Source organism: Nocardia sp. CA-128927, from assembly GCF_050955855.1.
GTDB lineage: Bacteria > Actinomycetota > Actinomycetes > Mycobacteriales > Mycobacteriaceae > Nocardia.
The window spans coordinates 8,064,307-8,121,571 of the sequence record NZ_CP192087.1 but is presented as its reverse complement, the minus strand read 5'-3'; the positions used below and the strand labels follow the sequence as shown (position 1 = coordinate 8,121,571).

The 57,265-nt window shown below is 67.8% G+C and carries 50 protein-coding genes and 1 pseudogene (2 of these 51 running past the window's edge); 33 read left to right on the top strand and 18 right to left on the bottom strand.

Annotation, left to right across the window (positions count from 1 at the left end; genetic code table 11):
- Nucleotides 1-1,121: the 3' portion of a THUMP-like domain-containing protein gene (locus ACQPW1_RS37595; RefSeq protein ID WP_433657286.1), read on the top strand. It extends 157 nt beyond the left edge of the window; the window shows 1,121 of its 1,278 coding nt (coding positions 158-1,278); its start codon lies beyond the left edge, outside the window; it ends in the stop codon at nt 1,119-1,121.
- Nucleotides 1,122-1,226: 105 nt separating this feature from the next.
- Here the strand turns inward: ACQPW1_RS37595 and ACQPW1_RS37590 are convergent, their stop codons facing one another.
- Together ACQPW1_RS37590 and ACQPW1_RS37585 are read right to left on the bottom strand one after the other, a co-directional pair.
- Nucleotides 1,227-1,772: a DUF1697 domain-containing protein gene (locus ACQPW1_RS37590; RefSeq protein WP_433657284.1), complete on the bottom strand. Its 546-nt coding sequence runs from the start codon at nt 1,770-1,772 to the stop codon at nt 1,227-1,229.
- Nucleotides 1,773-1,818: 46 nt separating this feature from the next.
- The gene (locus tag ACQPW1_RS37585) at nt 1,819-2,565 is read right to left on the bottom strand and encodes an acyltransferase (protein WP_357377940.1); all 747 of its coding nucleotides are present in this window, start codon (nt 2,563-2,565) and stop codon (nt 1,819-1,821) included.
- A 285-nt stretch (nt 2,566-2,850) separates the two neighbouring features.
- Between ACQPW1_RS37585 and ACQPW1_RS37580 the strand changes: the two genes are divergently transcribed.
- Nucleotides 2,851-4,191, top strand: a complete 1,341-nt coding sequence (locus tag ACQPW1_RS37580; RefSeq protein WP_433657282.1) for a PQQ-binding-like beta-propeller repeat protein — start codon at nt 2,851-2,853, stop codon at nt 4,189-4,191.
- A 204-nt stretch (nt 4,192-4,395) separates the two neighbouring features.
- On the opposite strand, the gene ACQPW1_RS37575 is transcribed toward ACQPW1_RS37580, so the two are convergent.
- From ACQPW1_RS37575 to ACQPW1_RS37560, 4 genes are all read right to left on the bottom strand, one after another.
- Entirely contained in the window at nt 4,396-5,106 is a 711-nt protein-coding gene (locus ACQPW1_RS37575) for a hypothetical protein (protein ID WP_433657280.1), read from the bottom strand.
- A 593-nt stretch (nt 5,107-5,699) separates the two neighbouring features.
- A complete protein-coding gene (locus ACQPW1_RS37570; RefSeq protein ID WP_433657278.1) occupies nt 5,700-6,953 on the bottom strand; it encodes a glycosyltransferase family 4 protein in 1,254 nt (417 codons plus the stop codon).
- A complete protein-coding gene (locus ACQPW1_RS37565) occupies nt 6,950-8,530 on the bottom strand; it encodes a 1,4-alpha-glucan branching protein domain-containing protein (RefSeq protein ID WP_433657276.1) in 1,581 nt (526 codons plus the stop codon). Before ACQPW1_RS37565 ends, ACQPW1_RS37570 begins: the two co-directional genes overlap by 4 nt.
- On the bottom strand, nt 8,527-9,345 hold the full coding sequence (locus ACQPW1_RS37560) for a class I SAM-dependent methyltransferase (protein WP_433657274.1): 819 nt from the start codon (nt 9,343-9,345) through the stop codon (nt 8,527-8,529). Before ACQPW1_RS37560 ends, ACQPW1_RS37565 begins: the two co-directional genes overlap by 4 nt.
- A 363-nt stretch (nt 9,346-9,708) precedes the next feature.
- Between ACQPW1_RS37560 and ACQPW1_RS37555 the strand changes: the two genes are divergently transcribed.
- The 5 genes from ACQPW1_RS37555 to ACQPW1_RS37535 all read left to right on the top strand — a co-directional run bounded on the left by ACQPW1_RS37555 (nt 9,709) and on the right by ACQPW1_RS37535 (nt 14,042).
- Nucleotides 9,709-10,494: an electron transfer flavoprotein subunit beta/FixA family protein gene (locus ACQPW1_RS37555; protein WP_150405401.1), complete on the top strand. Its 786-nt coding sequence runs from the start codon at nt 9,709-9,711 to the stop codon at nt 10,492-10,494.
- Nucleotides 10,495-10,524: 30 nt separating this feature from the next.
- Nucleotides 10,525-11,481 (top strand): electron transfer flavoprotein subunit alpha/FixB family protein, encoded by a 957-nt coding sequence (locus ACQPW1_RS37550; protein ID WP_433657272.1) that lies wholly within the window; start codon nt 10,525-10,527, stop codon nt 11,479-11,481.
- Between the two features lie 118 nt (nt 11,482-11,599).
- Nucleotides 11,600-12,220 (top strand): PadR family transcriptional regulator, encoded by a 621-nt coding sequence (locus ACQPW1_RS37545; RefSeq protein WP_433657270.1) that lies wholly within the window; start codon nt 11,600-11,602, stop codon nt 12,218-12,220.
- Between the two features lie 56 nt (nt 12,221-12,276).
- A complete protein-coding gene (locus tag ACQPW1_RS37540; protein WP_433657268.1) occupies nt 12,277-13,284 on the top strand; it encodes an ABC transporter ATP-binding protein in 1,008 nt (335 codons plus the stop codon).
- Nucleotides 13,281-14,042: an ABC transporter permease gene (locus tag ACQPW1_RS37535; RefSeq protein ID WP_433657266.1), complete on the top strand. Its 762-nt coding sequence runs from the start codon at nt 13,281-13,283 to the stop codon at nt 14,040-14,042. Before ACQPW1_RS37540 ends, ACQPW1_RS37535 begins: the two co-directional genes overlap by 4 nt.
- A 75-nt stretch (nt 14,043-14,117) precedes the next feature.
- Here the strand turns inward: ACQPW1_RS37535 and ACQPW1_RS37530 are convergent, their stop codons facing one another.
- Nucleotides 14,118-14,975, bottom strand: coding sequence for a LysR family transcriptional regulator (locus ACQPW1_RS37530; protein WP_433657265.1), 858 nt, complete (start codon nt 14,973-14,975; stop codon nt 14,118-14,120).
- A 111-nt stretch (nt 14,976-15,086) separates the two neighbouring features.
- Here ACQPW1_RS37530 and ACQPW1_RS37525 point away from each other — a divergent pair, with 111 nt between their 5' ends.
- From ACQPW1_RS37525 to ACQPW1_RS37515, 3 genes are all read left to right on the top strand, one after another.
- A complete protein-coding gene (locus ACQPW1_RS37525) occupies nt 15,087-16,379 on the top strand; it encodes an NAD(P)/FAD-dependent oxidoreductase (protein ID WP_433657263.1) in 1,293 nt (430 codons plus the stop codon).
- A 289-nt stretch (nt 16,380-16,668) separates the two neighbouring features.
- A complete protein-coding gene (locus ACQPW1_RS37520) occupies nt 16,669-17,547 on the top strand; it encodes a GNAT family N-acetyltransferase (RefSeq protein ID WP_433657261.1) in 879 nt (292 codons plus the stop codon).
- Complete coding sequence (locus tag ACQPW1_RS37515; protein ID WP_433657259.1) at nt 17,544-18,584, top strand: lysophospholipid acyltransferase family protein; 1,041 nt, start codon at nt 17,544-17,546, stop codon at nt 18,582-18,584. Before ACQPW1_RS37520 ends, ACQPW1_RS37515 begins: the two co-directional genes overlap by 4 nt.
- Before the next feature lie 65 nt (nt 18,585-18,649).
- On the opposite strand, the gene ACQPW1_RS37510 is transcribed toward ACQPW1_RS37515, so the two are convergent.
- Nucleotides 18,650-18,997 carry a DoxX family protein gene (locus ACQPW1_RS37510; RefSeq protein ID WP_433657257.1) on the bottom strand — a complete coding sequence of 116 codons (348 nt, stop codon included), beginning with the start codon at nt 18,995-18,997 and terminating at the stop codon, nt 18,650-18,652.
- 554 nt (nt 18,998-19,551) lie between these two features.
- Between ACQPW1_RS37510 and ACQPW1_RS37505 the strand changes: the two genes are divergently transcribed.
- The 9 genes from ACQPW1_RS37505 (at nt 19,552) to ACQPW1_RS37465 (ending at nt 30,531) form a co-directional block, all read left to right on the top strand.
- On the top strand, nt 19,552-19,824 hold the full coding sequence (locus ACQPW1_RS37505; RefSeq protein ID WP_433657256.1) for a hypothetical protein: 273 nt from the start codon (nt 19,552-19,554) through the stop codon (nt 19,822-19,824).
- 64 nt (nt 19,825-19,888) lie between these two features.
- Nucleotides 19,889-21,349, top strand: a complete 1,461-nt coding sequence (locus tag ACQPW1_RS37500) for a hypothetical protein (protein ID WP_433657254.1) — start codon at nt 19,889-19,891, stop codon at nt 21,347-21,349.
- 96 nt (nt 21,350-21,445) lie between these two features.
- A complete protein-coding gene (locus ACQPW1_RS37495) occupies nt 21,446-22,612 on the top strand; it encodes a hypothetical protein (RefSeq protein ID WP_433657253.1) in 1,167 nt (388 codons plus the stop codon).
- A gap of 223 nt (nt 22,613-22,835) precedes the next feature.
- Nucleotides 22,836-24,065, top strand: coding sequence for a cysteine desulfurase family protein (locus tag ACQPW1_RS37490; protein ID WP_433657251.1), 1,230 nt, complete (start codon nt 22,836-22,838; stop codon nt 24,063-24,065).
- Nucleotides 24,065-25,180, top strand: coding sequence for a tRNA 2-thiouridine(34) synthase MnmA (mnmA, locus tag ACQPW1_RS37485; RefSeq protein WP_433657249.1), 1,116 nt, complete (start codon nt 24,065-24,067; stop codon nt 25,178-25,180). Before ACQPW1_RS37490 ends, mnmA begins: the two co-directional genes overlap by 1 nt.
- Before the next feature lie 221 nt (nt 25,181-25,401).
- Nucleotides 25,402-26,436 carry a methionine synthase gene (locus ACQPW1_RS37480; RefSeq protein ID WP_433665449.1) on the top strand — a complete coding sequence of 345 codons (1,035 nt, stop codon included), beginning with the start codon at nt 25,402-25,404 and terminating at the stop codon, nt 26,434-26,436.
- Nucleotides 26,437-26,534: 98 nt separating this feature from the next.
- Nucleotides 26,535-28,667, top strand: a complete 2,133-nt coding sequence (gene ligA / locus ACQPW1_RS37475; protein WP_433657247.1) for an NAD-dependent DNA ligase LigA — start codon at nt 26,535-26,537, stop codon at nt 28,665-28,667.
- A gap of 110 nt (nt 28,668-28,777) precedes the next feature.
- Entirely contained in the window at nt 28,778-29,473 is a 696-nt protein-coding gene (locus tag ACQPW1_RS37470; protein WP_433657245.1) for an SDR family oxidoreductase, read from the top strand.
- Complete coding sequence (locus tag ACQPW1_RS37465) at nt 29,470-30,531, top strand: S-adenosylmethionine:tRNA ribosyltransferase-isomerase (RefSeq protein ID WP_433657243.1); 1,062 nt, start codon at nt 29,470-29,472, stop codon at nt 30,529-30,531. The genes ACQPW1_RS37470 and ACQPW1_RS37465 overlap by 4 nt, the downstream gene beginning before the upstream one ends.
- Here ACQPW1_RS37465 and ACQPW1_RS37460 read toward each other — a convergent pair.
- Complete coding sequence (locus ACQPW1_RS37460) at nt 30,518-30,865, bottom strand: hypothetical protein (protein WP_433657241.1); 348 nt, start codon at nt 30,863-30,865, stop codon at nt 30,518-30,520. The genes ACQPW1_RS37465 and ACQPW1_RS37460 overlap by 14 nt on opposite strands.
- 241 nt (nt 30,866-31,106) lie before the next feature.
- Here ACQPW1_RS37460 and ACQPW1_RS37455 point away from each other — a divergent pair, with 241 nt between their 5' ends.
- The 3 genes from ACQPW1_RS37455 (at nt 31,107) to ACQPW1_RS37445 (ending at nt 33,342) form a co-directional block, all read left to right on the top strand.
- Complete coding sequence (locus tag ACQPW1_RS37455) at nt 31,107-32,351, top strand: AAA family ATPase (RefSeq protein WP_433657239.1); 1,245 nt, start codon at nt 31,107-31,109, stop codon at nt 32,349-32,351.
- Between the two features lie 49 nt (nt 32,352-32,400).
- Nucleotides 32,401-32,748, top strand: coding sequence for a hypothetical protein (locus ACQPW1_RS37450; RefSeq protein WP_433657238.1), 348 nt, complete (start codon nt 32,401-32,403; stop codon nt 32,746-32,748).
- Between the two features lie 66 nt (nt 32,749-32,814).
- Entirely contained in the window at nt 32,815-33,342 is a 528-nt protein-coding gene (locus tag ACQPW1_RS37445; protein WP_433657236.1) for a GNAT family N-acetyltransferase, read from the top strand.
- Nucleotides 33,343-33,355: 13 nt separating this feature from the next.
- Here the strand turns inward: ACQPW1_RS37445 and ACQPW1_RS37440 are convergent, their stop codons facing one another.
- Entirely contained in the window at nt 33,356-34,006 is a 651-nt protein-coding gene (locus tag ACQPW1_RS37440; protein WP_433657234.1) for an amino acid-binding protein, read from the bottom strand.
- Nucleotides 34,007-34,577: 571 nt separating this feature from the next.
- Here ACQPW1_RS37440 and gatC point away from each other — a divergent pair.
- Nucleotides 34,578-34,877, top strand: a complete 300-nt coding sequence (gatC, locus tag ACQPW1_RS37435) for an Asp-tRNA(Asn)/Glu-tRNA(Gln) amidotransferase subunit GatC (RefSeq protein WP_364720128.1) — start codon at nt 34,578-34,580, stop codon at nt 34,875-34,877.
- Nucleotides 34,874-36,400 carry an Asp-tRNA(Asn)/Glu-tRNA(Gln) amidotransferase subunit GatA gene (gene gatA, locus ACQPW1_RS37430; protein WP_433657232.1) on the top strand — a complete coding sequence of 509 codons (1,527 nt, stop codon included), beginning with the start codon at nt 34,874-34,876 and terminating at the stop codon, nt 36,398-36,400. Before gatC ends, gatA begins: the two co-directional genes overlap by 4 nt.
- Nucleotides 36,401-36,547: 147 nt before the next feature.
- Here gatA and ACQPW1_RS37425 read toward each other — a convergent pair.
- The 4 genes and pseudogenes from ACQPW1_RS37425 to ACQPW1_RS37410 all read right to left on the bottom strand — a co-directional run.
- Nucleotides 36,548-37,057 (bottom strand): annotated as a pseudogene (locus ACQPW1_RS37425) (SDR family NAD(P)-dependent oxidoreductase); the annotation flags it as partial.
- A 52-nt stretch (nt 37,058-37,109) separates the two neighbouring features.
- Nucleotides 37,110-37,553, bottom strand: a complete 444-nt coding sequence (locus ACQPW1_RS37420; protein WP_433657230.1) for an SRPBCC family protein — start codon at nt 37,551-37,553, stop codon at nt 37,110-37,112.
- Nucleotides 37,554-37,602: 49 nt separating this feature from the next.
- On the bottom strand, nt 37,603-39,090 hold the full coding sequence (locus tag ACQPW1_RS37415) for an alpha/beta-hydrolase family protein (RefSeq protein WP_433657228.1): 1,488 nt from the start codon (nt 39,088-39,090) through the stop codon (nt 37,603-37,605).
- Nucleotides 39,087-39,881 (bottom strand): hypothetical protein, encoded by a 795-nt coding sequence (locus ACQPW1_RS37410; protein ID WP_433657226.1) that lies wholly within the window; start codon nt 39,879-39,881, stop codon nt 39,087-39,089. Before ACQPW1_RS37410 ends, ACQPW1_RS37415 begins: the two co-directional genes overlap by 4 nt.
- Before the next feature lie 167 nt (nt 39,882-40,048).
- Between ACQPW1_RS37410 and ACQPW1_RS37405 the strand changes: the two genes are divergently transcribed.
- Both ACQPW1_RS37405 and ACQPW1_RS37400 read left to right on the top strand, forming a co-directional pair.
- Complete coding sequence (locus ACQPW1_RS37405) at nt 40,049-41,257, top strand: sensor histidine kinase (RefSeq protein ID WP_433657224.1); 1,209 nt, start codon at nt 40,049-40,051, stop codon at nt 41,255-41,257.
- A 42-nt stretch (nt 41,258-41,299) separates the two neighbouring features.
- A complete protein-coding gene (locus tag ACQPW1_RS37400; protein WP_433657222.1) occupies nt 41,300-41,965 on the top strand; it encodes a response regulator in 666 nt (221 codons plus the stop codon).
- An 11-nt stretch (nt 41,966-41,976) separates the two neighbouring features.
- Here ACQPW1_RS37400 and ACQPW1_RS37395 read toward each other — a convergent pair whose 3' ends face one another.
- A complete protein-coding gene (locus tag ACQPW1_RS37395) occupies nt 41,977-42,879 on the bottom strand; it encodes a hypothetical protein (RefSeq protein ID WP_433657220.1) in 903 nt (300 codons plus the stop codon).
- Between the two features lie 271 nt (nt 42,880-43,150).
- Between ACQPW1_RS37395 and ACQPW1_RS37390 the strand changes: the two genes are divergently transcribed.
- Nucleotides 43,151-45,094 (top strand): protein kinase domain-containing protein, encoded by a 1,944-nt coding sequence (locus ACQPW1_RS37390; protein WP_433657219.1) that lies wholly within the window; start codon nt 43,151-43,153, stop codon nt 45,092-45,094.
- Nucleotides 45,095-45,104: 10 nt separating this feature from the next.
- On the opposite strand, the gene ACQPW1_RS37385 is transcribed toward ACQPW1_RS37390, so the two are convergent.
- From ACQPW1_RS37385 to ACQPW1_RS37375, 3 genes are read right to left on the bottom strand one after another with little or no spacing between them, the layout of a single operon-like run.
- On the bottom strand, nt 45,105-47,597 hold the full coding sequence (locus tag ACQPW1_RS37385; RefSeq protein ID WP_433657217.1) for an FtsX-like permease family protein: 2,493 nt from the start codon (nt 47,595-47,597) through the stop codon (nt 45,105-45,107).
- On the bottom strand, nt 47,594-48,301 hold the full coding sequence (locus ACQPW1_RS37380) for an ABC transporter ATP-binding protein (RefSeq protein ID WP_433657215.1): 708 nt from the start codon (nt 48,299-48,301) through the stop codon (nt 47,594-47,596). Before ACQPW1_RS37380 ends, ACQPW1_RS37385 begins: the two co-directional genes overlap by 4 nt.
- 45 nt (nt 48,302-48,346) lie before the next feature.
- Nucleotides 48,347-48,667, bottom strand: coding sequence for a hypothetical protein (locus tag ACQPW1_RS37375; RefSeq protein WP_433657214.1), 321 nt, complete (start codon nt 48,665-48,667; stop codon nt 48,347-48,349).
- A 159-nt stretch (nt 48,668-48,826) separates the two neighbouring features.
- On the opposite strand from ACQPW1_RS37375, the gene ACQPW1_RS37370 reads away from it, so the two are divergent.
- The 6 genes from ACQPW1_RS37370 to ACQPW1_RS37345 form a co-directional block, all read left to right on the top strand.
- The gene (locus ACQPW1_RS37370) at nt 48,827-50,173 is read left to right on the top strand and encodes a sensor histidine kinase (protein ID WP_433657212.1); all 1,347 of its coding nucleotides are present in this window, start codon (nt 48,827-48,829) and stop codon (nt 50,171-50,173) included.
- A 31-nt stretch (nt 50,174-50,204) separates the two neighbouring features.
- Nucleotides 50,205-50,900 carry a response regulator gene (locus ACQPW1_RS37365; protein ID WP_433657210.1) on the top strand — a complete coding sequence of 232 codons (696 nt, stop codon included), beginning with the start codon at nt 50,205-50,207 and terminating at the stop codon, nt 50,898-50,900.
- A gap of 43 nt (nt 50,901-50,943) precedes the next feature.
- The gene (locus ACQPW1_RS37360; RefSeq protein ID WP_433657208.1) at nt 50,944-53,559 is read left to right on the top strand and encodes a protein kinase domain-containing protein; all 2,616 of its coding nucleotides are present in this window, start codon (nt 50,944-50,946) and stop codon (nt 53,557-53,559) included.
- A 61-nt stretch (nt 53,560-53,620) separates the two neighbouring features.
- On the top strand, nt 53,621-54,439 hold the full coding sequence (locus ACQPW1_RS37355) for a hypothetical protein (protein ID WP_433657206.1): 819 nt from the start codon (nt 53,621-53,623) through the stop codon (nt 54,437-54,439).
- Between the two features lie 109 nt (nt 54,440-54,548).
- Nucleotides 54,549-56,120, top strand: a complete 1,572-nt coding sequence (locus tag ACQPW1_RS37350) for a protein kinase domain-containing protein (protein WP_433657204.1) — start codon at nt 54,549-54,551, stop codon at nt 56,118-56,120.
- Between the two features lie 191 nt (nt 56,121-56,311).
- Nucleotides 56,312-57,265, top strand: partial view of an ABC transporter substrate-binding protein gene (locus tag ACQPW1_RS37345; RefSeq protein WP_433657202.1) — the 5' portion only. 174 nt of this gene lie beyond the right edge of the window; only the first 954 of its 1,128 coding nucleotides appear in the window; its start codon is at nt 56,312-56,314; its stop codon lies off the right edge, out of view.

The following is a 57,265-nucleotide window of genomic DNA, read 5'->3' as shown; positions in this document are numbered from 1 at the left end:
TCGTCGAAACGGTGCGGCTGCGGCGTAAGGCGGGTGCCAAGCTCGTCGACGCGGGGGACTGGTTGTTCACCGACGACGCCTTGCAACAGGCGACCCCGACGCTGGTCGCCCGGCAGCGGGCCGCCCGGTTGGCCGGGCGGGCGGTGCACGACGTGACCTGCTCGATCGGTGCCGAGCTCACCGAGCTGGCGCGGGTGTGCACCTTCGTGATCGGCAGCGACCTGGACGATGTGCGGTTGTCGATGGCCGCGCACAACCTTGCCGAAACACGTGTGCTCCTCGTAAGCGGGTCGAGTCGGATGGCGGATGCACACAGCGTGCCATCTCCTGAAACGTCCGAGCTTGCTGTCGCGCGTTGCGTGGAGCGCCCGCGAAACGTGTTGTTGGCCAAGGCGGATGCGCTCGTGCCGGTGAGTAGCGACACCGTAGTCATCGCCGATCCCGCGCGGCGAGCGGATGGTCGGCGTACCCATGACCCGGCCAAGCTGCAGCCGCCGCTGCCGGACCTGCTGGCCGCCTATCCCGGCCGCGATATCGCCGTAAAGTGCGCCCCCGGACTGGATTTCGACCGACTCGACTGGTCCGGTGAAGTCGAAGTGGTCTCCCTGGACGGCGCCGTCCGCGAAGCGTGTCTCTGGTCGGCCGGACTGACCGACCCGGCGGTCACTCGCCGCGCGACCGTATCATCCTCGGCCGGAACATCTTTCACCCTCACCGACGCTGAGCCTGACGAGATCCCCGAGCAGGAACCCGGTGACTGGATCATCGATCCGGACGGCGCCGTCGTCCGCGCCGGACTGGTCCGCCACTACGCCGCGAAACACGGCCTCTGGCAACTGGACCCACGCATCGCCTACCTCACCGGCAACACCGTCCCACCCGGAACCCGCGGCTTCCGCGTCATCGATCGCCTCGACTACCGCGAGAAAACCCTCCGCGCCGAACTCCGCCGCCACGACTGCGGCCCCCTGGAAATCCTGATCCGCGGCGTAGACGTAGACCCCGACAAACTCCGCCGCACCCTCAAACCCCAAGGCACCCAACCGTTCACCCTGGTGATCACCCGAATCGGCCGCACCCCGACGGCCTTCCTGTGCACCGCCGTAGCGGCCGCACGCTGATTCACCGCCCCCGTATCACCGCCGCGCACGGATTGTCCTCCTGCGCACGAATCAGCTGGCAATTTCATGCGCGCCACAACGAATCGTGCGCGGCAGCGACGATTCCTACTGCTCGATCTTCTTGACGACGCGCTGGACGGTGAGCCAGGTGCGGGTGGTGATGTCCTTGCCGTGGGTTTTCTCGAGCCAGCTCATGAAGTCCGGGGTCTTACCGGGTTCGCTGTTGTCGATTACCGCGAGGTAGGCGCTGCACGGCTTGTCGTAGCCGACGACTCGGGCCAGCGGATCGGGCTGGTCGGGCAGCTTGCGGGCGACCTTTTTGCGGTCCTTGAGGAACGTGGCGATGAGATAGGTGCCGCGGCCGTGGGCGAGGCCGGGGAACGGATCGGAGTCGAGCAGCGCTTGCAGCTCTTCATAACTGCGGATGATGGTGCCCCCGGCGATGCCGAGTTCCGCGTTGAGCGCCTGCTGAATCCGATCCTCGAGCTCGCTGACGTCGGTGTCCGCGCTCTGGAACACGATGTTGCCGCTCGCCAGCACCGACGCGACCTTCTCGAACCCGAGCTTCTCGAACACGCCGCGCAACTTCTCGTTGCTCATGTTCGGGTTGCTCGGCGCGATCCCTCGCAACAGTGCGGCATAGCGATTCATATCGGGGAACCTACCGAAGTCCCCCGACAGATGCCGCGACCTGATGCTATGCCGTCTTCGCGCCGTTCTTCTTGCGTTCGATGTCCTCCAGCGCCGCAAGGTATTTCGCGCGCTCCTCGGCGCTCGCCTCCCAGGCGGCCTTGCGGTTCTTCACTACCTTGGCGGGCGCGCCGACCGCGATGCTGTAGTCCGGGATCTCGCCCTTGACGACGGCGTGCGCGCCGAGCACACAGCCGCGGCCGACCCTGGTCTCGCGCAGCACCGTGACCTTGGCGGCGATCCACGTGTCGGGACCGATCCGGACGGGGCTCTTCACGATGCCCTGATCCTTGATCGGCAGCGTGATGTCGTCCATCTTGTGGTCGAAGTCGCAGATGTAGCACCAGTCGGCAACCAGGGTGGATTCACCGATCTCGATGTCGAGGTAGGTGTTGACGACGTTGTCCTTGCCGAACACCACCTTGTCGCCGATGCGCAGCGACCCCTCGTGGCAGCGGATGGCGTTGCCGTCGCCGATGTGCACCCAGCGGCCGATCTCCATCCGGCCCAGCTCGGGGGTCGCGTGGACCTCCACCCGCTTGCCGAGAAAGACCATGCCGCGCAACACGATGTGCGGGTTGGCCAGCCGGAACTTGAGCAGCCGGTAGTAGCGCACCAGGTACCAGGGCGTGTAGGCCCGGTTCGCGAGCACCCAGCGCAGCGACGCCACGGTCAGAAAGCGCGCCTGCTGCGGATCCCGGCGGCGCGATCCCCGCCAGCGCGAGCGCAACGGTGCGCCCCACATGCTCGTCACGAACGGTTCTCCTGTCGTGGTCCAACGGCTCGTCGCCACCCCGGCGGCGACGGGTAGAGCATAACGGGCGCGCTCGGACGCGATCCGCGCACGAGGGTGACGGTCACGCGCGAACCACAACGGCAGGACTCGTACACTCGCGCGAACCCCTCCCGTACAGTGACTGCTGCGCCGCGGGCGGCGCCCCCGAATCCACACGCGTACACCCGAACCGGGTCGCTCCAGAGCTGTGGGTCGGCACGCTTTAGTCTCGTGCGAGCGGAAACGACGACAGGAGTGCAGCAGGTGCGAAGTGGCGTACTGGCTAGTTCCATGTGGCGACCGTCCCGGCTGCGGGTAGTTGCGTCGCTGGCCGCGGTCGGTGCGCTGGCTTTGACGGGCTGCGGCACCGACGTCGACGACATCGCGGTCGGCCCCGGTAAGGGCTGGCCCGCCGCGTATCACGACGGCCGCAACGGTGGCAGCAGCCCGGTGGTCGGCGCCAAGAAGATCGCGTTGAGCTGGTCGCGCCCGATCGGCGGGCCGGTCGCCGAGCCGGTCACCATCGGCCCCGAGGGCCAGATGTTCCTCACCACGAACACGCCGAGCTGCACCCTCTACTCCTTCCAGATGGCCACCGGGCGCAAACGTTTCTGCAGCGGGCTCGGTCCGACCGCGATCGCGACGCCGTCGGTGGTGGACGGCATGACGAATGTCTACGTCGGCGACGACAAGGACAACGTCGGCGCGGTGATCTCGTTCAACTACCTCGGTCAGCCGCGGTGGCGCACCACGGTGGCCGGCGCGCCGGTCTCGACACAGTTCACCGGCGACGGAAACCTGTTGACGGTCACCCAATCCGGTCAGGTCGACGTGCTGTCCCGGCAGACCGGCCAGCGCGTCGTCTCCACGCTGCAGCTGCTCGGTCAGCCGGACTTCCTGGACAACCCGAACCTCACCTGGCCGGCCGCCGGTCAGGGCCTCGACGAGTGCCACGTCGGCGAACCGCAGTGCCCGGTCGCGAACATCTCGGCCCTGGACACCAAGACCGGACGCTTCTTCGTCACGGTATGGAAGCCGGGCAAGCCGACCGCCGCACTCGTCGCACTCCGCTACGCGGACAACAAGATCCAGCAGGAGTGGAGCGCGGACCTGCTGTTCGGCGGCAGCGCCACCAGCCCGACCCTCTCGCCCGACGGCAAGACCGTCTACGTGGGCGACAACACCAATCGGCTGATCGCCGTCGACACCGCCGACGGGCGCACCAAATGGGTGCAGCCGCTGGAATGGACGCCGCGCGGCGGCATTTCGGTGTCCAGCGACGGCACGATCATCCCGTCCGGCGACGACGGCTACCTGCTCGCGCTGCGCGACAAGGGTGACGCGCCGGAAATCGCTTGGGAGCGTAAGGACCTCGACCTGCGCGGCACCCCGGTGCAGACCGCGGGCGGCACCGGTTACACCGCCGCCGCGATCGGTGAGGGCCTGAATCTCATCACGTTCGACACCAAGACCGGCACCACCATAGACTCCGATGTCCTGCCCGGTGCGCAAGGCAGCACGACCGGTACCTCGGTCGGCGCGCAGGGTGAAGTGATCGTCGCGACCCGTATCGGCGAGCTGTTCGTCTTCAAGCCCGAGCGCTGACGCGGCAGCTGACAATCCGGCCCCGGAATGGCCGTGCGCATGCATTGGGACGGCGCGCACGAATTCGCCAACGATTTCGTGTGCGTCGGGCTAATCGGTGCGCGGCATGCGGATGACCGAGCCGAGAGGGTGCGGGCGATGGGCTGCGCGGGCGGCTGCGCGCCGGAATCGGGCTTCGAGGGTGGTGGGAGGGTCTAGATCGGGCTAGGTCCAGCGGACGACTTCCCAGCCGAGGTCGCGGAGGTGATCCTCGCGCAGTTTCTCGCGATAGAGCGCTTCTGCGGGGTTTCCATCTGGGGTCAGCTCTCCGCCGTACTTCACCTTGCCGTCGAATTCGCCGATGATGCCCAGCTCTTCGAAGCAGAAGTCGACACGCGCGACGAAGCTACCGGCGTCGTTCAGGATCGTCGTTTGGAGTTCCGGAATAGGCAGGCCGAGATCATCGAGGACGACTCGACTGCGGGACTCGCCGATGCTTTCGCTGCGCCTGTCGAACATTCCGATCGCGCGCAACGCGGCACGGTAGCCGGGACGTCCTGCTGCGTAAGTTATTGCGTTGCAGAAGGTTTCGCGAGCTAGTCCGAGCTGTCGCGCCGCTGCATCGCCGATCGCCACAGTCTGTTGCAATCCGACGGTTCGTGCGATGTCGGCAATGGTGCGCGCTGGTGACAGAACGAGCAGTGACCCGACCGCGATGACGTCCTCGTCCCGGAACGGAGCGCAATGCAGGTGCAGGTGCTTACCGCGGTGTCCGCCGCTGCTGCGGTGCCGCGTTATATGCACCTTATCGAGCGGCATTCCCCACAGCGGTAACCCGTGGACGGCAGCTGCAGATTGGTGGCTGATCACGGCCGACGCCGACAGGTGCCCTGCTGTCGCATGAACGAGCACGTTGTAACGCGCTTCCCGATCCATCGCCTCGTATGACTCGGCCTCCAGATATGAGCCCGGCCGTATCCGTAGCGAACCGTGCTGAGCAGTCAATCTCCGCAACTCGCCGTCGCTGAACCCCTTCGCCAACGCGTCACGTCGCTGTATCGGCATCGTCTCCATCCGCCCATCGTGGCCTCCCACCCGCCGCCGAGCGCCCAGAAAACCACCCCCTGTGGACAACCACCCATCTGTGGATAACGTTGCCCCGCGCACGTTTTGGCGTCGCGCGCACGCAATAGCCAGCAATTGGGTTTGCGCGACTCTAAAACGTGCGCGGCACCAGCTCGACGCGGCGGCACGTCCGCTGTGGAACGGTTCGTAAACGTTGGACAGCGATCGCGCGGCGGTATCCGTCCGCTGCGCATGGATTGTTCCGCCGCGTACGTTTTTGCTGGCAATTTCGTGCGCGGCAGGCTGGAACGTGCGCAGCGTCGGTGGAGGCGGTGGGCTCCGTTGCATGCGGCGTTGTCTGTTCGCTGCGCATGGATTGTTCTGCTGCGTACGTTTTTGCTGGCAGTTTCGTGCGCGGCGGGATGGGGCGTGCGCGGCATCGGTACCCACTGCGGCGGGGGCGACTACTTCGGATCGCGCTCGGGGAGTGGGCGTTCGATGATGGTCGGGCGGCCGAGCGGATTGCGGACGCGGCGTTTGGCGGAGTGGTAGACCTGCGCGGTTTCGGCGGCCACCACGTCCCAGGCGAAATCGGCGGTGAGGCGTTCGCGGGCGGCGTAGGCGCGGTCCTGCGCGGCGACGGGGTCGTCGAGGGTGGCGCGGGCCGCTTCGACCAGTCCGTCGACGTCGGCGGGGGCGAACGAGGCGCCGGTGACTCCGTCGATGACCGCCTCACCGAGTCCGCCTGCGGTCGAGGTGATCAGCGGGGTGCCCGCGGCGGCCGCTTCGAGCGCGACGATGCCGAACGGTTCGTAGCGGCTCGGCAGCACGATGGCGTCGGCGCCGTGCAGCCAGCTGAGCAGCTGGGAGTGGTCGAGTTGTCCGGCGAAATGCACCGCGCGAGCCACCCGGTGCACCCGAGCACGCTCACGCAACCACTCGAACTGGGTGCCGATGCCCGCGATGGTCAGCGTGGTGCCGGGGTGCGCGCGGCGGATCCGCGGTAGCGCGGCGATCGCGTCCTGCACGCCCTTCTCGTATTCGAGCCTGCCGACATACAGCAGCCGCGGCGGTCCGGTGCGCGGCGAGCGCGGCCGAAATGTCCAGGCGCCCACGTCGATTCCGTTGCGGATCACCGTCATCGGCACCCGCTCCGGGCCGTAGAGGCGTTCCACTTCGTCCTGCATCGAGGCCGAGCAGGTGACCAGCGCATCGGATTCGTTGGCCAGCCACCACTCGACGGAATGCACCTGCCGGTTGACCTTGCCCGCGACCCAGCCGCTGTGCCGTCCGGCCTCGGTGGCGTGAATGGTCGACACCAGCGGTACGTCGTAGTACTCGGCCAGCGCGATACCCGGGTGCGCGACCAGCCAGTCGTGCGCGTGCACCACGTCGGGCGCCCAGCCGTCACCGATGCCCGGCTTGCCGAGCGCGATACCGGCGCGCACCATCGCGTGCCCCATGGCCAGCGTCCAGGCGAGCATGTCCTCGCCGAAATCGAAGGCGGGCGGATCCTCCGCGACCGCGACCACCAGCACACCCTCCGCGATGAAGGAATGGGTGGGATGGGTCGAGGAGTCGGTGCCGGAGGGGCGGCGTGCCAGCACGACCACCTCGTGGCCCGCCACGGCCAGCTCGGTCGCCAGGTGATGCACATGTCTGCCCAACCCGCCGACCACAACCGGCGGGTATTCCCACGACACCATCAAAATCTTCATGCATGTCCTTCTGCGCTGGACGCGGCGTGCTCGGCAGCACCGGCGAAGCTTCCTCCGGACCCCGCGCTCCCGAGTCGTCGCGCGTCCACACCGGGGAAGAGTCCGTCAGCTGACCCCCATCCTGCCGCCAACTGCTGTGCTTTCGCGAGTTGACCCGCTCCGACCGCGGCCGCGATCTCCCGCACGGCGTGCGCGTGCTGGTGCGCGCGGTCGCGTGCGTAGCCCGCCGCGGAGTCCTTGCTGACCATGAACGCCCAGTCGCTGGACACGGTCAGGATGGCCTCGCGCAGCAACTGGTCGGCGACGTTGTCGCGCAGCGCCGGACCACCGTCGGCGGCGCGCATCTTGTCGACCGTGTCGAGCGTGAGCCGCACGATGTCGTCGTTGAGTTCGACCAGGTCACGCACCTGATCCCCGGCCCAGACCCGCCAGTCCTTGCCGGAACCCCAGGACGAATCGGCCAGCGGCACCGGCTCCCCGACGAACCCGCGTTCCCGCGCGTCGGCCAACGTGCCGAGGGTGACGCCCGCTTCGGGCAGTGCGCGCAACACCTGGGCCAACCACCGCGGCCCCTCGTGCCACCAGTGACCGAACAGTTCGGTGTCGAATGCGGCGACGACCAGCGCGGGCCGCCCGATCCGCGCGGATTCGCTGATCAGTCGCTCGCGCACCGTTTGCACGAAGTCGTCGACGTCGCGGCCGATCGCCGCGGCCGCGAGTTCCGGGTCGTACGGGGCCTTGTCCGGACCGGCCACGGTCTTGCCGGTGACCCGGGACGGCTTGAGACCCGTCGCGTGGTCATAGTGATGAAAGTCACGGTAGGCACTCTGGCCCGGGTAGCCCGATTTCGGCGACCAGACCCGATAGCTCACCTGGAGATCACGCCCGAACGCGACCACCTCGGACTCGCGGACCGGCCGCCCCAGGGTCGTGTCGCCGCGGAGCGCGGGACCGTCGACCATGAAATGGGTCACACCGGCCGCGTCGTAGCCGACCTCCATGCCCGGCGTGTAGCCACATTCCGGCGCCCAGATGCCGGTGGGCGTGTGACCCCAGCGATGTCGCGCGTCGCTCAGCCCCTCGGTGAGCTGGAACTGGCGCAGTCGCGGATCGAGCAGCGGCTGGAACGGATGGGCGAGCGGCCCGCCGAGTAGTTCGATCGTGTCGGCGTCGATGAGCTCACGCCAGACCGGGGCGGCGCCGTGTCGCCAGCGCTCTTCGAAGTCCGCCAAAGCCGCTGTGGCCAAACGATGTTCGTGCCTGCCGAGCGCGTCATTGCCTGCCATCGAAGCCTCGTCGGCGCGCAGCTGCCAGTTGCCGAGCCAGTGGTGCATGCCGGACAGGCAGTGCGGGTCGTCCAGCTGAGCCGCGAGCACCGGCGTGATGCCGAGGCTAAGCAGATGTGAACGTCCTTCGGCGGCAAGCGTTCTCAGTACCTCGGCGACCGGAAGGTAAGAGGCGGCCCAGGATTGGTAGAGCCATTCCTCGCCGACCGGCCACCGGCCGTGGTGTGCCAGCCACGGCAGATGGGAGTGCAGGACCAGAGTGAACTGCCCGGGAACAGCCTCGTCGGTCAAGGCTTCACCGCGATGGCGACCAGATCGAGGCTCGCGTCGATGTCCTCGGCGATCAGCGCGAAGTCGTCGATGGTGACGGCCGCGACGTCGGCGGTGAGGTCGGCGGGCCACGGTTCACCGGCCAGCGCCCGCTCGATCTGCGCGTCGATGAACGACCCACCGTGCTTGGCGTCCAACGCTTTCAGGCTCGCGGCGTGGTGTACGCCGGTCATCTGCGCGACCTCGAAGCCCGCGTCGACCAGCAGCTCGGTGAGCTCGGCGGCGTTCAGTTCGCGGGTGTGGAACGGGTTGAGCGGGGTGTCGCGACCGGGCGAGAAGGTGATCCGGTTCGGCGTGCTGATCAGCAGTTCGCCGCCGGGCCGCAGCACCCGCAGGCACTCCCGGAGGAACTGGCCCTGATCCCAAAGATGTTCGATCACTTGGAAGTTCACCACGACGTCGACCGACGCGTCGTCGAGCGGCAGCGCGGCGAGGTTGCCCTGGATCATCTCCACCCGCGGGTACCGGGCGCGTACGTGCTCGACCGCGCCGGTGTCGTAGTCGACGCCGGTGACCTTGCTGGCCACCGAGGCGATCATGTCCGCGCCGTAGCCTTCGCCGGATCCGGCCTCCAGCACGGTTTTTCCGGCGCAGCGGTCGAGCAGGCGGGCGTAGGCGATCTCGTGTCTGCGGAACCAGTAGTTCTCCTCGGCAATGCCGGGGACGGTCCGTTCGCCGGTCAACGGCAGCGGTTCGACGGCGCCGACGGTCGTCTCCGGGGCGCCGGTCAGGCCCGTCGGGTCGTCCACTGCGGCAGGGATCACAGCCTCGCTCATGACTCCACCTCGCTGGCGCTCGGTTCCGTCACGAGCGAGTGCTCGGCTGTGCTCATTGCTCGCTCGCTTCGCTCGCTCATGCGTTCCGACGTTACTGGCACTGAGTGTTTGCGGGATACCCGCACCCGGTCACCGAGACGGCCCTACCCAGTCACGATGGACCGTTCGGCGGGGGTCGCGCGGCAGGGCTCCAGCCCGGCACGATATCGCTGGGTCTGGCGTTATGAGAGAGAAGCGGCTAAGTTACCCACAGGTAACTTAACGTAGGGTAGTGTCACGCCCTGAGCTACTCACACGGACGTACGGCGCCGCCTGTGCGACCACTCCATACGTGTAACCAGAACAGGAGGTCGACGAAGACCGATGCCGAACATCGTCGTACTCATCAAGCAGGTTCCCGACACCTGGTCCGAGCGCAAGCTGACCGATGGTGACTACACCCTCGATCGCGAAGCCGCCGACGCCGTCCTCGACGAGATCAACGAGCGCGCTGTCGAAGAAGCGCTGCTGATCAAGGAGGCCCAGGGCGGCGAGGTCACTGTGCTGGCCGCCGGTCCGGACCGGGCCACCGAGGCCATCCGCAAGGCGCTGTCCATGGGCGCCGACAAGGCCATCCACATCAACGACCCGGCGATCCACGGCTCCGACGCCGTGCAGACCGCCTGGGTGCTGGCGAGCGCGCTCGGCCAGGTCGAGGGTGTCGAGCTGGTCATCGCGGGCAACGAGGCGACCGACGGTCGCGCCGGTGCGGTGCCCGCCATCATCGCCGAGTACCTCGGCCTGCCGCAGCTCACGCACCTGCGCAAGCTCACCATCGACGGCGACAAGGTCACCGGCGAGCGGGAGACCGACGACGGCGTCTTCAAGCTGGAGGCCACCCTCCCGGCCATCGTCAGCGTGACCGAGAAGATCAACGAGCCGCGCTTCCCCTCCTTCAAGGGCATCATGGCCGCGAAGAAGAAGGAAGTGCAGACCTTCACGCTGGCCGATCTGGGCGTCGACCCGTCGACCGTCGGTGTCGCGAACGCGGGCACCACTGTCACCGGAGCCACCCCGAAGCCGCCGCGCACCGCGGGCGAGAAGATCGCGGACGAAGGCGACGGCGGTACCAAGATCGCCCAGTACCTCGTCGGTCAGAAGATCATCTGATCCTGCCGATCTGCTTAGGAGAGAACACAAATGGCTGAAGTACTTGTGCTCATCGAGCACGCAGACGGTGCGATCAAGAAGGTCAGCACCGAGCTCCTGACCGCCGCCCGCAACCTGGGCGAGCCGGCCGCCGTGGTGCTCGGCACCGCGGGCACCGGCGAGAAGCTGGCCGACGCGCTCGCCGCGGCGGGCGCGGAGAAGATCTACATCGCCGAATCCGACGACGTGGAGAACTACCTGCTCACCCCGAAGATCGACGTGCTCGCCGCGCTGACCGAGCAGGTCTCCCCGGCTGCCGTCATCGTCGCCGCCTCGGCCGAAGGCAAGGAGGTGTCGGGCCGCCTCGCCGCCCGCATCGGCTCCGGCCTGCTGATCGACGTGATCGACGTGAAGTCCGACGGCACCGCCGTGCACTCCATCTTCGGTGGCGCGTTCACCGTCGACGCCAAGGCCACCGGCGACGTGCCGGTGATCTCGGTGCGCCCGGGTGCCATCGAGGCGTCCGCGCAGGCCGGTGCCGGCGAGAAGGTCACCGTCGAGGTGCCCGCGCAGGAAGACGGCATCGTCAAGGTGACCGCGCGCGAGCCGATCGTCGGTGGTGACCGTCCGGAGCTCACCGAGGCGAACATCGTCGTCTCCGGTGGTCGTGGCGTCGGTTCGGCCGAGAAGTTCTCGGTCGTCGAGGAACTCGCCGACTCGCTCGGTGCCGCCGTCGGCGCCTCGCGTGCCGCCGTCGACTCGGGCTACTACCCGGGCCAGTTCCAGGTCGGCCAGACCGGTAAGACGGTCTCGCCGCAGCTCTACATCGCCCTCGGCATCTCCGGCGCCATCCAGCACCGGGCAGGCATGCAGACCTCGAAGACCATCGTCGCGGTCAACAAGGACGAAGAGGCCCCGATCTTCGAGATCGCGGACTACGGCATTGTCGGCGACCTGTTCAACGTCGCCCCGCAGCTGACCGAAGCGGTCAAGTCGCACAAGGGCTGATACCAGCTCAGCTCGATCGAACGGCCCCGGGTACCCACCCGGGGCCGTTCGCGTTTTCGGAACCGGCTGTGCGGGAAGGTGATCCGGTGGGCTGCCATAGGTGCGATAACCTGCGAGTATGGCTGTTCCTACTACCCGGATGCTGGTGCTCGCGATCGTCCGGTTGCTGCAACCGGTGCACGGTTACGACGTTCGGCGTGAGCTGCTGTCCTGGCATGCCGACGATTGGGCGAATGTGAAGCCGGGGTCGATCTACGGTGCGCTGAATACCTTGCAGCGCGACGGACTGATCGCGATCGAGGGGGTCGCGCAGGACGGGGCCCGTCCGGAGCGGACCACGTATCGGCTCACCACCGAGGGGGAGAAGGAGTTCGGCGAGATGCTGCGTGAGTCGTTGTTCTCCGCGGAGCAGCCGAAGAATCCGTACTTCGCCGCGGTCGCGCTCTTTCCGGCGGCGCCACGCGATGAGGTCATCGCCGCGTTGAACAGCCGGATTCTCAAGTTCGAGGCCGAGCTGGTCTTCACCGAGCGGGAGGTGGACCGGATCTTGGCTGGCAGCGGCGATCCCGCGGAGGCCGTGCCGCACCACGTGGCCGATGCGAGGCGCCTGTCCGCCGACCACATCCGGGCGGATCTGAACTGGTCGCGAAAGACGTTGGAGCGCATCGAAACCGGCGAACTCGATGTCTGGGGTGGTGGGAACAGCGCGATGAACACCTGGGAACCACCGATGTCATGATCAAGCCTGAATAGTAAAGCTTGACTATTGGGTCGATCGTTCCTACCGTAAGCGGTGTGGAAACGATCGACACCGTTCGTGGCCGCACACGTACCGCGGTCATCGAGGTGCGTGGGCTTGCCCGAACCTTCAAAACCAGAACCGGTCCCGTCGAGGCGGTCAAGGGGGTCGATTTCGCCGTGCACGACGGCGAAATCCTCGGTCTCCTAGGCCCTAACGGCGCGGGCAAGACAACTACCCTGCGGATGATCAGCACGCTGATCGCGCCGACCGCGGGCGAGGCGACCATCGCGGGCGCCGATCTACGCACCGAGGCGCGGACCGTGCGTTCGCGGATCGGGTATGTCGCGCAGGGCGGCATGACCAACGACCCCGAACTCGTCATCGACGAATTGATCTTGCAGGCAAGGCTTTTCGGGCTCAGCAAGGCGCAGGCCATGCGCAATGCCGAAGAGCTGATGGCGGCGCTGGACCTGGACGGGCTGGGTGGGCGTAAGTGCGCCCAGCTGTCCGGTGGTCAGCGGCGGCGCGTCGATATCGCGCTCGGTCTCATGCACGGTCCGAAACTGATCTACCTCGACGAGCCGACCAGCGGCCTGGATCCGCAGAGCCGGGCCAACCTGTGGGAACACATTCGCGGACTGCGGGATCGGGGCACCACGGTCGTGCTCACCACCCACTACCTCGAAGAGGCCGACGCGCTCTGTGATCGGTTGCTGGTCATGGACCACGGCGTCGTCGTCGCCGAGGGCTCACCCGACGAACTCAAGCGTCGCATCTCCGGTGATGTGGTCAGCCTCGAAATCGCCGACGAGCAAGCCGATCTCGCGTTGCAGGTGGCCGAGGCGGTACTCGACGTGCGGTCGGGCGTCCGTGCCGAGGACGCGGGCACCACCGTGGTGCACCTGACAGTCGAGCGCGGTGACGCCGCTGTCGTGCCGCTGCTGCGGGCGCTGGACGAGCGGGGGATCGCGGCGGGCGCGATCACCGTCAAACGGCCGAGCCTAGACGATGTCTTCCTCACTATCACCGGACGTTCACTGCGCGAAGGGAATCGGTCATGAGGTTCGCCCACGACACCGGACTGATCTTCTGGTCCCAACTGCGGAGCAACCTGCGCAATCCCATGTGGGTGATGATCGGGCTGTCCCAGCCGATTCTGTATCTGGTGCTGTTCGGTCCGTTGATCAAAGGGATCGCGCCCTCGCTCGGTACCGACGTCGACCCCTGGAAGATCCTCACACCGGCATTGGTCATCCAGACCGGCTTGATGGGGTCGTTGTATGCCGGATTCGCCACCATCTCGGAGCTGCGTTCGGGTGTCATTGAACGGCAACGAGTTACGCCCGCGGATCGAGGTGCGCTGTTGCTCGGCCGGGTACTCAAGGACATGGCCGTGCTGATCGTGCAGGCCTTGGTCCTGGTCGGAGTCGCGGTCCTGGCGTTCGGATTGCGGCCGGACCCACTGGGTTTGGTGCTGTCGGTGCTGCTGATCGCGGTGATGGCCGCCGGTCTCGCGGCCGCGTCCTACGCGCTGGGGCTCTGGGCCAGGGAGGAGGGCACGCTCGCCTCCGTGCTCAACACGCTGACGCTGCCGATCATGCTGCTGTCCGGCATCCTGCTGCCGATGACCGTCGGGCCGGATTGGTTGCAGTACATCGCGAAGGCGAATCCGTTCTCGCACACCGTCGATGCCGCACGCGCGCTGTTCCGCGGCGACTTCGGCAGCACCGATGTCTACCTGGGCACCGGCGTTACCGTGGCAGTTGCTTTGGTACTCATGGTGATGGGTGCCCGCAGCTTCGCCCGAGAGAACGCCTGAGTGAAACCCGCTCGTGCACTGAAGGATTCATAGCGAACGACCCCGAGTCCAGACTCGGGGTCGTTCGCCGGTCGATCAGGGGCGGTGCAGCCCGGCGAGCAGCGTGGTGAGGATGGGGGAGCGACGGACATCGCTGCGTAGCACCGCGGAGACCGGGATGCGCAGCTTCTGGTCGGCCAGTTTCAGGACGACCAGGCCCTCGGTGGAGCTTTCGGCGTAGAGCACGGTCCACGCGTCGGGCCGGTTGATCAGCTCGAGGGTCGCGGTGTGATCGGGCGGAATCGGCGGCCCGAAGGTCGGCCCGGTGGGCAGCTCGGCGAACGCGGACCGAATCACGGTGTGCAGCAACACCTGTTCCTGCTCCGGCGGCAGCAGCAGCGGATGACGGCTCAGATCCGAGAGTGTCACCGTCTCCCTGGTGGCCAGCGGATGCGCGCTCGAGGTGGCGATCACCAGATCCTCGACCCACAGCTGCTCGACCTCCAGGCCCGGCTGGTCGACGCTGCCGCGGATGAGCGCGAGATCGCAGTCGCCGTCGGCCACCGCGGTGATTCGCTGCCGGAACGGCTTGATCACGAACTCGATCTCCGCCTCGGGGTGCGTCGCGCGGGCGCCCGCGATCGCGGACAGCGATCGCGTCGCGAAGGACATGTTCGCGGCGAGCCGGATGCGTGGGCCGACGGTCCGCACCGCGGCCCGGATCGCCGACTCGAGGCTCAGCATCTGTTTCGCAAGGGGAAGTAGCCGTGCGGTGGCGTCGGTGGCCACCACTGATCTTGTCGAGCGTTCGAACAACTGCACGCCGAGATCGCGCTCGAGCCGGGAGATCTGATGGCTGATCGCCGACTGTGAGATAAAGCACCTCGCGGCCGCTCCGCTGAAGCTGAGCTCCTCGCAGACGGCCACGAAGTAGGTGAGCTGCCGAAGTTCCACAGCGCCTCCGATTAATGACGGATCGAGATAAGAGTCATCTGAATTATGCGCCCTAACTCCTGAAATATCTTCGTTCCCGATGACGGTTGGTAATGAGAGAAGGAGGCTGTCATGCAGTACGTGGATGCGGGAATCGAAACCGCGGGTGTCGTCATCGTCGGATCGGGGTTCGGCGGACTCTCCGCCGCCAAGCAACTTGCCAAGTCGGGTATCGATTACGTGCTGATCTCCAGCACGCCGGAGCACCTGTTCCAACCGTTGTTGTACCAGGTAGCGACCGGTGTGCTGGCATCGGAGGAGATTGCGCCGCCGATCGCCTCCATTCTGCGCCGCCACCGCGAGGCCGATGTGCGTCTCGGCAAGGTCGTGGCCATCGATCCCGACAAGGCGATCGTCACTTATGAGCAGAACGGCGAACAGCGCCGGATCCGGTACGGCTCGCTGATCGCCGCCACCGGCGCCAGCCAGTCCTACTTCGGCCGTGACGATTTCGCCGAGAAGACCTTCTCGCTCAAGACCATCGATGACGCGAAACTGCTTCGCGCGCAGATCCAGCGGGTCTTCGCCGAGGCCGCGGGCGCCGATGAAGAGACCAAGCGCAGGCTGCTGAGCTTCGTGGTGGTCGGGGCGGGCGCGACCGGCGTGGAGGTGGCCGGTCAGCTGAAGGAACTCGCGAAAAGGTACTACCACCAAGAAGTTTCGGTCACCCTCGTCGAGGGCGCGGGCGAGGTGCTGCCCCCGTTCGGCGGTGGACTGTCCGAGTACGCGAAGAAGTCGTTGACCCGCACCGGTGTCGACGTGCTGCTCGGCACCTTCGTCACCGACATCGAAGAGGGCAAGGTCACCGTCAAGGACAAGAGCGGCGTCGAACGCGGCATCGCGGCGGAGACGATCGTCTGGTCGGCGGGCGTGCAGGTCGGCGGGTTCGCGAAGGTCCTCGCGGAGGCCACCGGCGTCGAAACCGACCGCGCCGGAAGGCTGTTGATCAATCCGGACCTGACCGTCGGCGGCTACGCCGACATCTACGCGATCGGCGACATGACCTCACTGAACGGCTACCCCGGCCAGTCGCCGGTGGCGATGCAGGAGGGCAGGCACGCCGCCGACATCATTCGCCGAAAGAAGCAGGCGGGCACCGCGTTCAAGTACTGGGACAAGGGCAGCATGGCGGTGATCAGCCGGTTCAGCGCGGTGACCAAGCTGAACGACAAGATCACCTTCCGCGGCCTGATCGCCTGGTTCATGTGGCTCGCGGTGCACCTGTTCTACCTGGTCGGTTTCCGCAACCGCTTCGCCGCGGTCGCCTCCTGGCTGGTCGCCTTCATCGGCACCGGCCGCCCCGGCTTTGCCGAGGTCGAGAAGACGCCGCAGCGGGTGGGCGCAGAGGAACGTACGGCCGCTTGACCGGCGACTCGGGCCTGTCGAGCGCAACTTAACAACGCAACACGGACGCAACGAGAAGTCGCATCGCGAGAACCGCGCGATGCGACTTCTCGTTGTCGGCGTTTGTTCGAATCGTGTTCACGGACAAGGCTTCCAGCAGCCCAAGGACGCGTTTTCGGCGCGCTGACGCGAACATGGCGCGACGGTCCGGTGAACGCTCGGTGTGATCATCGTCTCGTTCATCGAACTTGCATCGCGGTGACACTTCGAAGTTGCTCCAGCGCAGTTTAGGGCTGGCTTCATCACAGGTATGACAGCATCGCTTAGCGATTCGATCAGGGGTGGCGGCCGGGCGGCGGGTGGGCCTATTACGTCCGTGTTGACAGCCCCGGCGCGCTCGACGGACTCCGGGGTGGAACGGTCACGGTACTCGCTGGTCGTCTCGTCCGACGCAGAGCACCGCGCGGCAGCACAGCGACTGCGCTACGGCGTGTTTGCGAGCGAGCCCGGGTTCCACATCCCCGACAACGGCACCGGCCTCGACGCCGACCGATTCGATGAGCACTGCGACCACCTGCTGGTCCGTGACGACCTGACCGAAGACTTCGTCGGTTGCTACCGGATGTTGCCGCCGGACAAGGTCGCCGCCGCGGGTGGTTACTACACGGCCACGGAATTCGATCTGTCCCAACTGGATCCGGAAGGCCGGCGGATCGTCGAGATGGGCCGCGCCTGCGTCGTGCCCGACCACCGCAACGGCTCGGTGCTGACCCTGATGTGGGCGGGCATCCTGCACTACATCCAGCTCACCGGCTACGACTGGGTGATGGGCTGCGTCTCGGTGCCGATGCAGGACAGCCCCGCCGACGAACCCGGCGTGAATGTGCGCGGCGTGCGCGACATGCTGCTCGGCAGGCACGCCTCGGATCCGGAACAGCGGGTGCACCCGATTCGCCCGGTGGTCGTCGACGGCAAGACCCTCGACGACATGACCCCGCCGGCCCGCCCCAAGCTGCCCCCGCTGCTGCGCGGCTACCTGCGCCTCGGCGCGGAGATCTGCGGCGAGCCCGCGCACGACCCGGACTTCGGGGTCGCCGACTTCGTCGCCATCCTCGGCCTCGACACCATCAACACCCGCTACCTGAACCGATTACAAGACGCCGCAGCGACTTTCGACGGGGGACGGTGAGGTCCGTGGTCTTCGACGCACCGCCCGCACAGGCCACCGCACACGCGTGGATGCCGTCGAGCCCGTGTGGGCCCGGCTGCATCGAGTCGATCGATCAGGTCGGCACCGGTCGGGTGATCGGTCGGCTGCTCGGCGTCGCCGGGCTGTTGATCAGCTTCCCGATGATGAATCTGGTTACGCCACAAGGCAAGCGCGAAGGTTTGCAGCGTGGGTACGCGCGGACACTGTTGAGTTGTCTGGGCATGGAATTGCGAATCGTCGATCGCCGGATCGACCCGAACGAGCGCGGTGCTGTCGATGAGGGCAGCACCGCGCCCGCCGTTTACGGGCCGTCCGGCACCGGGGTCATGGTCGTCGTCGGGCACATCGGCTGGACCGACATCGTCGCGCTCGCCGCGGTGCAGCCGCTCGGCTTCGTCGCCCGGGCCGACATGGTCGACTGGCCGGTGCTCGGCAAGCTGGCCACGCTGATGCGGGTCATCCCGATCGAACGGGAGAAGCTGCGCGCGCTGCCCGGTGTGGTGGCGCAGGTCGGCGCCAGGCTCACGGCAGGCGAGCGGATCGCGGTGTTCCCCGAGGGCACCACCTGGTGCGGTCGCGCGTACGGCAGCATGCGGCCCGCGCTGTTCCAGGCCGCGGTCGATACCGCGACCCCGGTCCAGCCGGTGCGGTTGCGCTACCTGGACCGGCACGGGGTCCAGTGCACGGTCCCCGGCTTCGTCGGCGAGGACACCTTCGCCTCGTCCGCCCGCCGGGTGCTGCGCTCGCGCGGCATGGTCGCCGAAGTGGTGCTCGAAACTGTCGAGCAGCCGGGCACCGATCGACGTGATCTGGCCCGCCGCTGCGAGGCCGCGATCCGCGGCGCGGAACTGTCGCGGCACGGTGTGCTCGACGCCACGGTGTGGATCGAGGCGGGCAACACCCGGGTCCAGGACCCATCGGTCGCCTCCGATGCACCGGAGGTCCGCAGGCCACCCCGTCGTCTCCGGCCCATGTTGCGTGGCCGCAGCCGCCGGGTCGAAACCGTCAGCGGATAAGCAGGCACGAACAGCAAACAGCCGCAGGCAATTGCCTGCGGCTGCTTTGCGTAGTCCTGTCCGAGCTACCGGGCGAGTTGCAGCGCCAGGGTGGCGGCCGCCGGAACCAGGTACAGCACCGGGAAGATCGCAGTCTGGTACGAGCGTGCCCGAATTGCCGTGGCCGACGCGCCGACGAAGTACGCGATCAAGCACACCGCGGCCGCGATCCCGATGGCAGGCACGAAGAACCCGACGATCAGACCGAGCGCCCCGGCCGACTTGGCCAGCGCCAGCCAGTTCCACCACGACCGCGGCACCCCGTACTGCTCGAGCGGCTCGACAACGAACTGCTTCTGCGCGGCCAGCGAGTAGCCCGAGAACCCGATCCACAGGGCAGCGAGCACACCGACGATGTAGTAAGCGACGTTCATTGGAGCATCCTTTGTTCTGTCAGCAGCTTGTCTGCCTGGTTGCCTGGATGACGACGCAGCCCGCTCGGGTGTGACATCCACACCGGGCCGGCCAGCCGAATGAGACGCACGTCTCGTCGGCGCTGTATCCGGCTCCCCAGTGGCGATGACCGAATGCTCCCCAATCGATTCACCGGTACCGTCCAGATGGCATGACAACGTCAATGTTGTCCGGCATGCAGGAATTACTTACTGGGGGAGGGGAATCGGTCGATGCTTTCCTAAAGGGAATTCCCCAGAACTGAGTTGTACCGCGTCGGTATGTCCGAGCGCCTTTCTCGTGCCTGTCGGCACCGTGTCCGAGTCCGCTGGGATGTCTTGTCAATGCAGTCTTCTCGCCCGTTCCGACGGGCGTCGATGCGGCGTGCGACGAATGAATGTGTCGAAACCGCCTCGTTCTCATATTGATTCGATCTGTTCAATGGGAGGGGTCCACAGATGAAGCGACCATCGAGTCCGCGCCTGCTACCTGATCGACCGGCCGCGAGGGCATTTCTGCTGACCGGCATTGTGATTTGCGCGCTCACGTCGGCGGTCCCGGCGGCCATGGGCGACCCGACCCCCACACCGACCAGCCCCACGGCACCGGTGACAACGTCTACACCGAAGCCGACAACCCCTGTTTCGCCTGCACCGTCGCCCGCGCGGGCTCCAACGACCACGCCGACGACTCCTCCGACGTCGAGGTTAGCGAATCCGGCCACACCATCGGCCACCACAACCTCGGTGCCGCCTGCCCGGTCGAATTCACCGGAACCGGTGGCTTGTGCGCCGCAGGATCGAGGTAAGCAGCGCAAGCCCGAAAAGTGGTCTCCGACAAAGAATCCGAACAAGAAGCTGGTACCAGGCCAGATGCGCTCGGACTGCGAGAAGGTTCCTGACGGGTTCACCAAGGAACAGGCGGATAAAGCCGAGATCATGGAGGCCGCGGCGCAGAACAAGGAGTCGCGGACCCCGGGCGGAGAACCGCGACTGATGGTCGAACCGGGCTGCCAGGTGTATTGGCCCGCACCGTATGAGGTGTGTGGCGCCATTCGTGACAAGTACAACGAACTCGGCGGCCCGAACAGTTTCCTACTCTGGCCGACCACCAACGAGCTCACCAATCCCGACGGCTTCGGCAAACGGTCGGTCTTCCAGAACGGGCCGATCTACTGGTCCGCCGACAGCGGAGCGCATCCGGTGGCGAATCACTTCTTCGCCGCCTGGCAGCGCAACGGCTGGGAAGCGGGGCCACTGCACTATCCGACCAGCGACGAGATCGTCAATCCTGATGGCATCGGCCGACGGCAAGAGTTTCAGGGCGGCACCATCTACTGGAAGCTCAACGAGGCCCACTACGTCGCCGGTGCGATCCGCGACAAGTGGGGCGAAACCGGTTGGGAAGGCGGCTGGCTCGGCTACCCGATCACCGACGAGACCGGCACCGCGGTCGGCGGCGGCCGTTTCAACCGGTTCGAGCGCGGCGTCATCTACTGGTCGGGATCAAGCGGCGCGCACCCAGTGACCGGAGGTGTACTCGATAAGTGGGGTAAGGCCGGTTACGAGGGTGGTAGCTTCGGCTTCCCGACCGGTGATCAAACTAGCCGCGACGGTAATGTGACTGTGGAGCAACAGTTTCAAGGTGGCCTGATCACCGCACCCGGTCCCTACGCGGTCGAACTCGCTCGCCTCAATCCTGGGACGACAGGTGAGCAGATGATCGCAGAGGCGCAGCGGGTCGCGGCGGAGACATCCGCTTCGGTCATCGCGGTCCTGCAGGACGTGGTCAGCGGGTCGCATCAGGACCTGCCGCTCAGTGCGATTTCGGACCCGGTCGGCGGTGACCGGCAGCTCCTGCCGGACGCGCGGGTGGCCGGAGATCTCTTCTTCGCCGACGCCGCTACGGCGGGCGTCAACCACGGGCACAACGGGTTGTTCGTGACAAGGGTGCAGACCATGGAAGCGCTGGACCCTGAGCGGGGCGTGAAGCTCATCAACAATCCAACCGCCGAACCCGACGGCAGCCCCCGCAAGATCTACAAGCCCAAGCTGATGTCGGTCAATACGACTCCGGAGGTCCGTGCGCTGGCCATCGATTTCGCGCGGAACCAAGAAGGCAAGGCGTACAACAGCAACTTCGCCTTCAACAAAGGCAAGATCTGGGACGACCGCTACAACTGCTCACAACTGCTGTGGGCCGCGTATCGAGCGGCGTCGGTATCGCCGAAGGTCGATTTGGACGAGGCCGCCGATGATCCGACAGAACACACCCCCACCGCGATCTTCCCAAGAGAAATCCTCAAGTCGAAGTGGGTTACCCCGTATCCGTAATCTCGGATAGTTGCCGAGGGCCCGGTGCACTGCACCGGGCCCTCCCGGGTCCGTAGCTGCTTTCGCTCACTACCAACGGGATAGGTTCGATCAGGCATGGTGCAGACGGTCAGAGTGGCGCGGGCGATGGCGTTGGCCGCGTTGTTGGTTACGGTGTCGTGCGGTGCGCGCGACGATGACTCGGATCGTGAACTAGAGCGGCTGCCGGAGGCCGCCTTCGGGGCGGTATCGGTAGGTCCGTCCCTGCTCAAGGGCGTCAACGACCGCGACCGAACATCTGTATTCGTCTTCGACGACAACGGCTCGTTGCTCGGCAAGGTGACCGGAACGGCGATCTATGCCAACAAGGTTCTGGCGGCGAAGTCCCGGATCGTCACGGCGTCTTCACGCAAGCTCGCCACGCTGACCGCCGCATCGCGCGTCGAAACACCCATCGACTACGAGGACATCATCGAGACCGCGGTCAACGACCCGGCCAGCGGTGCGGCCACGATGTGGTTCAACAGTGGCGCGGACAACGGACGGTATCTCAACAAGTACGCGATGGTTCGTGCTGATGGCAGCTCTGGGACGGGGTCGGTGACGGGGCATGTCCGATCCGCGACCTACTGCGGGGAACGTTCCTTCGCTCTCGTGCAGGAATCGCTGATCGGCACCACCGGCCCCGCGACCAAGAACTGGTTGTACGAACTCGACGGACACGGTGAACCGGTAGTTCGAGGCCAGTGGGAACATTCGCAAGAGGTCTTTCCGGCCAGTCGGATGTCGGTGTGCGCCGGGGACGGGCAGACGATCTTCTCGCTCTACAGCTCCCCCGAGGCGCGGGAGGACGCAGCCAGCGGGCCAGCGTTGACACTGGTTCGCAACCACGTCACCGACGGAACCCGCACACAGACGCCGCTCGAGATGGCCGGATTCAACGAGCAGGTCCGGGGCGACTCGATGACCCTGGCCGACGGAAAGATCCTGTGGATCAACGGCGATGGAGAGATTCTGTCGGTTCCGATCGACGGGTCCGCGGCGGTGCAACGCGAATGGCGACTTCCGGGCTGGGGGGACAAGACCATGGCCTCTGTGGCCGACAACACGGTCTCGGTCATCGACTTCCGCGGTCGGCCGACCTTTGCTCAATACGATCTCCGGGCCGGCACCCGAACCAAAGGCCCGGTCGAGCTGCCGTGGCTGGAGTCGACGATCGGCGCGGACACCGAGAGTAGAAAGAACGTCTACTCCGTCTCCGATATCGCGGCGATCCCCCGATAGGCGAACCGCCCACCCCTGGACCGCACGGTGGCCGTTCCCGTAGGCGCATGCCCAGGAAGGACCCGCGGCGGCTGCGGCACTGCCCGTCGGGGCGCCATTACGGCGGGGCCTGCGGGAATACGGCAAGGCGGTCAGTGGGTTACGTCTGCTAGCTGGAATTCGTGGAAATCGGGGGGATCCCCCCAAGAAGCGCAGGTCAACGGTGGGATAGGCTTTATCGGTCATGAAGGCGGGTTTCTCGGGTCCGGTCCACGGTGCGGCGGCCCATACGGTCTACCTCGATCATGCGGCCACCACTCCGATGTTCTCTGCCGCCATCGAGGCGATGACGGCTGCTCTAGGCGTGGCAGGCAACGCGTCGTCGCTGCACGGCTCGGGTCGCGCCGCCCGGCGCACCCTCGAAGAGGCGCGCGAGTCGATCGCCGCCGATCTGGGCGCCCGGCCCTCGGAGGTCATCTTCACCTCCGGCGGGACCGAGAGCGACAATCTGGCGGTCAAGGGCATCTACTGGGCCCGCCGCGACGCCGACCCGCGCCGGACCAGGATCATCGTCAGCTCGGTCGAACATCACGCGGTGATCGACGCGGTCGAATGGCTGGAGAAGCACGAGGGTGCCAGGGTGACCTGGCTGCCGGTCGACGCCGAGGGCGTCGTCTCGCCGCGCACGCTGCGCGCCGCGCTGACCGCCAACCCCGACGACGTCGCGCTGGTGACCATCATGTGGGCCAACAACGAGGTCGGCAGCATCCAGCCGATCGGTGAATTGGCCGCTGTGGCACAGGAATTCGGCGTCCCCATGCACAGCGACGCGGTACAGGCCGCGGCCCAGCTGCCGATCGACTTCGCCGCGAGCGGGTTGTCCGCGGCCAGCTTCGCCGGGCACAAGGTCGGCGGGCCGCACGGGATCGGCCTGTTGCTGCTCGGCAGGCAGGTGCCGTGTGTGCCGCTGCTGCACGGCGGCGGACACGAACGCGACCTGCGCTCCGGCACCTCGGATACCGCGGCCGCGGTCGGCCTGTCCACCGCGCTGCACCAGACCGCGATCGAACTGCCAACGCGCACCGCCGAATTGACCGCGCTGCGGGACGCGCTGATCGACGGCGTGCTGGCCATCGAACCGGACGCGGTGCTCAACGGCGCGCCCGGCGACCGGCGACTGCCCGGCAACGTGCACTTCACTTTCCCCGGCTGCGAAGGCGATTCGCTGCTGATGCTGCTGGACGCGGCCGGGATCGAATGTTCGACCGGCTCGGCCTGCACCGCGGGTGTGGCGTCGCCGAGTCACGTGTTGCTCGCGATGGGTGTCGAACAGTGGCAGGCCCGCGGGTCGCTGCGATTTTCGTTGGGGCACACCTCGACTCGCGCCGATGTGGACGCGCTGTTGGGTGTCTTGCCCCAGGTTGTGGATCGGGCCAGGGCTGCGGGTCTGGCCGGTGCGAAGGGAGGTGTTTGATGCGAGTACTTGCCGCGATGAGTGGTGGTGTTGATTCGGCAGTGGCGGCGGCACGTGCTGTCGACGCTGGTCACGAGGTGGTGGGCGTGCATCTGGCGCTGTCCGCGTCGCCGGGCACATTGCGCACCGGGTCGCGTGGCTGCTGCTCGAAGGAGGACGCGGGCGACGCTCGACGGGCCGCCGACATGCTCGGCATCCCGTTCTACGTCTGGGATTTCGCCGATCGCTTCAAGGAAGACGTGATCGACGATTTCGTCGCCGCCTACGCGGCCGGCGAGACGCCGAACCCGTGCCTGCGCTGCAATGAGAAGATCAAGTTCTCCGCGCTGGCGGATCGCGCGCTGGCGCTCGGCTTCGACGCCGTGGTCACCGGTCACTACGCGCGGCTCGACGACGGCGTGCTGCGCCGGGCCGTCGACGCCGACAAGGACCAGTCCTACGTGCTCGCCGTGCTGAACGCGCAGCAGCTGTCGCGCGCCATGTTCCCGGTCGGCGACACCCCGAAGCCGCGCATTCGCGAAGAGGCCGCCGAGCGTGGCCTGGCCGTCGCGAACAAGCCGGACAGCCACGACATCTGCTTCATCCCGTCCGGCGACACCCAGGCCTTCCTCGGCGCGAAGATCGGCATCCGGCCCGGCGCCGTGGTCGATGCCGATGGTCAGAAGCTCGCGGAACACGAAGGCGTGCACGGGTTCACGATCGGTCAGCGCAAGGGGCTCGGGCTGCCCGGCCCGGCCGCCGACGGCAAGCCGCGCTACGTGACCGGCATCGATCCCGACTCCGGCACCGTCCGGGTCGGCTCGGTCGAGGATCTGCAGGTGTGGACCATCGAGGCGGAGCGGGCGATCTGGACCTCCGGCGCCGCACCGGACGGGCCGATCGAGTGCGTCGTGCAGGTGCGCGCGCACGGCGGCACCGCACCGGCGGTCGCCGAGGCGGTCGGCGACGGGCTGTCCGTCCGCCTGCGCGAGCCGTTGACCGGTGTCGCGCGCGGCCAGGCGGTCGTGCTGTATCGCCCGGATGAGCTGGGCGATCTGGTGATCGGCAGCGGAACCATCTCCGGTACCGGTAGCGCGGCGATCGGCACCGAGGCGGAGTCCGCCGCCACGCGGTGAGCCGGGCCCGCGCACCGATGTGCGAGGGTTACCCCGAGACCGACTGACGCGCCGGATCATGCCTGGTCGGCGGATCTGCTTGCCGCGCACACTGATCGGACCGCCATGCGCACAACGATCGACCGACGGAGCGGACAACGGTGTACCAGAACGCGAAAGGCCCAGAAATCGACCGAGCGAGCGACGCCGCGGACCAGCCGGTAACCGGCGCGCCGAGCGGATTGCGCGGCGGGATCGCGACCGGCGTCGGTTCCTGGCCGGGCACCGATCCCCGCGAGGCCGCCACCACCGTGCTCGGCGAACTGCCGGATCTGCCACACCTGGTGGAACTTCCGGGGCGTGGTCCGGGCGCGGACATGATCGGCCGGATGTCGGCGCTGCTGGTCGACATGCGATTCGACACCACCACGCGGGGATATCGGCTGGCACCGCGCCCCGGCGGGTTGTCACGCCGGGCTCGTGACCTGCTCCGCGGCGATCTCGACGCACTCGAAGAGGCCTGGGAGACAGCCGGTTTGGCGAGCTCCGGCCGCCCGATCAAGTTGCAGGTGGCCGGTCCGTTGACGCTCGCGGCGCAGGTCGAACTGCCCAACGGACATCTGGCGATCACCGATTCCGGTGCGCTGCGTGATCTTTCGGATTCCCTCGCCGAGGGCCTGGTGAACCATGTCGCCGAGATCCGTAAGCGGCTCGGCGCGGAAGTCGTTCTGCAACTGGACGAACCGTCGCTGACCGCCGTACTCGAGGGTTCCTTGAGCGCCGTCAGCATGCTGGACAGCGTCCACGCGATGCCCGAACCCGAAGCGCTCACCATCCTGGATGCGCTGATCGCGACCCAGTCCGCACCGGTGCTGATCCACAGCTGCGCCGAACCGCCCGCGCTCGCCTTCCTGCGCGGAAGCACGGCCGCCGCAATCGGATTCGACATCGCCACGATCGGCACCCGCGAACTCGACAACATCGGCGAAATCCTCGACGCCGGCAAACATCTGGTACTCGGCCTGGTCCCGACTACCGCGCCCGCCACACCGCCGACGTGGCGTGACATCGCCGAACCAGGGGTTCGGTTGATCGACCGCCTCGGCTTCGCACGCACCACCCTGGCCACTCAGGTCCTGGTCAGCCCTGCCTGCGGGCTCGGCAACGCATCGCTCACGTGGGCCCGCAAAGCCGTCAGCCTGGCTTCCGAGGTCGCCCGCGCCTACGCCGAAGACCCCGAGTCGCTCACCTTCGAGGAGCCGTCGGGGATCGCCTGACGCTCGCGTAGTCGTCGCGGCCCAGCCCCGACAATCGGTGCGGCGACGTGCGCGAACACTGCCATGAGATGTCGGTGGGCTCCGCTAATGTGCGTTGGGTGAGTGACAGCGGTGCGGTGAACAATGACGCGAGCGCGGCGACCCCGGCAACGGCGGAGCAGCGCGTCGAGTGGCAGCGACTGGCGGACGAGGTGCGCGAGCATCAGTTCCGCTACTACGTGCGGGACGCACCGATCATCACCGACGGTGAGTTCGACACGCTGCTGCGGCAATTGCAGGCGCTGGAGGAGCAGCATCCCGATCTGCTCACCCCGGATTCGCCGACGCAGTTGGTCGGCGGCGGGTTCGCCACCGACTTCACCGCGGTCGACCACCTCGAGCGGATGTTGTCGCTGGACAACGTGTTCGACTTCGACGAGCTGCGCACCTGGGCCACCCGGGTCGAGGTCGAGACCGGATCCGATCTGCACTATCTGTGCGAGGTGAAGATCGACGGTGTCGCGCTGAACCTGGTCTACGAGAACGGGCGGCTGGTGCGCGGCGCCACCCGCGGCGACGGGCGCACCGGCGAGGACGTCACGCTCAACGCGCGCACCATCGAAGACATCCCCGGCGAGCTGACACCCACCGACGAATTCCCCATCCCGACGCTGCTCGAGGTGCGCGGCGAGGCGTACATGCGGCTAGAGGATTTCGAGACGCTCAACGCGTCGATCGTGGCCGAAGGCAAACCGCCGTACGCCAATCCGCGCAATACCGCGGCGGGCTCGCTCCGGCAGAAGGACCCGTCGGTCACCGCGCGCCGCAGGCTGCGGATGATCTGCCACGGATTCGGTCGCATCGAGGGCTACGCTCCGGCCTCGCAGCACGAGGCCTACCGCGCGCTGGCCGCGTGGGGTCTGCCGGTGTCCGACCACACCAAGCTGGTGCAGGGCATCGACGCCGTGATCGAGCGCGTCGAGTACTGGGGCGTGCACCGGCACGATATCGAGCACGAGATCGACGGCCAGGTGATCAAGGTCGACGAGATGGCGCTGCAGCGTCGCCTCGGCTCCACCTCGCGGGCCCCGCGCTGGGCGATCGCCTACAAGTACCCGCCGGAAGAGGCGACGACCAAGCTGCTGAACATCGAGGTGAATGTCGGTCGCACCGGCCGGGTCACCCCGTTCGCGGTGATGGAACCGGTCTCCATCGCGGGCTCGACGGTCGCGATGGCCACGCTGCACAACGCCTCCGAGGTCAAGCGCAAGGGCGTGCTGATCGGCGATACGGTCACCATCCGCAAGGCGGGCGACGTGATCCCGGAGGTGCTCGGCCCGGTGGTCGACGCGCGCACCGGCGATGAGCGTGAGTTCGTGATGCCGACGCATTGCCCGGAGTGCGGCACCGAATTGGCGCCGCAGAAGGAGGGCGACGCCGACATTCGCTGCCCCAACCAGCAGTTCTGTCCGGCGCAGCTGCGGGAGCGGGTGTTCCATGTCGCCGGTCGCGGCGCCTTCGACATCGAATCGCTCGGCTACGAGGCCGCCATCGATCTGCTGAAGTCGGGCGCGATCACCGACGAGGGTGACCTGTTCGACCTCGACGAGGCGACGCTACTCACCACCACGCTGTTCGCCAACAAGAACGGCGGACTGTCCGCCAACGGCAAACGGCTGCTGGAGAACCTGGAGGCGGCGAAGAGCCAACCGCTGTGGCGGGTGCTCGTCGCGCTGTCCATCCGGCATGTCGGCCCCACCGCCGCTCGGGTGCTTGCTCGTGAATTCGGCAGCCTGGACCGGATCCAGGAGGCCTCGTCGGAGGAACTGGCCGCCGCCGACGGCGTCGGCCCGACCATCGCGGCCGCGGTCGCGGAATGGTTCACCGTCAACTGGCATCACGAGATCGTGGACAAGTGGCGCGACGCGGGCGTGCGGATGGCCGACGAACGCGACGAGTCGATCGAGCGCACCCTGGAAGGCCTGTCGATCGTGGTGACCGGCTCGCTGGAAGGGTTCTCCCGCGACGGCGCCAAGGAGGCGATCCTGATTCGCGGCGGAAAGGCCGCGGGGTCGGTGTCGAAGAAGACCGCGTTCGTGGTGATCGGTGACTCGCCGGGGACCAAAGCCGCGAAGGCAGAAGAACTCGGCGTACCGATTCTCGACGAAGACGGGTTCCGGTTGCTGCTGGAGTCAGGGCCGGAGGCGGTGACGCCCGCTGCGGCGAGCGAGGATGCCGAAGCGGAAGACTAAGCGCGCGGCCGATATTCGACGAGCGTTATGTGCTGTCGGCGAACAGTGCTTGACCTGAACTTCACTTCAGGTATGAGGATGGATCGGTAGGCAACTACCAGGAGGTTCTCATGGCTCGTCCCACCGCACTGATTACCGGCGCGTCCGCCGGATTCGGGCTGGCGCTCACGCGCGCACTCGTCCAACGCGGGTGGCGAGTGATCGGCACCGGCCGACGGGCCGACCGGCTGGCGCGGGTGTCCGATGAACTCGGCGCCGCGTTCATCGCGATTCCCGGCGATGTGACCGACCCGGCCCATCGCGCGCTGCTCGCCGAAACGGCAAGGAGCGCCGGGGAACTCGCGTTGATCGTGAACAACGCGAGCAGGCTCGGGCCCAGTCCGCTCGCCAAGCTCGCCGACTATCCGCTCGACGAGCTCGAACTGGTCTACCGTACGAATGTGCTCGGCCCGCTCGCGGTATTGCAGTTCGCGCTGCCGCTGCTGGCACCGGGCGGCAGCGTGGTGAACATCAGCTCCGACGCCGCGATCGAGCCGTATCCCGAATGGGGCGGCTACGGTTCGTCGAAGGCGGCGCTCGATCAGCTCACCGCGATACTGGGCGCCGAGCATCCGGAGCTGTCGATCTACGCGTTCGATCCCGGTGACATGCGGACCGAGATGCACCAGGCGGCCTTCCCCGGTAACGACATCGCCGACCGGCCGGAACCGGACACCGTGGTGCCCGCGCTGCTGCGGTTGTTGCACGAGAAACCGAAGAACGCACGTTATGCCGCAGCCGATTTCGCGGTGGGGCACGCCTCATGACGGTCACGCTGGCGCAGCGCTCGTTCGTCCTGCCGCCCGAACGCAATGCCGTCGCCCCGCCGGAGGCGCGCGGGTTGGCCCGCGACGAGGTCCGGCTGCTCGTTGCCGGAGAACGCCTAACGCACGCGCAATTCCGCGAACTGCCGCGGCACCTGACACCGGGTGACCTTGTGGTGGTGAACAACTCGGCGACGCTAGCCGCGGCGATCGACGGCCGGATGAACGGCAAGCCGATCGCCCTGCACTTCGCGACGTGGCTGGACGACGGCAGCTGGGTGGTGGAGGTCCGCACCACCGCGCGCACTCCCTATCCGGCAGCAGAGCTTTCGGCAGGGATGATCGTTCAGCTGCCGGAGGGCGCGCGAGCCACGCTCCGCGAACCCTGGCTGGCCGGTGCGCGTCGTCTGTGGGTCGTCGACGTCACCGCTGATCCGCGTTGCCTGCTGGACGTTTACGGCTACCCGATCACCTATTCCTATGTGCCGCAACGATGGTCCGCGTGCTACTACTCGACCGTCTTCGGCCGCATCCCGGGCAGTGCGGAAATGCCCAGCGCGGCAAGGCCGTTCACCGAACGGCTGGTCCTCGATCTGATTGCCGCCGGTGTCGGGATCGCACCGATCACCTTGCATACCGGGGTGTCCTCACCGGAAGCAGGTGAACCCCCGAGTCCGGAACGCTTCGCCGTCTCGGATTCGACCGCCCGCGCGGTGAACGACACAAAGGCTGCGGGCGGGCGCATCATCGCCGTCGGCACCACGGTGACCAGGGCTCTTGAGACCGCTGCCGACCCGTCGGGTCGGGTTCATGCGGCGCGCGGCTGGACCGAGCTCGTCCTCGGCGACGATCGCCCAGCTCACGTAGTCGACGGCCTGATCACCGGCTGGCACGCGCCCGGCGCTTCACACCTGGACCTGCTGGTCGCGGTGGCGGGGGAGGCTACCGTCCACGAGGCCTATTCGGCGGCGTTGGACACGGGGTATCTCTGGCACGAGTTCGGCGACAGCGCCCTGCTGCTGCGCGCGAAAGCGCCTGCCGCAGTGTTCAGTTCGGCGTGACCGTGACGGTGGCGCCCTGTTGGCCGGAGATCTCGAATCGCCCGCAGCGACCATTGCTCAGTTCGAGCCGGGTGGTGACGGTCTTCTTCCTGGAGTTCAGGTAGGTGGCCTCGGCGACGACATCGGCCCCCGTCATCGAGCACACCTTCGCGATCTTCTGGGTGCTGTAGTCCGCACTGCCCGTCTGGCACGAGGGGTCGGCGTTGGCGAAGAAGATGCGCGCGGTGCCGTCCGCACAGGTGTCGGCGACGGCCTGCGGCGCGACGACCACTATTGACCCCAGGCCGATGGCGGCGGCGACGGAGCTTCGGAATACGAGACGACGAACCGTCATACCTATCGTTACCCATCAGTTTCGAACGTTTCCAGCAATAACGGCACACGAACAAGTCGTGGCGTCCAGCATGCTAACCCGTAACCAGCGTCTTTGTCGGGGGATCGGCGCGCACCAGCCACTGACGCTCACCCCATGTGCATTCGCTATGAATCCCTATCGGACCTGTTTGCGCGGCCTGCGGTACCCACCGGTAAGCCCTGGTGTCGCGGCGTGGCGGCGGGGACGAAAGGATGGCGGGATGCTGCGCAGTTTTCAGGTGACGAATCACAGATCGCTGGCCGAGGGGCAGGAATTGCGGTTGACCAAGGGGGGTGGACCGGTCGCGGTGCCGGTGACCGCCATCCACGGTGCCGCCGCGGCGGGCAAGACGAACCTGATCGACGCGCTCGGCCAGATGCGCGACGCGGTGCTGCACTCGGTCACCGGCTGGGATCCGTACGCCGGACCGGCCCGCGCACCGCACCTCGGATTCCCGGACCGCCCATCGGAATTCGTCGCGGGCTTCGTCGCCGAAGGAGTGCCGTACACCTACGGCTTCCGCCTCGACAACGCCGACGTGACGGCCGAGTGGCTCTACACCCAGCCGCGCTCGCGCAAGCGAATCGTGTTCGAGCGCAACGGCGAACAGATCAAGATCGGGCCGATGTTCGAGGCGGCGCGCTACGGGATCGCCGCGCTGGTGCCGCTGGTGCGGCCGAATGCGTTGCTGCTCAGCCTCGCCGGACAGATGTACGCCGACGCGCTGGTGCCCGCCTACCGCTGGTTCGAGTCGATGCTGGAGGTGCAGCTCGGTCCGGCCGACCCGGCCGCCATCGCGCACCGGCTCGGCGGTCACATCTCCCGGTCGCCGGAGAACGCCGCGCGCCTGCTCATGCTGCTGCGCACCGCCGAGCTCGGCATCACCGATCTGCTGATCGCCGAGAACGATCCGATGTACGCGGACTACCTGCGTGACCTGGACGCCGACATCGCCGCGCTCGGCAAGCAGATCGAACTCTGTGCCACCTCGCCCGACTTCGCCGATCGGCTGCTGGAGGAGAACGGCTTCACTCCGATGCTGCTGGAGCGTGAGCTGACCAACCTGAAGGCCGCCAGGGACGCGTTGTACGCGCGGATGGTGGCCCGGCGCGGTGTCGGCCTCGGCCTGGTGCACGACGGCATCGCCAACCCGTTCGACATCACCGACGAATCCGCCGCGACCCAGTCGCTGCTGCGCGTGCTGCCGACCATGCTGGACGCCCTCGACTCCGGTCGTGTTCTCGCCATCGACGACATCGGTGCGCACCTGCCCGCCGAGGAGACCGACCGCCTGATCCAGCTGTTCCAGAACCCGGAAACCAATTCCCATGGCGCCCAACTGATCTACACGACGAACAATCGCGCCCTGATCGATCGCGGCAACGGGCGCTCCTCGCGCACCCGCAGCGTGGTCTGGCAGGTCCGCCGGACCGAGCACGGCACCAGCGAGCTCGCCACGGTGTAGCGACCGGCGGGTGTCCGGGTTCGGCCGCCGGGCGCAATAGCATGGGCACATGCTGGAGTTCGGAATGCTGCTGATCATGATCGTCGCCCTGGTCGGGGTGGTCGCGGTCTATCTGCGCGGCCGCGGCGGCTTTCGGACCGCGCACCCGGAGACCGGCACGCTCTACATCACCGGCGTGAGCCCGCGGCCGGACGACGTGGCCGGCGAGCAGTTCGTGACCATCACCGGCAACGTGACCGGCCCGACCGTGCAGGGCGCCCTCGTCTACGGCCGCTTCGCCTGGGACGTCAACGCGTGGCCGTCGATCGGTGATCTCATCACCGTCGCCTATCCGGCGGGCAAGCCGGAGCGCTGGCAGATCGTGTCTCCCGGCGGCCACCCGAGTCTCGGCTCCTGACCTGCGGGTCTTCGTCGAGGCAGGTGTGACGTAGACCGTGCTACGTCGAATGGCACGATGCCAGGTATGGATGCGAAGGCTGGTATCGGTGCCGAGAACACGGGGTTGGTGATCCGGTCAGCCCGTCCGGACGAGTACGCGGCGATCGGTGAGCTCACCGTCGAGGTCTATGTCGGCGACGGCTTCGTCCGCGCGGACACCCCTTACGCGGCCGAGCTGGCCGACACCGCGCATCGCGGCGCGTCCGCACAACTCCTGGTGGCGACGCACGCCGATCGGATCGTCGGCTCGCTCACCGTCGCCCGCCCCGGCACCCCCTACGCGGAGATCGCGCGCCCCGGCGAACTCGAGTTCCGCATGCTCGCCGTATCGAAGACGGCGCGCGGTCTCGGCGCGGGAACCGCGTTGGTACGCACCGTGATCGACATCGCGAAGGCCGAAGGGTTCAACGCGGTAGCCCTAACCACGATGCCCGCCATGACCGATGCCCGCCGCATCTACGACCGCTTCGGTTTCATCCCCACCCCCGACCGCGACTGGCACACTCCCGCAGGCGAACTCCTGACGGTTCTCCGCCTAGACCTGGAGGGCTGACACCCGCGAACCGTCAGCCGAGGACGGTGGCGACGATTCCGGCGAGGTAGCCGAGGCGGGCGACTTCCGACGGGCGGAAGTCGGGGCCGCCGGGGCGGCCGAGCAGGAGCACCTTGCCGGTGTTGCCGAGGGGTGCGGCGGCGAGTTTGGTGTCCATGTCGCGCCAGATCTCCGGGACCCAGTCGGATTCGGGGTCGAGGATGGCGGGCTTCTCCAGCGGCATCCACGGCGCCGAACCCGCTTGTGTCTCCGGCGCACTCGGGCTGCCGACCACGCGGTAGGCGCCCTGCGGGCCCATGTCGATGATGGTGCTCCAGCCGACGCGCAGCACCCGGGGCGCGCCGTCGACGAGTACCTGCAGCCGGTCGTCCTTGGCGCTGGCGACCTGGTCGATGAGTTCGAGTTCGCGATGGGTGTCCAGCACGCCGGAGTACGGGCGGATGGAGTCGACGCGCACGTCGCCGATCGATTCGGCGGCGGTGATCAGGGTGTCGGGCAGCGCGCCCTGCGGCACCTCGACGACGAGGTCGTCGACCGCGAATCCGGCGCCGCGTTCCACCACGTCCAGCGAGAGAATATCGGCGCCGACGGAGCCCAGTGCGAGCGCGAGGGCACCGAGGCTTCCCGGTCGATCCGGAAGTTGCACGCGGAGCAGATACGACACGTGCGTTCCTTTCCTAGGGCGGCCGAGGCTCTCAACGGATACCCGGGTCACGCAATACTTACACCCCCGCGCCCCAGTAATCGACTCGAAGTACGGCCAGTGATGTACGCCACGCGGCGATTTCGTGACAATACGGCGTGTCGAGCTAGTTGGGAAAACCGTGTCGTCGAACCGGATCGACCGAATCAGTGCCGTGCGCGGCGGCACAAGCCTACCGCCGGGGTCGGACATGAGTGGTGGGTGTCGCGCTGTTGTGGCTAGGCTGCGCCCGATATGCGATGTTCGACCGGATCGTCTGTATTCCTTTGTGTCCCTGCGGCACGATCGCACTGAGCAGAGAACTTGCGGCGGGTCTCGCGCTGTTGTGACCGGGCTGCATCCGATCGGACACGCGGCGTCCCATCGGGATCGCTTTGCGGCCGTGCGACGTGATCCCGTCGGGTGCAGACATGGGCGGCCGGTGTCGCGCTGTTGCCGGTGGCTAGGCTGTACGGGTTGCGTTGCCTGTAGGCAATTCCGTTCCGGAGACGCAATCCGAACTGTTGAAACCAAAGCCGAAAGGGGTCCCGCGGTGCCCGCCATCTCCCGTGACGAGGTAGCACACCTCGCCCGGCTGTCCCGGCTCGCGCTGTCCGAAGCCGAACTGGATCAGTTCGCCGGTCAGCTGGATTCGATCCTGAGCCACGTGCGGACCATTTCCGAGGTCGCCGCCGCCGATGTCCCGGCCACCGCGTCGCCGAACCCGACGACGAACGTGACCCGACCCGACGTGGTCGTGCCTTGCCTCACCCCGGAGCAGGCGCTGTCCGGCGCCCCCGCGGCCGAGGAGCAGAAGTTCGTGGTTCCGCAGATCCTGGGGGAGTCCCAATGAGTGAAGCATCGCGCAGCGATTCCGTGGGGGGCGGTGGTCGGGAGACGGCTGGGCGCGATTTGACCACGCTGTCTGCGGCCGAGCTGGCCGACAAGATCCACGGCGGCGAGGTGTCCTCGGTCGAGGTCACCCGGGCGCATCTGGATCGGATCGCCGCGGTCGACGGCGAGTACCACGCGTTCCTGCACGTGGCGGGGGAGCAGGCGCTCGAGGCCGCGGCCGCGGTGGATGCCGCGATCGGCTCCGGTGCCGCGCCCGCGTCGCCGCTGGCCGGAGTTCCGTTGGCGCTCAAGGACGTTTTCACCACCACGGACATGCCGACCACCTGTGGATCGAAGATCCTCGAAGGCTGGGTATCGCCCTATGACGCGACGCTGACCACCCGGTTGCGCGCGGCGGGCATCCCGATCCTCGGCAAGACCAACATGGACGAGTTCGCCATGGGCTCCTCCACCGAGAACTCCGCCTACGGTCCGACCCGCAACCCGTGGGACGTCACCCGCATCCCGGGCGGCTCCGGCGGCGGTTCCGCGGCCGCGCTCGCCTCGAACCAGGCGCCGCTGGCTATCGGTACCGACACCGGCGGGTCGATCCGCCAGCCCGCCGCGGTGACCGCGACCGTCGGCACCAAGCCGACCTACGGCACGGTCTCCCGCTACGGTCTGGTCGCTTGCGCATCCTCGCTGGATCAGGGCGGCCCCTGCGGGCGGACGGTGCTGGACACCGCGCTGCTGCACGAGGTGATCGCCGGGTACGACCCGCGCGACTCCACCTCGCGCAACGTGCCGGTCCCGCCGGTCGTCGCCGCGGCGCGCGAAGGCGCCAAGGGCGACCTGAGCGGCGTGAAAGTCGGTGTGGTGAAGGAACTTCACTCCGACAGCTACCAGCCGGGTGTGCTCGAATCCTTCGACGCCGCCGTCGCGGTGCTGAAGGAACTCGGCGCCGAGGTGATCGAAGTGTCTTGTCCGCACTTCGAATACGGCCTGCCCGCCTACTACCTGGTGATGCCGTCCGAGGTGTCCTCGAACCTCGCGCGCTTCGACGCGATGCGCTACGGCCTGCGCGTCGGCGACGACGGTTCGCACAGCGCCGAGCAGGTCATGGCGGCCACCCGCGCCGCCGGCTTCGGCCCGGAAGTCAAGCGCCGCATCATGATCGGCACCTACGCGCTGTCCGCCGGTTACTACGACGAGTACTACGGCCAAGCGCTGAAGGTCCGCACGCTGATCGCGCGCGACTTCGACAAGGCCTACGAGCAGGTCGACGTGCTGGTCTCGCCGACAAGCCCGTTCACGCCGTGGAAGCTGGGCGAGAAGGTCGACGACCCGCTGGCCATGTACCTGTCCGACCTGTGCACCCTGCCCACCAACCTGGCCGGCCACCCCGCCATGTCGGTGCCGTCGGGCCTGAGCAAGGACGACGGCCTGCCGGTCGGCTTCCAGATCATGGCCCCGGCCTTGGCCGACGATCGCCTGTACCGCGTCGGCGCGGCCTACGAAGCAGCCCGCGGCCCCATCGCCTGACCGTTAGGCGAACTCCGCACCCCCGCTTGGGACTTCGCACACCGACCAGCTAGCTGACGCGTGTGCGAAGTCTCGGCGAGGTGTGGGTCTGCGAAGACGCGTCGGAAGTTGTCAGCATTCGCGCGGGCGTGTCGTCAGCGCCAAAGGTCAGGCAGGCCAGGTGAATTCGGGGTCCTGCAGGTAATCCTGGCGCCGCTGGTCCAAGGCCATCGCGACCATCTGGTGTGCGCCGGGGCCGATGATCTTGCGGATCGGTGGGTTCGGCTCGTTGACCAGGGCGATGAGTCCGGCGGCGCCGACTTCCGGTGCGGCCTCCTTCCATTCGGATTCGTAGTCGGTCGCAGGCGGCGGGGCGCTCGGGTCCGGGTAGTCCGGCATGCCGAGGATCCCGGTGCGCACCTCCTCGTAGGCGGGTAGGCCGGTGCCGAACTTCATGCTCGTCTTCGCCCAGTCGGTGTCGAAGCCACCCATCTGGGCGAGGGTGACGGCGATGCCGAACGGCCGCAGCTCGTCGGCGAGCGAGGCGCTGAATCCCTCCAGTGCCCACTTGCTCGCGTTGTACATGCCGAACAGTGGAAGGCTGCCGACCGCGCCGACGGTCGAGATCTGCACGATGTGGCCGGAGCCCTGGGTGCGCAGGTGCGGCACGGCCGCCTGCGAAACCCAGAGGGCCCGACTCGCCGGAGAAGCCCCGGATACGCAGAGGCGGTCAGCTGGTGTGGAGCGACTCGGCTCGTTGCTTGATGCCTGCCGTCATGCCCGCGAAGCCGCGCTGGAGGCTCTTGCCGAGCAGTGCCACCACCGCCGGTCCCAGCCAGCCCGCGAGTTCGAAGTGGGACTCGTAGCGGGTGCGGCCGCCGTCGAGCGGGGTGAGCGTGTGCGAACGCAGGCTGTGCAGGGTGCCGAGCGGGACCGGCTTCATCGAGTAGCTCAGTTCACGGCCCGGCGTGTGCGAGCGGATGAATTCGCGCTGGCGGCGGGGACGTGGACCGAGGTGAACGACCATCTCGATCGGCTCGCCGGGAACCAGCGAGCTGCGGCATTCGCTGACGAAGGGGTTCCACTCGCCGTACCGAGGGAAATCGGTGATCACCTGCCAGACCAGCTCGGCGGGCGCGTCGATGTCCACGGTGGCGTCGATGACAAAGGCCATGTCGGCAATTGGAACATGTTCTATGTGGCGGCGGCTGGTGCGGTTGCCATCAGCACGTGCCCATCGCGGTGCCCTGGTCGGTGCCGTAGCGGTGACCGTGGCCTGCGGGCGCGTTGAGGGCCGCGAGCAGATCGGCGGTCGCCTGCACGAAGCTGACCACCGGAAGCCACTGGGGCAGTGGCGCATCCACGCGAGCGCCGGTCAGGTCGGGCGCGCGCCACAGCAGCGCGGGGGACCAGTGGATCACCGGGTCCGAGCTGTTGGCCAGCACGGTGGCGCCTGCGTGATGGACCTGTCCGGCGGGCGGCCCGGCCCAGAGGGCGGCGCAGGTGCGGTGGTCCTGGTCCGCGTCGTCGGCGAAGACCGAGCTGCCGCCGATGGCGCCGAGGCTCTGCCCGTAGAGGTAGAGCTCGGGCCGGTGGTCCAGCGTGCGGATCCGATTCTCGACGGCGGTGAACAGCGCCCGCGCGGCGGTCACCGCCGAGTCGCGACCGAAGACGAAGGTCACCCAGCTCGGCGCGTACGAGTACTGCAGTCCGACGAGCGCGACGTCGCCGCCGAAGCGTTGGTCGAAGCCCCGCACCGCGTTGCTGTCGATCCAGCCCGAGCCGGTCGGCACCATCACCACGAGATTCGAGCGCGTGAAGGCGCCGGAGCGATCCAGCTCTCGAACGGCCAGTGCGACACGAGCTTCCAGATCCGGCGCCGATTCCACCCCGACATAGACCCGAGTCGGTCCGGCGGGCGTACCGCTGACGAACTTGCGCCCCTCGGCGCCGAGCGACGACCAGCTCACCGCCGACGCCGCGCTACCCGACCTGGTGTCCGAGATCGGCTGCACCAGCTGAGGATCCAGCTCCGCATTGGCACCGGCGTACGCCGCCTGCCGCCATCCGACCACCGCGGGCGCCGCGACCAGGTACAGCAACGCCGCCACGACCGCGGCCAGCGAAACCCCACGCGCCCAACCCAACTTGCGCAGCACCCAACCCACCGCGCGGGTGACCCCCACGAACACACCGACGATCAGCACCGCCTCGATCAACCACCGCAGCCAGTAGTCGGCCCCGATCGAAGCTGTACTCATGGCCGTCCGCAACCTGTTCTGCCAATGTCCAGCTAACGCCGCCGCACCGACAACCAACACCGACGTCCCGATCGACAACGGCAGCCGAACCCCCGACAACCTGCGATTGATGTCGAAACCCCAGCTCCGCACCACTAATCGAACGATCCCGGCGATCGCCAACGCGAGTACAACGAGCAATCCGGTCAGCATCGCCTGCGCCCCAGGCGTCCGCGGCAGCAGCCCGGGCGCCAGCGACACCAGCGTGCCCGCCCCGATCGCCAGCGTCGTCCCGATTCGCGGCCGCGAGAGGCGTTGCACCGCAGTCGATGCCGCAGTACCCAACTCCGGCCATCGAACCTCGCGATCCCGCAGCGGAGTTCGCGACCGCCGATCGTCGAAGCCGAACGCGGCCTCAACGGTCGGCCTATCGGTAAGCGCACCAGTCGGTCTCGGCAGCGTGCTGGTCATCGCTGAACCCCCACCACCGCACTGGCATTCATCGCCACCGAACCGTTAGTCGGCTGAGCCCGCCTCTTGTTCCGCACCGTGAGCACCGCGCCCATACCGGCCAGCCCCGCACCGAGCACCCCGAGCAGCTGCCAGCTGGTGACCGAATCGGACTCGGCCGCAGCGAAACCCGACTCGACGACCGGTGCGCCGTATCCTTGTCGCCGCGAATTCAGATCGACGAACGTGCTCGCGATCGAGGCCATCGTGTTGCACCGGGCCCGCGAGAACGGATCGTCGCGACCGTCGCACGACTCGTGCATGTGCCGATCGAGGGTGCTGTCCAACGCCTGCCGCGCCCACGGCCCGAGCGGCTCACCGTGCTGGTCGGCGTAGCGCAACAGGTCGTACCCCAGGTCATGTGCCTTGCACGAGGTCTCGAACTCGACCGGCAGCGTCACCGGCGACGAGCAGTCGCCCTGCGGATTCACCACCAGTCCGTCGAGGGTGCTCGGCCGATAACCGAACTGCGCGGTGAAGTCGTCCGGGATGGCGGTCAGCGAACCGGGCCCGCCCGAGGTCAGCTCGGCGACCGCCGCACCGGCCATGGCGCTTTCGACGGGCGCGGTCGCGGCCGCGGCATGCGGCGCGGGCGCCAGGAATACGGTGGCCGCCATGGTGGTCAACGCCGCGGCGGTCAGTGCCGCGGCCCGTCGGGTCGCGGAACCGGTTGTGCCGGAAGGAGAAAGGGAGGCGCCTGCGGCCTGTGCGGGCCCGGCCGTCGCGGGCCCTGCGGTGGTCGGTGTGCTCATGATCTAGAGGCTAGGAACCCGCCTTGCCCACGGGCCTCACGCCGGGGACCGGTTTCGGTGGCCATGCCGCCGGGTGAGCCCGGTCGAGGCCTCGCACCTGGGTACTGGGTACGAAATCACCCAGGGGTATGACGTGCCAGCACGCTGGACTTTCTAGGGTCGTAGGTATGAAGCAGCAGATCCGTGCCCAGAAGAAGCGAATGAACGGGCGGATGCGGTTCGACACCCTCACGGTGACCGTCGCCCTCATCTTCTTCTCGGTGGCCTGGCCGACACTGCATGTCACCCATGCGGTGCCGGGCGCGGTGCAGCCGTTCATCGCGGCGCTCGCCGCCTTCCCGGTGCTGCTCGTGCGGATCAATCCGGCGCTCGGCTGGGCGATCTCGGCGGGCTCGGGCTTGCTCATCTCGCTGGCGATCCCGCATCAGCCGAACAACGACATGCCGATCCAGGTCGTGCACATTCTGGCGCTGTTCGTGCTGCTGCTCGCGGTGGCCGTGCGGGCGACGGTGCCGATCATCGGTGTGGCCTGGGTGGCGACGTCGCTGCTGCTCGGCACCACGATGTCGAGCGAGGCCGGTGGCAGCTCGGTGTGGGGTTGGCCGATCGCGCTCGGCGCGGTGGTGCTGTTCGGCCTGCTGGTGCGGTGGCTGGTGCAGTCGCGCAAGCAGTTGATGCAGCAGGAAGAGGTGACCGAGGTCGAGCGGGCCCGCCGGGCGATCCTGGAGGAGAAGGCCCGCATCGCCCGCGATCTGCACGACGTGGTGGCGCACCACATGTCGCTGGTGGTGGTGCAGGCGCAGACCGCGCCGTATCGGGTCGAGGGCGTAACCCCGGCCGCCCGTGCCGAATTCGAGTCCATCGGCGCCACCGCGCGTGAGGCGCTCAACGAGATCCGCGGCATGCTCGGCGTGCTGCGCAGCGACGGCCAGGCCCCCGAGCACGCGCCGCAACCCAAGGCCGCCGATGTGCCGAGCCTGTTCGAGGGCGCGCTGCGCGCGGGTGTGCGCATCGCTTGGACGATCGACGGCGTGCTCGAGACGGTCCCCGACGCCGCGGGCCTCGCGCTGTACCGGATCACCCAGGAGTCGCTGTCGAATGCGTCACGGCACGCACCGGAAGCGCCGATCCAGGTGCACCTGCGGGTCGGTCCCATCGTGGAGCTCATCGTTCGCAACGGCCCCACCGCCACCGTCGCCCGTCCGGTCGGCAATGGTGGCCACGGCATCGCGGGCATGCAGGCCAGGGCGGTCGCCGTCGGCGGCGACCTCACCGCGGGCCCGAGCCCCGACGGCGGCTTCGAGGTACACGCCCGCATTCCGCTCAGCCAGTCGGTGACACTCGACTCTGCCCTGCTCGGTCAAGCCGGTAACTGAGCCGTCTCGCTGGTCGGGTCCGTGTCCCCTTAGGGTAGGGCCGTGGCAATAACCGTGTTGATCGCTGATGACCAGGCGATGGTGCGGCAGGGCTTCGGTGCCCTGCTCGCCGCCCAGTCCGATATCAGCGTGGTGGGGGACGCGTCCGACGGAAAGATCGCGGTGGCCGAGGCCAAGCGGCTGCGCCCCGATGTGGTCCTGATGGACGTGCGGATGCCGGAGATGAACGGCCTGGACGCGGCCCGCCTCATCCTTGCCGCCGGGTTCGACCCGCCGGTCCGAGTGCTGATGCTCACCACCTTCGACATCGATGACTACGTGTACGAGGCGCTGAGCCTCGGCGCGAGCGGCTTCCTGCTCAAGGACGCGCCCGCCGAAGAACTCGTCCGCGCGGTCCGGGTGGTCGCCGATGGTCAGGCCCTGCTGGCGCCGACGGTCACCCGGCGGCTCATCGCCGATGTCACCCGCCGACGCTCCGCCACCCGCGCGAAGCCGACACCCGCGCTGAACTCGCTGACGCCGCGCGAGCGCGAGGTGCTGGAGCTGATCGCGAAGGGCATGTCCAACACCGAGATCGCGGAATCCCTGTTCGTCGCCGAGCAGACCGTGAAAACGCATGTATCCAAGGTCTTTTCGAAGCTGAACCTGCGCGACCGCGCGCAGGCGGTGGTGCTGGCCTACGAATCCGGTCTGGTCACGCCGGGCTGAAACCCGCGGCGTCAGTGCGTGCAGGTACCGCCGCGCAGCTCGGACAGGTGCCTGCCGAGCAGCACGGCCATCCGGCTCAGGATGGCGGTGGCGTCGTCGTAGGTGCCCGAATCGGCCTGTGCGGCAAGGGCGACGGCGACCATCCCGGATTGCGTCGGCACCACCCCGAACTGGCGGACTGTGTAGATGCCGGTGTCGTCGTCCGGACCCCAGCCGCCCTTGAACGCGGCGCCCGCCAAAGTGCCGAGCCCCCAGGACTGATCGGGCGTGATCTCCGACATCAGCTCGGTCACCTTGAATGTCTGTGGCAGGCAGGGCAGCTGGGACGCGAACCGCACCTGGTTGGCCAGCGTCCATTCGGTCTGCCCGAATGCCGTGTAGTCCAGCCTGGTTCGCGGCCCGGCGACGCCGGTGGTGGAGTCGCCGCCTTCGTCGAGCACGTCCTGCACCGCCTGCGCGGCCTCCATGCCGTCGCCGAGCGATTGCCAGAGTTCCTCGGCCGCATCGTTGTCTGAGACGGTGATCGCGGCCTCGGCGTCCTCGAAGATGCTCGTGTTCGAGTCGTGCCGCAGCGCCGCGATGGCCAGCGGGACCTTGATGGTGGACCAGGCGATGCCGCTGGTCCAGTCGCCGAAGATGGTCATCCGGCCGCCGCCGACCGGCATGATGGCCAGGCCGACCTGACCGGCGAGGGTGGGTTGCAGCTGGGTGAAGTCGGCGGCCAGTGAATCGGGGATGGACACCGACAGGCCTGGACGGAAGGAGCCAGCCGTATCGACGACGACGGCGGGCCGGTCTGCTTGGTGCCGCTCGCCGGGGAGCAACGTGCACGAGGTCAGACCGAGCAACGCGACCAAGGCGGTCCCGCGCAGCGTTCTGCGCAACACTGAACCTGTTCCCGTCGACTTCACCACGCGTCCTCCCCACCACCATTAGTGCGTGTCATCGCTGTCAGTCGGCGGTGCAAAATTTAGCTCATCGGGTCGACCCGATCGGTAACCGGGCGTAAGACCATTATGAACGCGCCGTACTTCGTTGACGTGACCATGATGTCTCCTCCATAGTTTCACCGATTTTCCTCGAGAATTCGAAACCGCGTGGCCACGGGGTCACCGGCTATGCTCCAAGCTCTGTATGACGCGCTCGGACGTGACATCCGGGGGCCGCGGTTGACCTGAAGGGGATGTGTTGCTGACCAGCGGTGAGGTTTTCGCCGGATTCACCATCGAGAAGCTGCTCGGTCAGGGTGGCATGGGATCGGTGTACCTGGCCCGACATCCCAGATTGCCCCGGCAAACCGCGCTCAAGCTGCTCAATCGTGAGCTGTTCACCGACACCGAGGTGCGGGCGCGGTTCGAGCGGGAGGCCGATCTGGCCGCGCAGCTCGATCACCCGAACATCGTCGCGGTGTACGACCGCGGCACCGAGGACGATCAGCTGTGGATCTCCATGCAGTACGTGGACGGTGTCGACGCGGCGACGGTGAACCCGCGCAACCTGCCACCGGAGCGGGCGGTGCAGATCATCGAAGGCGTTGCCGGGGCGCTGGATTACGCGCACGGCATGGGCGTGCTGCACCGCGACGTGAAACCGGCGAACATCATGCTGGCCCGGTCCAGCGGCGGCCATCGGGAGCGGGTGTTCCTCACCGACTTCGGAATCGCCCGGCTGCGTGAGGATTCCACGCACCTGACGCAGACCGGCATGTTCACCGCGACGCTGGCCTACGCCTCGCCGGAGCAGATGACCGGCGCACACCTGGATCACCGTTCCGACCAGTACTCGCTGGCGTGCGCGCTGTTCTGGCTGCTGACCGGGATCGCGCCGTTCGACGCGCCCGCCCCGGCCGACATCATCCGCGGCCACCTACAGTTACCGCCGCCGTCCGCGACGGCCCGGCGGGCCGGTCTGTCGCCCGCGCTGGACCAGGTCATCGCGGTGGCGATGGCGAAACGACCCGACCACCGGTTCGCGTCCTGCCTCGAATTCGCCGCTGCCGCACGGCAAGCGCTGACCGGGCAGCCGGTGTCGCTGCCCGCGGCGTACACCCAGCAGCCGGCCCCGACGGTGGTCGCGCAGCCGCCGATGCCGAGCCAAGGTCAGTACCCGGCATCCCCGCCGTCGTACGCCGCGCCACTTGCCACGTCGGGCCCGACCTATGCCGCGCCGCCGCAATATGCGTCGAATTCGAGCGCCGGGCAACAGTTCCCGTCGAATTCGGCGGCTGGGCAACAGTTCCCATCCAACTCGGCGGCTGGGCAACAGTTCCCATCCAACTCGGCGGCCGGGCAGCAGTTGCCGTCGTCCGGCGGCTACTCTGCGCCGCCGCAGAACTTCGTCGGCGGGCAGACGTTTCCCCCGGTCAACCAGAGCGGTGGTTACTCGCCGCCGAATTCCGGTGCCGGGCAATCCTTCTCGCCGCCGCAGATGGGGTACGCCCCGTCGAATCCGGGCTACCCACCGCCCGCCCGCCGCTCGAACACCGGCCTGATCGTCGTGTTCGCCCTGATTGTCGTGATCGTGCTGGTCGTCGCCGGAATCGCGATAGCGACACTGGGCAAATCGGATCCGTCGGCCCCGCTGGACTTCGGCAAGACGCCCGCCTCGGGCACACCCGCGGATCCGACAACTGTCGCCAAGGCCTTCCCGAAGATCCTCCCGCAGGGCGTCGACACCCAGTTCGGCATCGGCAGCGGCAAGGGCTATCACGACAAGACCTGCTTCCTGGACACCGCCAAGGCGGGCGACAAGATATCCAGCGACAACGACGTGCCCGACTTCCCGAAATGGGAGACCGGCTGGAACTGCTGGGGCGTGCCGATCAACGAACCCGACTTCATCGCGGTGGCCTTCAAGTCGCCCGACGACGCCAAAGCAGCGGTGCGCGACCTGCCGTCGAACACCAAGGCCACCGAACGCAACGGCGGCAAGTCCTACACCACCTACCGATGGCAGAAGACGAGCAGCGGATTCCCGGATGGGTTCATGGTCGTGAGCTTCGAATCAGATCCGGCGCGGTCGAGCTATCTGTTCTTCGCGAAGGTGACGCTCACCGACAGCCAACCGGACTCCGGCTTCGGCCTGACCCAGCAGAAGTTCAAGGCCTGGTTCGCCGACTTGCCCCTGTAGCCAACGGGATTCAGTCGACCGCCAATGCCGCCACGATCGGCATCCTGGCCGCGCGCAGCGCGGGCGGGATCGAGCCGAGCAATGCCAGCGCGAGCGCGGCCGTCCCGTAGGCCAGCAGCATCGGACTCGCCTGGTAGACGATGTCGATGGTGAGCGCGTGCGCCATGGCGACGGTGGCCAGGTACTGCACGGCGACACCGACGACGAGACCCAGTGCCGCGCCGACCAATCCGATCCCGGCCGCCTCGGCGAGCACCGAGCGCATCAGGAACTTGCGGTTCGTGCCCATGGCCCGCAGCACGCCGAGCTCCCTGCGACGTTCGAGCACCGACAGCATCAGCGTGTTCAACAGGGCGACGGTGGCGACCAGCACCACGATCCAGAGGATGGCGTTGCTCATCGCCGAGCCCTGGCGAATGCTGGCGGAGACCGCGGTGACGGCGTCCGCACCGGTCTCCACATGGATCTCCGGCGGCACCAGCTGTCGCACCGCCGCCAGCACCGCCGCGCGATCGGCGTCGGGCGCGAAGTCGACCGTCACGACCGTCTCGCCGGGCCGCTCGTACCAGCGGCGCATGGTGTCGAGGTCCAGCATGACCACGCCCGAGACCGCCGAGAAGTACGGAATCACCTGCCGCACAGTCACGGTGCGCTCGCCGGTCGGGGTCGGCAGGGTCAGCTCGGCGCCGACCCCGACACCGAGTGACTTCGCGACATCACGCGAGATCACCACACCCTGACCGGCGGCCAGCTGTGCGACGACGGCGTCGTCGAGCATGCCCATCTGGGTTTCGCGTGCGTTGGGCGGGAAGCCCTGCAGCATCACCCGCCCGGCGCCGAGCGTGGCGAAGGCCATCTGCGCCGGGCTGACCGCCGCGACGCCGGGCACCGCGGCGATCCGGTCCACCAGCCCGGTCGGCAGCATCGGACCCGTCGGGAACTCCGCCATCGAGGCGGGGCTGATGTACAGATCGCTCTTGGCCAGATCGTCGAAAGTCGCGGTGGCGGAGTCGATCATGTTGCTCGACGCCCCGCCCATGCCGACCGTGGCCGCCACCCCCATCAGCACCGTCATCGCGGTCGCCCACACCCGGCGCGGCGCCCGTTCCAGCGTGGTCGCGCCGAGGGCGCCGGGCGCGCCGAACACGCGCGCGGTCGCCGCGGCCGCCCGGACCAGCGGCCCGGTCGCGGCGAAGCAGAGCACGATGGCCGCGACGAACGCGGTCGAGATGCCGCCGAGCGAATAGCGGCCCAGGTCCGCCTCGGCGACCCCGATCGCCACCGCGACGAGCCCAAGGCCCGCCACGATCGCGGCCCACCGCAGCAGCGGGCTGGTCGTGTCGACGCGGCCGACGCCGACCGGGACCAACGCCTCGATCGGCTCCACCTTGTACACCTGGCGCGCGGCCAGCCCGGCCGCGATCACGCTGGCGGTCACACAGGCGAGGATCGCGACCGGAATCGCGTAGCCGGGCACCAGATACTCGGTGCGCGCCTCCACCGACGACATGATGGCGACGGGCAGTTTCTCGATCGCCATGCGCCCCATGAAGATACCGAGCACCGCGCCGACACCGCCGCCGAGCACGCCGAGCAGCGCGGCCTCGCCGAGCAGATCCCGCACCATCGGCCCGCGCTTGCCGCCGATCGCGCGCAGCAGCGACAGCATGGGCCTGCGCTGTGCGATCGCCATGCTCATGGCGTTGTAGATGAGGAACGCCGAAACGATCAGTGCCGCAGCCGAAGCCATCATGGTGGAGTACCGCACCAGCTGAACCGCGCCGCCCGCCTGTGCGGTGCGCAGGCTCGGCTCGGCGACCACCGCGCGACCGGCGACGACCTTGGTGAGTTCGGCACGCAACGCGTCGACGTCATTGCCCGGCGCCGGGATGATCTGAATGGAATCCCGTCGACCGACCCGTCCGGTCACCTTCTGCGCGAGCCCGAGCGGTGCGGCGACGATATGGCCGTCGTTGAGCTGCTTCGATGTCTCCTTGTCGAGAATCCCTGCGACGGTGACGGTTCCGGAGCCGAGTGCGAACCGCTCGCCCTCCGCATGACCCATCCCGGCACCGACCAGGACACCGTTGGGCACCGCGAGCAGCTTGCCGACCTGCGCGGTCATCGGCCCGGCCAGCTCGCCGCCGAGCGAGCCGATCGTCTGGTCGGCCCCGATCAGCAGCGCCCGATCGGGACCCGCGCCGATCTGTGCGCGCAGCATCGGCACCGCCTTGTCCACCCCCGGCGTGATCGCGATCCGTTGCAGCAGTTGCTGATCGAAGCCCGCGTCGGTGACGCCGGTGACCTCGAGCCCGGCCCGGCCGCCGAGGCTGTGCGTCAGCCGGTCGACCGACCCGGTGACCGAACCGGAGATGCTGAACACCGCGACGAGCAGGCCCGCCGACACCCCCATCACCACCAGCGACATGAGCGTCCGCCCGCGATGCGCGCGGAGTTCGCCGATGTTGAACAGCCGCAACCGATCCCACGCGGCGACGATCATGCGTTGACCGATCGTTCGGCGAGGTCGTCGGAGCCGATCCGGCCGTCGCGCAACGTGATCACCCGGTCGCAGTAGGCCACCGCGCCCATGTCGTGGGTCACCATCACCACCGAGTTGCCGGATCCGGCGATCGTGCCGAGCAGTTCGAGGATCGACTCACCGGTCTTGGAATCCAGGTTCCCGGTGGGCTCGTCGGCCAGGATCAGCGGCGGATCCATGATCATCGCCCGGGCCACCGCGACCCGCTGCATCTGACCGCCGGACAGCTCGGCGGGCCGATGCCCGGCCCGGTCACCCAGCCCGACGAGGTCGAGCAGTTCCAGCGCGCGCGGCTTGGCCTTGCGTAACCCGGTGCCGTCCAGCAACTTCGGGATGGCGACGTTCTCCCACGCCGACAGGGTGGGCAGCAGGTTGAAGAACTGGAAGATGAAACCGACACGGTGGCGGCGGAATTCGGACTGGCTCTCGTCGTCCAGCGACCCGATCTCCTCGCCCCGGAACCGGATCGAGCCCGCGTCCGGCGTATCCAGCGCGCCGAGTAGGTGTAGCAGCGTGCTCTTGCCGGAACCGGAAGGCCCGATGATCGAGGTGAATTCGCCGGGTTCGATGCGCAGGCTGATGTCGTCGAGCGCGCGGACCGTCTGGCCACCGACCCGGTATTCCTTGGTCACCCCGGACAGTTCGAGCATTGCTGGATCGGACATCGTTACCCCCACACTGTTCGGTCGGTAATCAGTTCTCGTCGCGCATTACCGCGCCATGACTTCGGGCGTTTGGTGGCGGAGAAGGTACTGGGCGTCGAGCACGGCGCGCAGCACCGGCTGCTCGGCGGCGAGCTCGAGATAGGCCTCGAGCGCCGATTGTCCTTGGGCCAGCGCCTGATCCAGCTTCGCGTCGAGGTGGATGTTCCAGCGATAGCGCAGGGCCAGCAGCAACCCGTCCGCATCGCCGAACAGCCGCTCCAGCTCCGGGATTCCGGCGAACAGTTGCGGATCGGCCGGGTCGACCGCGGCGCGAGCCAGGATGATGTGCACGACTTCGGTCCGGGCGTGCTGATCTTTCCAGGACATGAGCCTCGCCTTTCCGATTGACGCTGCGGCTCACGTTACGGACGAGCAGGACCGGCTGTCTTCGTCCCAGGGACCCGAATCCGGCTCCGCCCACGGTAGGAGAAGCGACCCGCTCCAGGAACGATGTACCGGCCGGGACCGGGCGGTTAGCCTTACCAGATGGGTGTGATCGGCGTCTCCGCCCCGGTGCGTGAGCCGAGGTTGGTGGCCCGTGCGTTCCGGCGCGCGGTCGTCGGTTTACGCCGTTCCGGTGGCCGCGTCGCCGAGTTCGTCAGACAGCCGGTGACCTCATTCCAACGCCGGGTCGAAGAACTGCCGTTCGACTATCCGCCTTCGGTCATCATCGTGGTCGATGCGGCGGTGTGCCTCGTCGCCGTCGCGGCCGCGGTCCAGCGGCACAGCTACTTCCCGTCCGCCCTCCCGATCCTTGCCGTGCTGCTGACCACCGCCTTCGGTCCGATGTACGCGTTCCTCGGGGTGATGCCGCGGCCGGTGACCCTCGGACTCTTCGCGATGGCGGCCGAGGCGCTGTTCCTGATCCAACCGGTCTCGCCGGACCTCGCGCCGTTCGTGCTCGTCGCCGCGGCGGGCGAGGTGGCGGCGCTCACGGGCCTGCGAGTCAGCGTGCCGATCGCCGCCGCGATGATGCTCGAACTGGTCTTGTTCTATATCTACGGGCACCTGTCCGAAGGCTTGCCGACCAGTCTGATCACCGCCCTCGTCACCGTCGCGTTCGGCTGGATGGCCGGGCTGCTGCTGCAATACCAGCGTCGATTCCTCTACCAGGAACGCGGCTACCAGGACATTCGCGCGGCCCAGGCCGCCGACGAGGAGCGCCGCCGGATCGCCCGCGAGGTGCACGACGTGATCGCGCACTCGCTGAGCATCACGCTGCTGCATCTCACCGCGGCACGGCACGCGCTACAGACCGATCGCGAGGTCGACGAGGCGGTGGACTCGCTCACCGAGGCCGAGCAACTCGGCCGCCAGGCCATGGCCGACATCCGGCGCACCGTCGGGCTGCTCGACGCGCGGCCGTCGAAACATCAGCCGGAACCGGGCGTGGCCGACATCGAATCGTTGATCGGCGACTTCGCCAAGGCCGGCCTAGAAGTGCGGTACGTGTGCGCCGAGGACCTGCGCGCGGTCTCGCCCGCGGTCGGTCTCGCGCTGTATCGGATCGGCCAGGAGTCGCTGGCCAATGTCGTCAAGCACGCGCCGGGTGCCTCAGCGCTGGTTCAGGTCACGGTGGATGCCGCGTCCGCGATATTGACGGTGGACAACACGTTGCCCGCCGGTCTGCCCGCGCAGCGGGGCACCGGGATGGGTGTCTCCGGGATGGTGCAGCGCGCCGAACTGCTCGGCGGCCGAATGATCGCGGGCCCGTTCGACGGCGGTTGGTCGGTCCGGGTGGCTATTCCGCTCGCTCCGGCCCGCGCCGGATTCGCCTGCACCTCATGGACCGGAGTGCCGTACAGCGGCTCCTCGGCGATACGGGAGGCGTGATGCGATACCACCACGAGTTGTTGGAGGACATGTGACAGCGGCATCGCCGGCAGGCGCCGAGGACGCGGTCACCGTGCTCGTGGTCGACGACCAGGAGTTGGTCCGCGGCGGCCTGCGCCGAATCCTGCGGCGGCGCGACGGGTTCGTCGTCAGCGAATGCGCCGACGGCGACGAGGTGCTCGCCGCGGTCGCGGCCGAGCGGCCCGACGTGGTGCTGATGGATCTGCGGATGAAACGCGTCGGCGGCATCGACGCCACCCGCACCCTGCGCTCGCGCGACGGGGCGCCGCCGGTGCTGGTGCTGACCACCTTTGACGACGATCAGCTGCTGTCCGGTGCGCTGCGGGCGGGCGCGGCCGGGTTCATCCTCAAGGATTCGCCCGCCGAGGATCTGATTCGCGCGGTGCGGATGGTCGCCGGCGGTGGCGCCTGGCTCGACCCGTCGGTCACCGAACGCGTGCTGTCGGCCTACCGGACCGTGTTGCCGATCCCGACACGCGCGAACACGCGGCTGTCGGAGCTGACCGCGCGCGAGTACGAGGTGCTCGAATTGATCGGACGCGGCCGGGTGAACGCGGAGATCGCCCGCGAACTGGGTATCTCCGAAGTCACCGTGAAAAGCCATGTCGGACACATATTCGGCAAGCTGGAGCTGCGGGATCGGGCCGCCGCGATCGTCTTTGCGTTTGACCACGGGGTGGTGACACCCGGAGAATCCACTCTTTGACGGGCAGGCGTCGCGAGAGTTATGCGTGCACTCCTGGCCCGGGATGTGGAGGATTGACGGGGTGGAGGCACCTGGGCCTAGAACCGGTACCCGGTTCGGGCCGTACGAATTGCGATCGCTGCTGGGCAAGGGGGGCATGGGCGAGGTCTATGAGGCCTATGACACGGTGAAGGACCGCGTGGTGGCGGTGAAACTGCTGCACGAGGAACTTGCCGGTGACCCCGCCTACCAGGTGCGGTTCCGACGCGAGTCGCAAGCCGCGGCCCGGGTCGCCGAACCGCACATCGTCCCGATTCACGACTGGGGCGTCATCGATGGCGTGCTGTTCATCGACATGCAGCTGGTGCCGGGCGTCGACCTGCGCACGCTGCTACGTAAAGAAGGACCGCTGAGTCCGGTTCGCGCGGTGGGCATTATCGAGCAGATCGCGACCGCGCTGGACGCCGCGCACGCGGGCGGCCTGGTGCATCGCGACGTGAAACCGGCGAACATCCTGGTCACGGCGGCGGATTACGCCTACCTCGCCGACTTCGGCATCGCGCACACCGAGGGCGACAGCGCCGTCACGGTGGTCGGCATGGCCGTCGGCTCCTACATCTACATGGCGCCCGAGCGATTCGACGTCGCCCAGGTCACCGGCCGCGCGGACATCTACTCGCTGTCCTGCGTGCTGCACGAGTGCCTGACGGGGACAACGCCTTTCCCAGCGGCCAGCATGAATGTGCTGATCCGGTCGCATATGTCTGATCCGCCGCCGCGGCCGAGCGCGCAGCAGGCGGGGATTCCGGCCGGGCTGGACGCGGTGATCAGCCGCGGCATGGCCAAGGATCCGGCCGATCGATGGCCGACCGCCGCCGCGCTGGCGTTGGCCGCGCGGGCCGCGCTCTCCAGTGCGCCCTCGACAAGCACGGCTCCGGCAGACGCGCCGTCGACCGACGCGGCTCCGGCGGACGCACCTGCCGCCAATGTGCCGCCGCCGACGGGTCCGATGCTCGTGGTCCGTGCGCCGGGGGCGGTGCCGCCGGAGTCGACGGGGGAGATCTCCGCCGTGATCCTGCCCGGCGCGCCGACCATGGTGCGACCCACCGAAATCCAGTTCACCACGTTGTCCTCGCCGCAGGAGCCCGCGCCGCCGGTTGCGCCGACCGCCCGCTGGACACCCGAGCAGGGTCTGCCGCCGGTGCGGCCGTTCCCCGACGCGCATCTGTACTCGGAGCAGTCCGGCGGACAGGCGTATTCGGAGCATTCCGGTGAGCACCCGTATCCGGAACGCCCTGGCGGTCAGCCTTATCCGGGACCGATTGATGGCCCGCCATATCCGAATCAGTCCGGGGGACGGCCTTACCCGGAACAGTCCGGGGGACGGCCGTATCCAGGTCAGTCCGGCGAGCACCCGTATCCGGAACGTCCCGGTGGGCAGCCTTATCCGGGGCCGTCCGGTGGACGCCCGTATCCGGATCAGTCCGGCGGGCAGCCCTATCCGGATCAGCCTGGGGGACGGCCGCACTCGGACCAGTCCGGTGGGCAGCCGTTCGCGGAACATCCCGGTGGCCCGCCGTATCCGGATCAGTCCGGCGGACGGCCATACCCGAATCAGCCCGGCGGGCAGCCGCACTCGGATCAGCCCGGCGGCAGGCGATACTCGGACCAGCCTGGTGCTGAGCCCTACTCGAATCAGCGCGGGGGACAGCCGTATTCGGATCATCCCGACCAGCCGTATTCAGAGCGCCCTGGGGCACAAGCGTATTCAGAACCGCACGTGGACGTGCCCTTCACGGAACATCCCGGGGCGCAGGCGTATTCGCAGAACGAGCCCTACGTAGGCGGGCAAGCGTATTCGGATCCCCAGCAGTACGAGACGACGCGATTCCCGGACGCACCGGGCTTCCCACCGCCATCGGCCGCCGACTACCCGCCCGATCACTCGGCCACCCAGGCCTATTCGGCACCGGCCGGGTACACCCCGCCGGAAGCCTATTCCGAGCCTGACGAGTACTACGGTGCCGGTGGATACTCCGCCCACGGCAGCCACGCGCGCCCCGAGCATCCGCCGCAGAGCAACTACGCGAGCCAGAGCGAGTTCCCGGAGCAGGGCTACGCGGACGACTACGACGACTATGGGCCGGAAGAAGATCCGTACGCCGCGCCCGGCAAGCGCCGATCCGTCCTGCTGCCCATCCTGGTCGGCGTGGTGGTGATCGTGGTGATCGCCGTCGTCGGTGCGATCGGCTGGCAGGTGTTCAGCTCCCGCAACGTCGCGCAGCCCACCGATCAGCAAGCCGGTGCTCCCGTGCCGACAGCGAGCGCGCAAGCACCCGCGCCGGGCACGTCGTCGGCGCCGCCGGTCGCGTCCACGCCGGCCAAGCCGACGACGGTCACCTTGCCCGCCAGCGCGAAGCCCTGCAACCAGGGCAGCTCGGCGTCGGGCTCGTTCACCAAGTCCGCCACCGGATCTGCCGCGACGACCTGTGCGTTCGCCGAGGAAGTCCGGCGGGCGTACGCCGAAACAAGTACCGCGAACACCGTTTCGCGGGAGGCGCCACGCACAGTGGTGGCGACCAGTCCGGTCACCGGCCGGACTTACACGATGAATTGCCTCAGCGAAGGCCAGCTCGTCACATGCAGTGGCGGCGAAAATGCGGTGGTGTATGTATATTGATCGATCCCGTGCGGCTCGTGTGCGAAAAGCATTGAGCTGTGCGGCGTTAGCTGTATTCCTGGTGGCCGGGTGTGGATCCGGCGCCGACGATTCTCCCTCGGATGAGACCAGCATTACCCAGGCCGCGTCGCACGCGGACCAAAAGGGCCTGTCCATCACGGTTCCCGGCAGCCTGGCCGCCGGTGTCGCCGAGTTGCAGGCCGGTGCGCGTGGACACGTCGGCATGGCGATCATGCCGGTCGGTGGCGACCAGGTGGTCAGCTTCGGCGACTGGACCACCGGCCCGGCCTGGTCGACCATGAAGGTGCCGTTGGCAATTGCCGCGCTGCGCCTCAGCGGCGGCAACCCCAGTTACGCCGCGACGGCCGCGATCACCGCGTCCGACAACGCAGCCGCCGACACGCTGTGGCAGTCGCTCGGCAGCAATCAGGAAGCGGCACAGGCGGTCCAGTCGGTGCTGCGCGAGGCCGGTGACGCCAAGACCACCGTGCCCGCCACCAGGTCCAGGCCCGAGAACTCGGCCTTCGGTCAGGCGGATTGGTCACTCGCCGACCAGGTTCGGTTCGCCTCGCGGCTGCCGTGCCTGCCGCAGTCCGCGCCCGTGATCAACCTGATGGAACAGATCCAGGCGGCCCAGCGCTGGGGCCTCGGCGCCTTCACCGGCGCCGAGTTCAAGGGCGGCTGGGGTCCGGACTCCTCGGGCGCGTATCTGGTCCGGCAGTTCGGGTTGATCTCGACGCCGTCGGGGCAGATCGCGATCGCGTTCGCCGCACAGCCGGATTCCGGTGCGTTCTCCGACGGAATGACGATGTTGGACAAGCTGTCCACCGTTGTTTCCCAGCATCTGAACGAGCTGTCCGGCGGTCGCTGTCCCACCTGATCCGAACCGACTTGACCGGGTAACGGGTACCCCTGAGAATCCCGACGTATCGGTTGTAGGCCGGCGGGACTACGGTGCCGGGTCGCGCACGTGAGGTGGAGGTGACGGGGTGGACGGACCGCAGACGAGGATCGGGTCTCGATTCGGTCCTTATGAGCTGCGCTCGCTGTTGGGCCGGGGCGGGATGGGCGAGGTCTACGAGGCCTACGACACGGTGAAGGACCGGGTCGTCGCGGTCAAGCTGCTGCCGCCCGCGCTCGCCGAGGACCCGATGTTCCAGGAGCGATTCCGCCGCGAATCGCAGGCGGCCGCGCGGCTCGCCGAACCGCACGTCATCCCGATCCACGACTGGGGCGAGATCGACGGCGTGCTCTACATCGATATGCGGCTGGTGCGCGGCCATGATCTGCGCTCGGTGCTGCGTGGCGGGGGACCGCTGACCCCGGCCCGCGCGATCGGCATCATCGAGCAGATCGCCGCCGCGCTGGACGCCGCGCACGCGGAGGGGCTGGTGCACCGCGACGTCAAGCCCGCCAACATCCTCGTCACCGCGTCGGACTTCGCTTACTTGGCCGACTTCGGCATCGCCAGGTCCGCGAAGGATCCCGACATGACCGGCACCGGTGCCGGCGCGGTCGGCTCGTACAGCTACATCGCGCCGGAACGCTTCGAGAACGGCCCGGTCACCGGCACCGCCGACGTCTACTCGCTCGCCTGCGTACTCTTCGAATGCCTCACCGGCACACAGCCTTTCCAGGCCGACGCGATGAGTGTCCTTATCCGGTCGCATCTTTCGAAGCCGCCGCCGCGGCCCAGCGCCGTCCGGGCGGGTGTGCCAGCGGCATTGGACGAGGTGGTCACGCGTGGGATGGCCAAGCGGCCGACCGACCGCTATTCGACCGCGGGTGGGCTGGCGTCGGCGGCCAAGTCGGCGCTGACCGGTCGCGCGGTCGTCGCGGTGACGGAAATGCCGACCGACCGCATGGGCGCGGTGCGGCCGCCCAAGGCGCCGCCCACCGTGGAGTTTCCGATCATCGGGCCCGCGCAGCAGATCGCGAATGCCCTTCCGACGGACGCGATTTCGCGGCAGCCGGTCAGCAGTCAACTCGGGTCGAGCCGGATCGCGCGGCCCCAGGAACCGAGCCACCGCGGCGAAGTTGTTCGGCGGCAACCAGTTCCGGAGCTGAACCGCGGCCACGTCGAGCCCTCGGATACCGGCCCGCGACCGGCCACGGTAGTGCCGACCGGAGCGGACACCGCTGCCGAGGCGCCGAGCGCGCCGAAGCGGCGGTCCCGCGGCAAATGGTTCCGGGTGGCCGGTTCGCTCGTCGTCGTCCTCGCGCTCGCGGGTGCCGTCGGCTGGCTGAAGCGGGACGCGTTCGTCTCCGGTCCAACCGCCCCGACGCTCGCGCCGGTGCCCTCCTTCGCCACGGGGTGCGCGACGAAGTACCCGCCGGCCGGCCGCTTCACCTTGTCGGCGATCGGTAATGACGTCACTACCTGCGACTTCGCCGAGGAGCTCCGTAAGGCCTACGGCGAGGGCTCCGACGCCGACGGCACCCGCCAGGTGACCGCGTTCAGTCCGGCGACACAGCAGAACTACACCATGGATTGCGTCACCCGCGACGGTCTGGTCACCTGTTCCGGCGGGTCGAGAGCATCGGTGTTCTTCTACTTCTGAGCTCCGCGAAAGATATTGGCCCACCTGGGATTCCGATCAATTCTCGACATTCCCGGAACCGATAACAACCGTCGGTGTGGCCGACGCACGCTTGCCTTCGCTTGGAATTAGCTTATGCTAACCTCACTTTCTCTGAGCTTCATCCGGTTTGTCTGGTTGGGAACGGTGAATCGGACAGCGAGAGGGATGTCGTGCACGCTTTACCCGCAAGAACTCGAGGCCGTTCCGCGCGCCGGATCATCGCGCTGGCGCTGGTGGCCGCCGCGGCGCTCTCGGCATGTTCCAGCCGCGAATCGAGCACCTCGGACCAGGCCGCTTCCACGACCATCCAGGTCGTTGACCAGCGCGGCCAAACGGTGACGATCAACAAGGACGTCAAGAAGATCGCCTTCGCGGTCATTCCCGCGCCCGCCATCTTCGCCGCGGTAGATCGCAGCTATGACCGGATCGTGGGAATCAATCAATCCACCTTGGTCGCGAACAAGGGCGGCATGTTCGCCACGATCTTCCCGCAATCGGTGAACTCCACCGTGATTGCCGGGAACAACTTCATTCCCAATGTCGAGACCCTGCTGAAACTGAATCCGGATGTTGTTGTGCAGTGGGGAGATCGCGGCCCCGATGTCACCGAGCCGATCGTGAAAGCCGGATTCCCGGTGGTCGGCTTGAAATACGGCACCCAGGAAAACCTGGAAGGCTGGATCAAGCTCTTCGCCGACATCGCGGGCAAGCCCGCGCGCGGCACCGAACTGGTCAACTGGCTGCACACCGAGATCGACGCGACCCGCACCGAAGTGGCCGCCGAGAAGACCCCGCGGCCCCGCGCGATGATCCTGTCGCGCGTCGGCGAGGCGTATTCGACGACCTCCGCCAGCGGCTACGACGGGTTCCAATTCGACCTGGTCGGTGCGGATCTGGTGACCAAGGGCTTCCCCGGGGACGCCCCGCAGATCACCGCCGAGCAGATCCTCACCTGGAACCCGGAGGTGATCATGCTCAGCGGATTCGATGAGAGCACCCCCGCGGAGATCTATGCCGATCCGCGGCTGGCCGGGGTGAGTGCCGTGCAGAACAAGCGGGTGTACAAGACCCCGCTCGGTGGTTACCGGTGGCAGGTGCCCAGCGTCGAGTCGCCGCTGATGTGG

What these genes read in the sequence shown, in the direction of transcription:
- ACQPW1_RS37455 (WP_433657239.1), top strand. Translation starts at nt 31,107, where the DNA reads ATGCTGCGCAGTTTTCAGGTGACGAATCACAGATCGCTGGCCGAGGGG.
- ACQPW1_RS37545 (WP_433657270.1), top strand. Translation starts at nt 11,600, where the DNA reads ATGGCTGTTCCTACTACCCGGATGCTGGTGCTCGCGATCGTCCGGTTG.
- ACQPW1_RS37560 (WP_433657274.1), bottom strand. Translation starts at nt 9,345, where the DNA reads ATGAGCGAGGCTGTGATCCCTGCCGCAGTGGACGACCCGACGGGCCTG.
- ACQPW1_RS37385 (WP_433657217.1), bottom strand. Translation starts at nt 47,597, where the DNA reads ATGATCGTCGCCGCGTGGGATCGGTTGCGGCTGTTCAACATCGGCGAA.
- gatA (WP_433657232.1), top strand. Translation starts at nt 34,874, where the DNA reads ATGAGTGAAGCATCGCGCAGCGATTCCGTGGGGGGCGGTGGTCGGGAG.
- ACQPW1_RS37360 (WP_433657208.1), top strand. Translation starts at nt 50,944, where the DNA reads ATGTGGAGGATTGACGGGGTGGAGGCACCTGGGCCTAGAACCGGTACC.
- ACQPW1_RS37575 (WP_433657280.1), bottom strand. Translation starts at nt 5,106, where the DNA reads ATGGATCGGGAAGCGCGTTACAACGTGCTCGTTCATGCGACAGCAGGG.
- ACQPW1_RS37460 (WP_433657241.1), bottom strand. Translation starts at nt 30,865, where the DNA reads ATGACGGTTCGTCGTCTCGTATTCCGAAGCTCCGTCGCCGCCGCCATC.
- ACQPW1_RS37555 (WP_150405401.1), top strand. Translation starts at nt 9,709, where the DNA reads ATGCCGAACATCGTCGTACTCATCAAGCAGGTTCCCGACACCTGGTCC.
- ACQPW1_RS37550 (WP_433657272.1), top strand. Translation starts at nt 10,525, where the DNA reads ATGGCTGAAGTACTTGTGCTCATCGAGCACGCAGACGGTGCGATCAAG.
- ACQPW1_RS37380 (WP_433657215.1), bottom strand. Translation starts at nt 48,301, where the DNA reads ATGTCCGATCCAGCAATGCTCGAACTGTCCGGGGTGACCAAGGAATAC.
- ACQPW1_RS37375 (WP_433657214.1), bottom strand. Translation starts at nt 48,667, where the DNA reads ATGTCCTGGAAAGATCAGCACGCCCGGACCGAAGTCGTGCACATCATC.
- ACQPW1_RS37465 (WP_433657243.1), top strand. Translation starts at nt 29,470, where the DNA reads ATGACGGTCACGCTGGCGCAGCGCTCGTTCGTCCTGCCGCCCGAACGC.
- ACQPW1_RS37490 (WP_433657251.1), top strand. Translation starts at nt 22,836, where the DNA reads ATGAAGGCGGGTTTCTCGGGTCCGGTCCACGGTGCGGCGGCCCATACG.
- mnmA (WP_433657249.1), top strand. Translation starts at nt 24,065, where the DNA reads ATGCGAGTACTTGCCGCGATGAGTGGTGGTGTTGATTCGGCAGTGGCG.
- ACQPW1_RS37450 (WP_433657238.1), top strand. Translation starts at nt 32,401, where the DNA reads ATGCTGGAGTTCGGAATGCTGCTGATCATGATCGTCGCCCTGGTCGGG.
- ACQPW1_RS37510 (WP_433657257.1), bottom strand. Translation starts at nt 18,997, where the DNA reads ATGAACGTCGCTTACTACATCGTCGGTGTGCTCGCTGCCCTGTGGATC.
- ACQPW1_RS37405 (WP_433657224.1), top strand. Translation starts at nt 40,049, where the DNA reads ATGAAGCAGCAGATCCGTGCCCAGAAGAAGCGAATGAACGGGCGGATG.
- ACQPW1_RS37520 (WP_433657261.1), top strand. Translation starts at nt 16,669, where the DNA reads ATGACAGCATCGCTTAGCGATTCGATCAGGGGTGGCGGCCGGGCGGCG.
- ACQPW1_RS37470 (WP_433657245.1), top strand. Translation starts at nt 28,778, where the DNA reads ATGGCTCGTCCCACCGCACTGATTACCGGCGCGTCCGCCGGATTCGGG.
- ACQPW1_RS37535 (WP_433657266.1), top strand. Translation starts at nt 13,281, where the DNA reads ATGAGGTTCGCCCACGACACCGGACTGATCTTCTGGTCCCAACTGCGG.
- ACQPW1_RS37590 (WP_433657284.1), bottom strand. Translation starts at nt 1,772, where the DNA reads ATGAATCGCTATGCCGCACTGTTGCGAGGGATCGCGCCGAGCAACCCG.
- ACQPW1_RS37410 (WP_433657226.1), bottom strand. Translation starts at nt 39,881, where the DNA reads ATGAGCACACCGACCACCGCAGGGCCCGCGACGGCCGGGCCCGCACAG.
- ACQPW1_RS37570 (WP_433657278.1), bottom strand. Translation starts at nt 6,953, where the DNA reads ATGAAGATTTTGATGGTGTCGTGGGAATACCCGCCGGTTGTGGTCGGC.
- ACQPW1_RS37420 (WP_433657230.1), bottom strand. Translation starts at nt 37,553, where the DNA reads ATGGCCTTTGTCATCGACGCCACCGTGGACATCGACGCGCCCGCCGAG.
- ACQPW1_RS37500 (WP_433657254.1), top strand. Translation starts at nt 19,889, where the DNA reads ATGCGCTCGGACTGCGAGAAGGTTCCTGACGGGTTCACCAAGGAACAG.
- ACQPW1_RS37415 (WP_433657228.1), bottom strand. Translation starts at nt 39,090, where the DNA reads ATGACCAGCACGCTGCCGAGACCGACTGGTGCGCTTACCGATAGGCCG.
- ACQPW1_RS37495 (WP_433657253.1), top strand. Translation starts at nt 21,446, where the DNA reads ATGGTGCAGACGGTCAGAGTGGCGCGGGCGATGGCGTTGGCCGCGTTG.
- ACQPW1_RS37525 (WP_433657263.1), top strand. Translation starts at nt 15,087, where the DNA reads ATGCAGTACGTGGATGCGGGAATCGAAACCGCGGGTGTCGTCATCGTC.
- ACQPW1_RS37370 (WP_433657212.1), top strand. Translation starts at nt 48,827, where the DNA reads ATGGGTGTGATCGGCGTCTCCGCCCCGGTGCGTGAGCCGAGGTTGGTG.
- ACQPW1_RS37445 (WP_433657236.1), top strand. Translation starts at nt 32,815, where the DNA reads ATGGATGCGAAGGCTGGTATCGGTGCCGAGAACACGGGGTTGGTGATC.